Origin of the sequence: Gilliamella sp. App2-1 (genome assembly GCF_001690255.1) — a bacterium.
Lineage (GTDB): Bacteria > Pseudomonadota > Gammaproteobacteria > Enterobacterales > Orbaceae > Gilliamella > Gilliamella apicola_G.
On record NZ_LZGR01000017.1, the window covers coordinates 1 to 57,671 of the forward strand.

General features: G+C 36.6%; 46 protein-coding genes, 2 pseudogenes and 1 riboswitch (1 of these 49 running past the window's edge). Of the genes and pseudogenes, 20 read left to right on the top strand and 28 right to left on the bottom strand.

What is annotated here, in order from left to right; genetic code table 11:
• A partial coding sequence (locus A9G22_RS01955; RefSeq protein ID WP_075508257.1) for a hemagglutinin repeat-containing protein occupies window positions 1-9,222 on the bottom strand: 9,222 nt, incomplete at its 3' end.
• 56 nt (window positions 9,223-9,278) lie between these two features.
• The gene (locus A9G22_RS01960; RefSeq protein ID WP_075508258.1) at window positions 9,279-10,973 is read right to left on the bottom strand and encodes a ShlB/FhaC/HecB family hemolysin secretion/activation protein; all 1,695 of its coding nucleotides are present in this window, start codon (window positions 10,971-10,973) and stop codon (window positions 9,279-9,281) included.
• Window positions 10,974-11,600: 627 nt separating this feature from the next.
• On the opposite strand from A9G22_RS01960, the gene rlmKL reads away from it, so the two are divergent.
• Entirely contained in the window at window positions 11,601-13,721 is a 2,121-nt protein-coding gene (rlmKL, locus tag A9G22_RS01965) for a bifunctional 23S rRNA (guanine(2069)-N(7))-methyltransferase RlmK/23S rRNA (guanine(2445)-N(2))-methyltransferase RlmL (protein ID WP_075508259.1), read from the top strand.
• 395 nt (window positions 13,722-14,116) lie between these two features.
• Here the strand turns inward: rlmKL and A9G22_RS01970 are convergent, their stop codons facing one another.
• Complete coding sequence (locus A9G22_RS01970; RefSeq protein ID WP_065586492.1) at window positions 14,117-14,545, bottom strand: universal stress protein; 429 nt, start codon at window positions 14,543-14,545, stop codon at window positions 14,117-14,119.
• 276 nt (window positions 14,546-14,821) lie between these two features.
• Between A9G22_RS01970 and A9G22_RS11755 the strand changes: the two genes are divergently transcribed.
• Together A9G22_RS11755 and A9G22_RS01975 are read left to right on the top strand one after the other, a co-directional pair.
• Window positions 14,822-15,040, top strand: a complete 219-nt coding sequence (locus A9G22_RS11755) for a GNAT family N-acetyltransferase (protein ID WP_081296951.1) — start codon at window positions 14,822-14,824, stop codon at window positions 15,038-15,040.
• A 20-nt stretch (window positions 15,041-15,060) separates the two neighbouring features.
• Window positions 15,061-15,654, top strand: coding sequence for a Maf family protein (locus A9G22_RS01975; RefSeq protein ID WP_065586491.1), 594 nt, complete (start codon window positions 15,061-15,063; stop codon window positions 15,652-15,654).
• A gap of 30 nt (window positions 15,655-15,684) precedes the next feature.
• On the opposite strand, the gene A9G22_RS11035 is transcribed toward A9G22_RS01975, so the two are convergent.
• Window positions 15,685-16,053 (bottom strand): ATP-binding cassette domain-containing protein, encoded by a 369-nt coding sequence (locus A9G22_RS11035; RefSeq protein WP_082264481.1) that lies wholly within the window; start codon window positions 16,051-16,053, stop codon window positions 15,685-15,687.
• On the bottom strand, window positions 16,007-16,198 hold the full coding sequence (locus A9G22_RS01985) for a hypothetical protein (RefSeq protein ID WP_075508261.1): 192 nt from the start codon (window positions 16,196-16,198) through the stop codon (window positions 16,007-16,009). Before A9G22_RS01985 ends, A9G22_RS11035 begins: the two co-directional genes overlap by 47 nt.
• A gap of 364 nt (window positions 16,199-16,562) precedes the next feature.
• Between A9G22_RS01985 and A9G22_RS01990 the strand changes: the two genes are divergently transcribed.
• From A9G22_RS01990 to thiD, 13 genes are all read left to right on the top strand, one after another.
• Window positions 16,563-18,005, top strand: a complete 1,443-nt coding sequence (locus tag A9G22_RS01990) for an LTA synthase family protein (protein WP_075508262.1) — start codon at window positions 16,563-16,565, stop codon at window positions 18,003-18,005.
• 276 nt (window positions 18,006-18,281) lie between these two features.
• Complete coding sequence (gene gutQ, locus A9G22_RS01995; protein ID WP_065586488.1) at window positions 18,282-19,244, top strand: arabinose-5-phosphate isomerase GutQ; 963 nt, start codon at window positions 18,282-18,284, stop codon at window positions 19,242-19,244.
• Window positions 19,245-19,429: 185 nt separating this feature from the next.
• Window positions 19,430-19,951: a shikimate kinase AroK gene (gene aroK, locus A9G22_RS02000; protein ID WP_065586487.1), complete on the top strand. Its 522-nt coding sequence runs from the start codon at window positions 19,430-19,432 to the stop codon at window positions 19,949-19,951.
• A 68-nt stretch (window positions 19,952-20,019) separates the two neighbouring features.
• A complete protein-coding gene (locus A9G22_RS02005) occupies window positions 20,020-20,805 on the top strand; it encodes an SPOR domain-containing protein (RefSeq protein ID WP_075508263.1) in 786 nt (261 codons plus the stop codon).
• Between the two features lie 48 nt (window positions 20,806-20,853).
• Window positions 20,854-21,675 (top strand): Dam family site-specific DNA-(adenine-N6)-methyltransferase, encoded by an 822-nt coding sequence (locus A9G22_RS02010; protein ID WP_075508264.1) that lies wholly within the window; start codon window positions 20,854-20,856, stop codon window positions 21,673-21,675.
• A gap of 47 nt (window positions 21,676-21,722) precedes the next feature.
• A complete protein-coding gene (gene rpe / locus A9G22_RS02015) occupies window positions 21,723-22,400 on the top strand; it encodes a ribulose-phosphate 3-epimerase (protein ID WP_065586484.1) in 678 nt (225 codons plus the stop codon).
• Window positions 22,393-23,088 (top strand): phosphoglycolate phosphatase, encoded by a 696-nt coding sequence (locus A9G22_RS02020; protein WP_075508265.1) that lies wholly within the window; start codon window positions 22,393-22,395, stop codon window positions 23,086-23,088. Before rpe ends, A9G22_RS02020 begins: the two co-directional genes overlap by 8 nt.
• Window positions 23,089-23,111: 23 nt before the next feature.
• Window positions 23,112-24,107: a tryptophan--tRNA ligase gene (gene trpS / locus A9G22_RS02025; protein WP_065586482.1), complete on the top strand. Its 996-nt coding sequence runs from the start codon at window positions 23,112-23,114 to the stop codon at window positions 24,105-24,107.
• A 109-nt stretch (window positions 24,108-24,216) separates the two neighbouring features.
• The gene (trkA, locus tag A9G22_RS02030; protein WP_065586481.1) at window positions 24,217-25,578 is read left to right on the top strand and encodes a Trk system potassium transporter TrkA; all 1,362 of its coding nucleotides are present in this window, start codon (window positions 24,217-24,219) and stop codon (window positions 25,576-25,578) included.
• A 287-nt stretch (window positions 25,579-25,865) separates the two neighbouring features.
• Entirely contained in the window at window positions 25,866-26,897 is a 1,032-nt protein-coding gene (locus A9G22_RS02035) for an AI-2E family transporter (protein WP_065586480.1), read from the top strand.
• 403 nt (window positions 26,898-27,300) lie between these two features.
• Window positions 27,301-27,402: riboswitch (TPP riboswitch) on the top strand.
• A 54-nt stretch (window positions 27,403-27,456) separates the two neighbouring features.
• Window positions 27,457-28,242, top strand: a complete 786-nt coding sequence (thiM, locus tag A9G22_RS02040; protein WP_065586479.1) for a hydroxyethylthiazole kinase — start codon at window positions 27,457-27,459, stop codon at window positions 28,240-28,242.
• 12 nt (window positions 28,243-28,254) lie between these two features.
• Window positions 28,255-28,896, top strand: a complete 642-nt coding sequence (gene thiE / locus A9G22_RS02045; protein WP_075508266.1) for a thiamine phosphate synthase — start codon at window positions 28,255-28,257, stop codon at window positions 28,894-28,896.
• A gap of 11 nt (window positions 28,897-28,907) precedes the next feature.
• The gene (gene thiD, locus A9G22_RS02050) at window positions 28,908-29,705 is read left to right on the top strand and encodes a bifunctional hydroxymethylpyrimidine kinase/phosphomethylpyrimidine kinase (RefSeq protein ID WP_075508267.1); all 798 of its coding nucleotides are present in this window, start codon (window positions 28,908-28,910) and stop codon (window positions 29,703-29,705) included.
• 215 nt (window positions 29,706-29,920) lie between these two features.
• Here the strand turns inward: thiD and A9G22_RS02055 are convergent, their stop codons facing one another.
• A complete protein-coding gene (locus A9G22_RS02055) occupies window positions 29,921-30,124 on the bottom strand; it encodes a heavy-metal-associated domain-containing protein (RefSeq protein WP_065586476.1) in 204 nt (67 codons plus the stop codon).
• Between the two features lie 243 nt (window positions 30,125-30,367).
• Between A9G22_RS02055 and A9G22_RS02060 the strand changes: the two genes are divergently transcribed.
• Window positions 30,368-31,303: a hypothetical protein gene (locus tag A9G22_RS02060; protein ID WP_141669944.1), complete on the top strand. Its 936-nt coding sequence runs from the start codon at window positions 30,368-30,370 to the stop codon at window positions 31,301-31,303.
• A gap of 510 nt (window positions 31,304-31,813) precedes the next feature.
• Here the strand turns inward: A9G22_RS02060 and A9G22_RS02065 are convergent.
• The 5 genes from A9G22_RS02065 to A9G22_RS02085 form a co-directional block, all read right to left on the bottom strand.
• Window positions 31,814-33,304: a hypothetical protein gene (locus A9G22_RS02065; protein ID WP_075508269.1), complete on the bottom strand. Its 1,491-nt coding sequence runs from the start codon at window positions 33,302-33,304 to the stop codon at window positions 31,814-31,816.
• A 1,097-nt stretch (window positions 33,305-34,401) separates the two neighbouring features.
• The gene (locus A9G22_RS02070) at window positions 34,402-34,782 is read right to left on the bottom strand and encodes a hypothetical protein (protein WP_065586473.1); all 381 of its coding nucleotides are present in this window, start codon (window positions 34,780-34,782) and stop codon (window positions 34,402-34,404) included.
• A gap of 500 nt (window positions 34,783-35,282) precedes the next feature.
• Entirely contained in the window at window positions 35,283-36,644 is a 1,362-nt protein-coding gene (gene mnmE, locus A9G22_RS02075; protein ID WP_065586472.1) for a tRNA uridine-5-carboxymethylaminomethyl(34) synthesis GTPase MnmE, read from the bottom strand.
• Window positions 36,645-36,796: 152 nt separating this feature from the next.
• Window positions 36,797-37,381 carry a YdcF family protein gene (locus A9G22_RS02080; protein ID WP_065586499.1) on the bottom strand — a complete coding sequence of 195 codons (585 nt, stop codon included), beginning with the start codon at window positions 37,379-37,381 and terminating at the stop codon, window positions 36,797-36,799.
• Window positions 37,382-37,385: 4 nt separating this feature from the next.
• Window positions 37,386-37,955: a DNA-3-methyladenine glycosylase I gene (locus A9G22_RS02085; RefSeq protein ID WP_075508270.1), complete on the bottom strand. Its 570-nt coding sequence runs from the start codon at window positions 37,953-37,955 to the stop codon at window positions 37,386-37,388.
• Window positions 37,956-38,198: 243 nt separating this feature from the next.
• Here A9G22_RS02085 and A9G22_RS02090 point away from each other — a divergent pair, with 243 nt between their 5' ends.
• Complete coding sequence (locus A9G22_RS02090; protein WP_075508271.1) at window positions 38,199-39,551, top strand: MFS transporter; 1,353 nt, start codon at window positions 38,199-38,201, stop codon at window positions 39,549-39,551.
• A gap of 81 nt (window positions 39,552-39,632) precedes the next feature.
• Here A9G22_RS02090 and gorA read toward each other — a convergent pair whose 3' ends face one another.
• The 11 genes and pseudogenes from gorA to ribH all read right to left on the bottom strand — a co-directional run bounded on the left by gorA (window position 39,633) and on the right by ribH (window position 49,601).
• Window positions 39,633-40,985: a glutathione-disulfide reductase gene (gene gorA / locus A9G22_RS02095; protein WP_065586469.1), complete on the bottom strand. Its 1,353-nt coding sequence runs from the start codon at window positions 40,983-40,985 to the stop codon at window positions 39,633-39,635.
• Window positions 40,986-41,259: 274 nt separating this feature from the next.
• Complete coding sequence (gene hldE / locus A9G22_RS02100; protein WP_065586468.1) at window positions 41,260-42,684, bottom strand: bifunctional D-glycero-beta-D-manno-heptose-7-phosphate kinase/D-glycero-beta-D-manno-heptose 1-phosphate adenylyltransferase HldE; 1,425 nt, start codon at window positions 42,682-42,684, stop codon at window positions 41,260-41,262.
• Between the two features lie 54 nt (window positions 42,685-42,738).
• Window positions 42,739-43,500 carry a twin-arginine translocase subunit TatC gene (gene tatC, locus A9G22_RS02105; protein ID WP_065586467.1) on the bottom strand — a complete coding sequence of 254 codons (762 nt, stop codon included), beginning with the start codon at window positions 43,498-43,500 and terminating at the stop codon, window positions 42,739-42,741.
• A 44-nt stretch (window positions 43,501-43,544) separates the two neighbouring features.
• Window positions 43,545-43,838 (bottom strand): annotated as a pseudogene (gene tatB, locus A9G22_RS02110) (Sec-independent protein translocase protein TatB); the annotation flags it as partial.
• A 3-nt stretch (window positions 43,839-43,841) separates the two neighbouring features.
• Entirely contained in the window at window positions 43,842-44,066 is a 225-nt protein-coding gene (gene tatA / locus A9G22_RS11760) for a twin-arginine translocase TatA/TatE family subunit (RefSeq protein WP_065586466.1), read from the bottom strand.
• 83 nt (window positions 44,067-44,149) lie between these two features.
• Window positions 44,150-45,694 carry a ubiquinone biosynthesis regulatory protein kinase UbiB gene (ubiB, locus tag A9G22_RS02120; RefSeq protein ID WP_065586465.1) on the bottom strand — a complete coding sequence of 515 codons (1,545 nt, stop codon included), beginning with the start codon at window positions 45,692-45,694 and terminating at the stop codon, window positions 44,150-44,152.
• Window positions 45,695-45,708: 14 nt separating this feature from the next.
• On the bottom strand, window positions 45,709-46,485 hold the full coding sequence (gene ubiE, locus A9G22_RS02125) for a bifunctional demethylmenaquinone methyltransferase/2-methoxy-6-polyprenyl-1,4-benzoquinol methylase UbiE (RefSeq protein WP_065586464.1): 777 nt from the start codon (window positions 46,483-46,485) through the stop codon (window positions 45,709-45,711).
• A gap of 61 nt (window positions 46,486-46,546) precedes the next feature.
• A complete protein-coding gene (gene nadR, locus A9G22_RS02130; RefSeq protein WP_065586463.1) occupies window positions 46,547-47,482 on the bottom strand; it encodes a multifunctional transcriptional regulator/nicotinamide-nucleotide adenylyltransferase/ribosylnicotinamide kinase NadR in 936 nt (311 codons plus the stop codon).
• Between the two features lie 147 nt (window positions 47,483-47,629).
• A complete protein-coding gene (locus tag A9G22_RS02135; protein WP_075508272.1) occupies window positions 47,630-48,685 on the bottom strand; it encodes a TrmH family RNA methyltransferase in 1,056 nt (351 codons plus the stop codon).
• Window positions 48,686-48,706: 21 nt separating this feature from the next.
• Window positions 48,707-49,126: a transcription antitermination factor NusB gene (gene nusB, locus A9G22_RS02140; protein WP_065586461.1), complete on the bottom strand. Its 420-nt coding sequence runs from the start codon at window positions 49,124-49,126 to the stop codon at window positions 48,707-48,709.
• Window positions 49,127-49,130: 4 nt separating this feature from the next.
• On the bottom strand, window positions 49,131-49,601 hold the full coding sequence (gene ribH, locus A9G22_RS02145; RefSeq protein WP_065586460.1) for a 6,7-dimethyl-8-ribityllumazine synthase: 471 nt from the start codon (window positions 49,599-49,601) through the stop codon (window positions 49,131-49,133).
• Window positions 49,602-49,996: 395 nt separating this feature from the next.
• Between ribH and lpcA the strand changes: the two genes are divergently transcribed.
• Together lpcA and A9G22_RS02155 are read left to right on the top strand one after the other, a co-directional pair.
• A complete protein-coding gene (gene lpcA / locus A9G22_RS02150) occupies window positions 49,997-50,575 on the top strand; it encodes a D-sedoheptulose 7-phosphate isomerase (RefSeq protein WP_065586459.1) in 579 nt (192 codons plus the stop codon).
• Between the two features lies 1 nt (window position 50,576).
• Window positions 50,577-51,356, top strand: a complete 780-nt coding sequence (locus A9G22_RS02155; RefSeq protein ID WP_065586458.1) for a class II glutamine amidotransferase — start codon at window positions 50,577-50,579, stop codon at window positions 51,354-51,356.
• Window positions 51,357-51,742: 386 nt separating this feature from the next.
• On the opposite strand, the gene A9G22_RS11220 is transcribed toward A9G22_RS02155, so the two are convergent.
• The 6 genes and pseudogenes from A9G22_RS11220 to pncB all read right to left on the bottom strand — a co-directional run.
• The gene (locus tag A9G22_RS11220; RefSeq protein WP_141669946.1) at window positions 51,743-52,090 is read right to left on the bottom strand and encodes a hypothetical protein; all 348 of its coding nucleotides are present in this window, start codon (window positions 52,088-52,090) and stop codon (window positions 51,743-51,745) included.
• A 132-nt stretch (window positions 52,091-52,222) separates the two neighbouring features.
• Window positions 52,223-52,685, bottom strand: a pseudogene (locus A9G22_RS11765) (methylglyoxal synthase).
• A gap of 113 nt (window positions 52,686-52,798) precedes the next feature.
• Window positions 52,799-53,938, bottom strand: a complete 1,140-nt coding sequence (locus A9G22_RS02165; RefSeq protein WP_065586456.1) for a porin — start codon at window positions 53,936-53,938, stop codon at window positions 52,799-52,801.
• A 304-nt stretch (window positions 53,939-54,242) separates the two neighbouring features.
• Entirely contained in the window at window positions 54,243-55,388 is a 1,146-nt protein-coding gene (locus tag A9G22_RS02170; RefSeq protein ID WP_081296947.1) for a porin, read from the bottom strand.
• A 302-nt stretch (window positions 55,389-55,690) separates the two neighbouring features.
• Window positions 55,691-57,094, bottom strand: coding sequence for an asparagine--tRNA ligase (gene asnS / locus A9G22_RS02175; RefSeq protein ID WP_065586455.1), 1,404 nt, complete (start codon window positions 57,092-57,094; stop codon window positions 55,691-55,693).
• A 173-nt stretch (window positions 57,095-57,267) separates the two neighbouring features.
• Window positions 57,268-57,671, bottom strand: the 3' portion of a protein-coding gene (gene pncB / locus A9G22_RS02180) for a nicotinate phosphoribosyltransferase (protein WP_065586454.1). 787 nt of this gene lie beyond the right edge of the window; 404 of the gene's 1,191 nt are visible here — the last part of the coding sequence; the start codon falls outside the window, past its right edge; the stop codon is at window positions 57,268-57,270.

Sequence of the window (57,671 nt, forward strand, 5' to 3'; positions counted from 1 at the left end):
TTGTTGTCTTTCTTCTTGGCTTAGGTCTTTGATGTCTTTATCGGGGTAAAGGATACCTGCAATAACTTCTGCACTGCGTTCACTTGCGGCAGCGCCTAAGCCACCCACTAGGGCGGAGTTGCCTTGCAGCTGCGCAACCACCCCGCCCAAGATGGCATGGCTGACCGTGTTGGCAATGTGGTCTGTTTCCCATTTGCCGGTTTCAGGGTTGTAATGCTCGGTTTGTTTTTTTATGGCACTGGCAATTTTTGGTGCCAGTGCCCCTGCAACCGCCCCTGTCATGTCGCCGCTGATGATGCCGTTAATCAGGTTGACCGCCATGTCAATGCCTTGACGGGTTTCACTGCCCATCGCCGACATACCTTGATTCATCGCTTCTTTGTAGGCGTCTTCGTAGATTTTTTGTTGCTGTTCGTCAGTTAAGACCGTTTTATTGTTTTTCGCCTTTTCTTGCTCTTTGTTTAAAGCCTCTTTCGCTTTTGAGGTGGCGCTGATTCGGTCAATGTGATTGAGCATGGTTAATGTTTCACCACCAATTTCACTCACGAGCCGTGTTTGGTCGATGATGCTTTGCTCTTTGTCTTTGTTAAAGATATGTTTGAGCGCATGACTCGCATGCTCGGTATCACGACTTAATTCGTTAATCGCTTGTTGTTGCTCGCTTTCATGGCGGACAACCATCGTCCCTGCCGATACCGCTGAGTGCGTGGTCGAGTTTTTGCTTGCTTGTTTGTTAAGACCCGTTGGTATCGATGGCATTCCACTGGTGTTAACGCCTGCACTGCTGCTACTTACCTTGTAGTCCGCTTGGTTTTTTATATCACTAAAGCTGATTGTGCCGGTGTCAAGACGGTTTTTGCTCTTGTCTTTTGCTTCTGAGGCTATCACTGCCCCTTTTAAGTCGGTGTGGTTGCCCACCGTGATGTCAAAGCCCCCTTTGCCGGCAAAAATGCCCGACTGGTCCGTCACACTTTGCCAAGTGCTGTCCATTTTGGTTTGGCTTGCTGCAGCATTTGCGCCATTTGTACTCCCCCATGAAACACTGCCCCCCAAGGATGTTGAGCTGTTTTTGGAATGGTACTCATCGCGGTCTTGTTTCGATTCTATATTGAGGTTATGACCAATATCGGCTTCCACCCTATCCCCTTTGACTTGTCCCGCCACAATGTTGGCGTCATTACCGGTGATAAGAGTAAGCTTATTGCCCGCTTCAACCACGCTTTCACGCCAGTCGGTGCCATTGCCTTTTTCGCGTGATTTGCTTTGGCTGGCATTGGCTGATAGGTTAAGACCATTTTTTTCTCCCCCAACTTGATAACCCACCCCCAACGAGCCACTGCTGCTCTTTTCTTTGCTCTCGGTTTTTATCGTGTTTTTTTGACCGATGATGTTAACATTATGGTTCGCCTTGAGCTTCGCATCATGACCCGCTGACACCTGACTGCCGATGATATTGATATCACCTCGCTCTTTTTGCCCATTGCCTGTCGCAATAATGCTGACGTTATGTCCCGCTGAGACGCCACTACTTACCGCAGTGTGTTGTTCTTGGTTTACCGTGCGTTTGGTCTTTTCACTGCCCAAACTGACATTCAGCCCCACAGAGGCTTGTGGCGTGCCATTTTGTAAATTAGCCCCCGCCTCTAACGCCGCATTGCCCGCTTGTAACCCCGCTTTGATGTTCATCAGCGCTTGGGTTTTGTTATTTTTCTGTTTTTGCGCTTGCTCTCGGGTTTGATTGGCGTTGTAAATAGCACTCGCCGTACCGGTAACCGCCACCGTCACCCCTGATTTTTGATGCTTGTACTCTTCTTGATACGTCGTTTTCGCCTCTAACGCGTCAATATTGACGTTGTCGCCTTGCATGCTTATGTCATGCTTTGCTATCACATCACTGCCTTTGATGTTAAGGTCTTTGCCCGCTTGTATCTTCACATTGCCATCAGTACTGCCAATTACACTCCCCACAAAGGCTTGTTCGGTGTTGGTCTGTTTTAAGGATTCTTTTTCTTTACCCGCCGTAAAGCCTATCCCGCCACTACCCATTAACCCCGATTTTTTGCTGACCGTTTTTTGCATGTGGTAGTAAGACTCTTCCGCTGCATCAATCGTGATATCTTCGCCTGCCCCAATAGTGACATTATGCGTCCCAACCACTTCACTGCCTGTCACCGTGACTTTATTGCCCGCATTGATGTTTACCTTATCACCATAAACCCCACTGCCTTTTTGCGTGATATTGTCAACTTCGATATCTTCGGTTATGGAGCCTTTGTTGAGTAAGCCTTGGGTTTGGGTTTTGTGATGCTCGGTTAACTGTAAGCGTGCTTGTTCACTACCTAGATTTATATCATGTTCGGCTTGCACGTTTAACGTCTTATTGCTCGAGACCGCGGCCGATTTCGCCAAGATGTCATGACCGGCAATTAAGTTGAGGTCACCTTGGGTTAACAGTTCACTGCCCACCACATCTTCAATATCAACTTTGCGTGAGTGATTTTTATTCCATTTCGCATCTTGATAGCTTTCTGTCTTTAAGGTCGATAAATTGATATCGTGCCCCGCTATCACGTTAGTGACCCCATCTTCACCGCCATTTATCACCAAGGCCGCACCCAAATTGATGTCATGACCCGCTTTTAAGTGGATATCGCCATCTTTAACACTAATACTTGAGACCTGGTCAATCACCGTATTTTTGCTTTTGCTCGCGCCGTAATGCGTTTCAGTGGTAGAGGTGGTGCTATTTAAGTTGATATCGTTATTCGCCTGTAAATAAGCCAACCTATCCGCTTTTAATTTGCCACTGCTGTTAATGCTATCTTTCGCTTGAATGATAATTGCACCCGCATCAATCAGACCTTGGTTATTGACGTTATCACCTAATAGCGAAACCTGTTTTTTACCTAATATCGCCCCCGAGGATCCAATATCATGCTCCGCTTGCACCTTGACACTTTTACCCGATAATAATGCCCCCTCCGTCGTCAGTTGCGGGTGGTTAACGAGGTAAACTTGTGGCACCAATACCGATACCGCTTGACCATCAACCATTACCGTCTTGCTTTCTAACCAGACAATATCACTGGTCAATGCCTGCATTTGTTCCGCTGACAGCGAGGCACCTACCGATAATCCATACTGCTTAGCAAACGTGGCCCCCGCATTCATTAAGGCTTTATACTGCTCAAGGTCACTGGTGTAATCACCAATATAACGGTGACCGGTTAAAGTGGCAATTTGCTCTCGGATGAGCTGTTGCTCGTAATAACCATCCCCTAACCGTTTTTGGATGTTATTTGGATCGGTTCGCAATTGATTAAGCATGTAATCCGAACTTAACCATTTTTTTCGATCCGTAAAACGGCTGTCCGTTTCCACTAAATAATTGCCTTGTGGATCTTTGTTAATGATTGATAAGCTATTTTGAGGTAATGTTAGATCGGGCTCAACAAAGATGATTGGATCCGCATGCGACTGACCCGCTTCGCTCGGCACCTCCACTTTTTGATTATCATCAATTATCGGCGTGTTGGGCTTTTCAACTTTCTCGGGTGGCATGATGGGCTGAGTGATCGGTAAATCATGAATTGGCGATTCGGTTGAAATGCTCACCTTCCCCTTTTCTTTACCCTGATTGATGATATCTTCTGATAAATTATTGAGGTGTTTTTCATTTTTGACTTCGGTCACAATCGGTTTAACGATTTCACCCAAGCTAACCGTACCCTCTTGGCGAGTTTGCAAATCAACTTGGGTTTTATCGACATTGGCATGGCCTTCTATTTTGGCATGCGCAAGATCGATAGTCGTGATGGTTTGGTCTTGATAATCGCTCCATTTTGCTCTTTTAGTATATTCTTTTTTCCCGTTTTTATGCCCTTCGTGCCGATAATGATAAATTTGATTACCGGTATCTTTGACCGTTCTCTGACCTTTTAAAGAGTGATTATTTAGCGTACCGGTCATGATATTTAACGCATTACCGGCAACAATTTTACTATTATCATTTTCTAAATGATCGGATTGGATAATCAAATCCTTTCCTGAGATGATTTCTGCCGGTGCGGTACTTTTGATTTTGGTTTCATAAACATGCCTTGTATAGTCATATTTGTAATATTTATAAGTCGAATCAAAAGCGCCATCATTTGAATGTAAAACAGGATATCTATGCCGTTTTTTAGGGCTAGTACGAATACTCACTTCATCCGGTTTAAATCGCCGTGCATCACCATTGGGTGAATATTCAACAATAGATTGACTACTTACTAAAACCTCTTCGGTTTCAATATGGTCATTGATATTGTTAATGTGATTAACGTTTAATGCCATATTGTCTGCTGCTTCAATCCGAGCTGAATGATTATTTAATGTTTGCCCTTGAATATGCAGGTCACCTAAACTGAGCAACAGCGCATGATTAGTATTATTTAGGGTGTTGACATCCAAGAAAAGACCTTCCCTTGCAGCAAGTGTCGGCGCAATGGTGCTAGTTAAAGATGAGGCTCGGTTGTTGACTTCATGGGCTTTAATATAAATCCAATCCCCATATAAACGTGCGCCTTCTAGGTTGTCAACTCGCTGTAAAGCGTTCAAGTTGACCTTGCCACCGTCAATCAGCCCTTTATTTTCCAATATATGCCCATCGGTGTTGATTTCCTCAGATTCTATAATCCCTTTGGCAGTATTTTTAATTTCATCACTCTTGAGGGTGATTGCTTGACCCGATGAGATTTTTCCGTCATTGGTAATTTTGCTTGTGTTGATTAAAATATCATTATTCGCTAGCAAGCTGTTTTTGTTATCAAACGCCTGAGTTAAATTAAGCGCAATATTGTTTTCCGCGAGCAGTTCACCGTCGCCACTCAGTTGATTGGCGTTAATGGTAATATCATTCGCTAATAAACGAGCTTGGTTATTAGCTATTTTATCTGCTTGAATATGGAGTAACGTTTTGGCGGTGATATCTGCTTGTTGGTTTTCAAGCACTTGCGTTTTTAATTCAATTTGCCCTGCATTTAATTTGGCATGCTGATGAGTAATCGCATTTGCAATAATCTTCAATAAGCTTGCGGTTTCAAGTTTTGATTGGCTGTTATTAATCGAATCAGCCTCAACCAAAATGCCCTTATTGGCTGCCATCGTTGAGTGTTGATTATCAATAGCCCCTTGAGAGTGTAATTGAATTTTTTGCATTGCCGTAAGTTTGGCATGATTATTCGTTAAATTATTCTCTGCATGTAACTGAATATTGCCCATGCTCAATAATTTGGCTTGTTGGTTATCAATAGTTTGTCCAGTAAAGGCGATATCACCTTTGGCTTGAATATCTGCGGACTGATTATTGATATGGTTAGCTTGGATCGTTAAATCACCATCTGTTACCAATTGTGCTTGTTGATTATTCACATCATTAGCAGTGATTGCCAATAAACCTTTACTACTTAATTCAGCATCGTCATTATCTAAATCATCAGCATGGATAATCAGGCCGTCTTTTCCCGAAATGAGTATTGCATGTTGATTGGCTAAGCTGGCATTGACATTAATGTGCATACCTTGCTTAGCCTGTAGTGCCGCTTCACGATTGTCAAGGTTATTGGCATGAATCGAAATATGTTTATCAGCTAACCATAAGGCGTTTTGATTATTTATTTCGTCACTGTTTACGGTAATATTTTGTTTTGCTGATAAGGTACCATCTTGGTTATTTGTTTTGTTGGCATCAATATGTATAGAATCGTTAGTAATTAACGTGGCGGATTGATTATCAAACTCCGTACTTTGAATATCGATACCTTTTTCCGCATTGAAATACGCCGATTGGTTAGCTAATTTTTTAGCGGTTAATGATAATTGGCCGCCCGATATTAAGGTCGCCTCGTTATTATTTAAATCATCAGCTTTAACGGTAATGCCCTTACCCGCTTTCCATACCGCCGATTGATTATTGATTTCATCACTCTCAAGGGTGATAGCATTTTGGCTGACCCATTTTACCGATGCACTATTGAGCTTTTTCGCTTTTATGCGAAGATTACCGTCGGCTTTTAAGATGGATGACTGACTATGTAATTCATCGGCATTAAGCGTGACTTCACTACCCGCTGCCAATAAGCTATTTTGATTATGAATGTGTTTGGCCACCATATCGATTTTATTTTGCGTTCGAATATCGGCCTCTTGATTATCTAATTGCTCATCAGCATTAAACTCAATATCGCCTGTCGCAATCATGGTGCTATGTTGATTGTTAAGGGTTCTACCTTGCATAGTCAGGTCATGACCCGATTTGATTTTCGAACGTTGATTATCCATTAACGGTGACTCAAGTGTTAATTTATCACCTGAAATCAGTGTCGCATCAGCATTGTTGAGTTTATCGGTAGCTATTATGGATAGTGACTTACCTGATTGCATGGTCAAATGGCGGTTATCAATGTCTTTGCCTTGTATATTTATCGATTGCTGGCTAATGATTTGTGCATTTTGGTTGTCAATATCGTCAGCCTGAATGTGAATAGCGGCTAATGCATTGATTAGGGTATTTTGATTATTGACAATGTTCGACGCTAAACCAATTTTTCCATAACTGAGCAATTTGCTATTATGATTATTTAAATGTAGGGCTTTAAAGAAAATATTTTTATAACTTGATATTGACGAATTTTGATTATTAATCGTTTGAGCATTAGAACTAATATGACCTTCACTAATCCATTTAGCATTGTTATTGTCTAATTGCGAAGTTGCAGTAACCGTTATATCATCTTTGGCACTTAAGGTTGCATCATTTAATTTAACCACGTTGGCTTCAATGCTTGATTGTTTTTCACTCACCATTAATCCATTAGTGGCATCAATATCATCGGTTGCATTGAGTTTAATATCACCTTTTGCCTTCACTTTTACTTTTTGGGCTTCAATATGCGAACTGGTGATATGAATGTCCTGATTGCTGATAAATATTCCTTCATTAGCCCATAGTTGCTCTGCGGTTATAGCAATGCGATCGCTGGCGCTGAGTTCGGCATTATTATTATTGATATTTTTACCTTGTAGCGTTAAGGTGGAATTGGTTAGTAATAGTGCGGATTGATTATTTAGATCGGTTGAATTAATTGCCAAATAACCATTAGATTTTAATTCTGAAGATTGGTTATTCACCTGCTGCCCATCAATAGCAATATTATGCCCGGCTGTGAGCTTTGCATGTTGATTAAAGAATTGTTTAGCCTTAATATTAATCGTGTTTTCGGAAATGAATGTCGACTCTTCATTCTTAACTAACGCGCTGTGAATATGAATATCACCTTGCGCACTTAACGCCGCTTTTTGGTTGTTAATTTGATTGGCATGAATTGTCAAAGCGCCTTCTGTTAATAATTCAGACTGCTGATTATCAAACTGATGGCTGTCAATGGTTAAGTCTTTTTTTGATTGTAATGTTGATTTTTGGTTTTCTAATGTATTAGCCTTTATTTGCAAATGGTCATGACTGACTAATAGAGATTCATTATTGGTCATCTGTTGGCTTTGTAAATTAATAGCACCTTCCGCTAAAAGCGTCGCCTTGTGATTATCGATGAGCTCCTCAGCATTAAAATTAACGTTACCTCCCGCATTGAATTTGGATTGCGCATTATTGATGTTATTGGCGCTAAAGTCGATATCTTTATTGGCCAGTATCATGGATTGTTGATTATTAATAATGTTGGCATTAGCAAAATAAGATGCATTGGTTTTAGCTTGTAAATCGTGACTATCAATGGCCTTGCTCGCTTGTAAAGTGATATCTTTTTCACTCTTAATTATTGCCGTATTGATATCGATATTTTCAGCAGTTAATGTAACCGATTCCGCTATATTTTGGCTGTTGGCTAGATTAATATTTTTTTGCGCATTAACTTTAATGTGTTGACCGGCCAGATTTTTACCCGTGAGTGAAACATGATTTGCATCTGCTGTAATATTACTTTTTTGCGTTAATTTTCCTTGTTCATCAATACCCGCCGCAAGTGTACTTGTTGAAGCACTATCGATCGTTTTAGCTTTAAGATCGATATTTTTTTGAGCAACAATATTACCTAGATTGTTAATAGTCTCTTTGCTCATTAACTGAATGTTTTGTCGACTATTAATTTGCTTGCTGTTGTTAATGCCTTGTTGGCTACTTAGCTTAATATCACCTTTAGCTTGTAGTGTTCCTTTATTACTGATTTTGCCATCAGCACTAATAACTAGGCTGTCACTGCTGGCACCTAATTCACCCGCATTATGCACACCCACCCCTTTTTCGGTGCCCACAAGGTTAATTTTGCCTGCATACATACCGCCCAGCGCTGAAACATCTATCGATACCTTAGGTTTATCGTTTACATCCTCATCCAATGGCGTGATTTTTTGGGTGTCTTGGCTCACCTTATTCCGACCCGTTACCACATTTAACTCATTCGCCCAAACCGATGAGTTAATCGATACCGTCCGTGCAATTAAATCCGTATAACTTTGCGCTGAACTGTCAAACCCTTTACCTGTTACCTCAATATACCCTTGCTCAACCTGATAACCCATCAAATCACCATTTTCGATCATCGGTTTACCTGTCGTTAGCGTGCCCCGGCTGGCATTAATAAATCCACAACCATTACAGGTGATACCCGATGGATTGGCGATGATAACTTGAGCCTTTTGTCCCGCAACTTCAACCACCCCATTTAATTGACTTGGATTACGTGAGTTGACTTCGTTTAAAATGATTTTAGCACTACCCGAGGCATTTAATAGCTCATTACCTTGAACATATCCTCCAATTTGCGTTTGGCTAATTTTACTGCTGTTATTTAAAATGACACCTTGCTTTGATACATCAAACTGTTGGTATTTATTATGAGAGATCCCTTTACTATTTGGAGCTTGAATATTGACCTGTGTTGTACCATTAGCCGTTGATGTAATAAGTGGTTGCTGATGTTTGTTGGCTTGACTGTCTGGCACAATGTTGCTGCCATAAACCGGTGAGCAAATACTAACAAAACCTAATGAAATAGAAATGAAAAAGTTTAGCGGTCTTAAATTAACAAAAAGTGATTTTAACAGCATTGATTTCGGTGCCGATGGGGTTTGTCCACTACCGATTGGCGTCTTAGCTATTTCCGCCACCACCATCTGCATACGCCGTTTTTTGTTAAAAATAACTCGGTATAAATTCTTGTTCATCATCTATTCCTTTATTTTTATTATTCTGATATTGATTGTGTATTGATTATTTAACATCAATAATTCCAGTTTACGCTAAACCCTAATACTAATGGATTAGTTTTAAAGCCTTTGGGTTTACGAATCGGTGTGCCAGCAAAAAGGTCATAGTAAAAACCATAATTATTGCCTCTAACCCCAATAACGCCTCCAGTTAAGTGCCTACCCAACAAATATTCACTTTTTGCTCCAGATACTTCACCTGTATCGATACCTAAATAAGGCTCGTGATTAAAAGGCCCCTGCCAGGCAAGCTCATTACGTGCATACCAACCTCGGTCAGCTTTCAAGGTTAATTCACCATCAAAACCTCGTATACTCCAGCGCCCACCTATCGAAAACTGGTCTGGCGAGGTTAAACGTTCGCCTCGCGTATATTGACCTTGATAGTCTAAGCGATAACGAAATTGTTGCTGACCCAAGTTAAAAGGTACGTTGGCCGATAAGTTAACTAAAAAGATGTTAGATAACGCACTACCATTATCTTCCGGATTTCGCTCTTCGGGTGCTTTTTGTGCATTAAACCAACGCACACCTTTTTGATAAGTGACCCCTGCATCTAATGTAATATTGTTAATATAGTGTCGATGTTGCAAGCCCAATTGCCAATTTGTCGTCTTTCGTTGCTGGATTTCGATTTCGGTATCATTTATATAGTTATGCGATTGGCGTAGGCTAATACCATAACTTAATGTCGTTTTTTGTGATTCATTGCGGTGAATGACTCGGCTAAGTTGTATGTTGGCGTTACGACTGCGACCACTATATTGATAATCATAATTTTGTCCCGCTACGGTTTGATGATATTTGTTACCTGATAGCGAGGTATTTAATAGCCAATACCCCAATGGCATCGAATACGATAATAAATAGTTCCGTGAACCGTATTTTCCTTTGCCGTTTAAATCATGCCCACCAGAGACATAAAAGGAATCACTTAATGACAATAAGTTATCCAAATAAAGGGTTGCTCCACCTTGGTCTCGCCCCGTTGTTTTGGTGCCAGAATCATCAACTGATAATCCTAATCGCCACATTTTTGTTTGTTTGCGAGTAATAACAATGTCACTTTCACCCGGTTTATCCCCTGGCACTAACTGCATCTGTGCACTCACCGTAGGTAAACGTTGTAAGTTCTCAAGCCCTTGCTCAATATCACGTAAATTGAGTATCTTGTTTTCTCTCGTTGGCATGGCAGTATAAAGCTGGGCATATTTATCACTATCATCACTGTAGTTAATGTGTCTAACTTGACCTTCAACAAGCCGTAATTTTAAAGTTTCATCCGCTAAATCTTGTTCTGGCGCAACAACCCTAGTCGTGATAAAACCATAGCTCACTAAGCGATCTTGTAGTTTACTCATCAGTAAACTTATTCCTTGCCCACCCAAACAATGGTGCTCTGCTTGTTGCGCTAGTTTTTTTAATGGAATAAACCAAGGTAATTTGTCACGGTCAACTAATTCAACCTGATTAATATTGAAACATAACGACTCAACGGGAAGGTCTAACTCTCCTGATGTCGCAGTAGGCGGTAATAAATGGATATCTGGTGCAGCAGGATTCAATGAATCTTGTAGTGCTTTTTCACGCTCTTGCTGGCGGAGCAATTGCTGATCACTAAGTGCTTGTGTTTGTACCGGTTTTTGTTCTGCCAACAAAATAGACGTAGGAAAAACAACTAATGCAAAACTTAATAAATATTTTTTCATCAAAAAAGCTTCTCAGTTTAAAACTAATCCAATTACCACCCAAAATTTAGGCAGCAATGTTAAGCTGAATCAAAAAAAATGTCCACGGTAATAATGACAAATATCAATAAAAAATAATATTATATTATTTTTTAATATGTTAATTTTCAAGCGAGGTTTATGTTATAGATTGGCTTTAATTTGATCACTTTTTACTGTCTCAATGAAAGGCACATTATTGTTATTGGAATATGACCAAAACTACATTATAAAAATAAACGTATTAGATAAATAATAATCTTTCAAGTGCAACTATCCCCTAAGATAATATCGTCAAAAATAGAAAATCCTCTATTATAAAAGCAATAGAGGAGTCGAATATAAAAAATGACGGCACATCAAATTGATGCTATTGGAAATGAAAAGTAAACCGATGTTTCAGTTAAAGAACCATGTCATATAAAGATCTTTGTCATAAAAAAGAATTTTTATCTATCAATACGATATTCACCGTTTATATTTGATTAAACTTCCTTACAAAATTATTATCACTCATTAAACAATATTCTTGTTAAATTCAGCCTTTATTTCCCACTATTGCAATTAGTCGGTATAATGCCTGCAATTTTATTGTAAAGTGGATTATGCATGAAAACGCTATTTGCCAGCACATCTCGCGGGCTTGAAGAGTTATTAAAAAAAGAGTTAGAACAAATTGGTTCAACCAATTGTAAGATTACGCAAGGCGGTGTCTATTTTGATGCTGACGAAACAACTTTATATCAATCACTATTATGGTCACGTTTAGCGTCACGCATTTTATTGCCAATAGCCGAATTTGATATCTATAGTGATTTAGATCTGTATTCTTGCGTGTTCAATATTAAATGGACTGATATTTTTGCTGTCGATAACGCTTTTGTGATCAACTTTGTTGGTGTTAACGAGTTTATTCGTAATAGCCAATATGGTGCACTTAAGATCAAAGATGCCATTGTCGATCATTTTTTACGTCATACCAACCAACGCCCTAATGTGGCAAAGCAAGATCCAGATATTCGGCTTCATGCTTATTTAAATAAAAACCGTGTCACACTGTCTTTAGATTTGAGTGGTAATAGCTTACATGAGCGTGGTTATCGCCAGCAAACAGGGCAAGCACCATTAAAAGAGACTCTTGCTGCTGCCATTATTATGCGTTCAGGTTGGCAAAGTGATGAACCATTACTTGACCCAATGTGTGGTTCGGGCACGCTACTGATTGAAGCCGCGATGATTGCATCAAAAATCCCACCGGGATTACAACGCAAACAATGGGGATTTTTTGCTTGGAAAGGATTTAATCCTACTTTGTGGAATTCGCTGTTATTTTCAGCTAAACAAAATGTTTGCAAACCCAATACCCCTTTTATTGGTTACGATAATAACCCAGCAGTACTTGAACGAGCCAAACAAAATGCCATCCAAGCAGGCGTGGGCGATTTAATTACGTTTTCAGTGCAAGATGTAACGCAATTAAGTCATCCATTACTAACACAAACAACTGGCATGATTATTAGCAATCCACCTTATGGCGAACGCTTAGAAAGTGAGCCAGCACTGATTGCTTTGCATACGGCACTCGGTCAACAAATTAAACAAAATTTTGGTGGGTGGAAATTATCGCTATTTAGCGGCGCACCACAGTTATTAGATTGCTTACAAATGCGAGCAGACAGACAATTCAAAGCCAAAAATGGTCCACTGGACTGTATACAAAAAAATTATGTCATTGCTCAGCGTAATACTGAAAATCCAATCAATAATCCAACGTTGCCAGCTGCCGATTTTGCTAATCGATTACGCAAAAATAAGCAAAAGTTAGAAAAATGGGCTGCTCAAGAACAGCTAGAATGCTATCGACTTTATGATGCGGATTTGCCTGAATATAACGTCGCTATTGATCGTTACAAAGATAAAATAGTCATGCAAGAATACGCCGCACCAAAAAACATCGACCCACAAAAAACGCGCCAGCGACTTTTTGATATTATCAATGCGACCATGTCAGTACTTGAGCTTACCGCCGATCAGCTAGTATTAAAAACGCGTGAAAAGCAAAAAGGCAAACAGCAATATCAAAAATTAGGGCAAAAGCAGGACTATTTTTTAGTACATGAATACCCAATTAATCAGCGCCAAACCGCATTTTGGGTCAATGTGACCGATTATTTAGATACCGGCTTGTTTTTAGATCATCGTTTAGCGCGAAAAATGATTGGTGAAATGAGTGCCGGCAAGGACTTTTTAAATCTATTTGCCTACACAGGTAGCGCAACGGTTTATGCTGGACTTGGCGGAGCAAAATCAACCACTACAGTCGATATGTCTCGCACCTATTTGGAATGGGCTGATCGTAATTTAAAACAAAATGGTTTAACGGGTAAAAAGCATCGATTAATTCAGGCCGATTGTTTGCTCTATTTATCTCAGGCTGATGAGCAATTCGATTTAATTTTTATCGATCCGCCGACATTTTCAAACTCAAAACGCATGAACGATACTTTTGATGTACAGCGTGATCATCTAAAATTGATGACCGATTTAAAACGCTTATTACGTCCTAATGGAACGATTATCTTTTCGAATAATAAGCGTGGTTTTAAAATGGATAGTGTAGGTATGCAAAACCTAGGGTTAACTTATCAAGAAATTACCCATAAAACGTTATCACTTGATTTTAAGCGTAATAAACAAATTCACTGCTGTTTTATTGTAAAACATCAATAGAGAAAGTGGGGAAACAGCTAGGTATATCATTGATTTTATTTTAGTTTTATAACAACTTTCAGATAAAAAATTAAATAAAATCAATACTCTACCTGAACACTTTTATAGAAACACGAAAAGCCAGCAAAACACCCAATCCCAAACCAAATACGGAATCGACCGTCAAAATGTGTCGATAACCAAGAAATGAAAAGAAGTTAGCCTTGCTAACTCCACTTTGTGAATATCTCTCAGAGGGTTTATTAAGGGGAGGAACATGTATCCTCCCTTAATTCGGGCGTTATCATCGTATAAAAATGCTCACCGAATCTTATAACACTTGATACCTGCGACCATCCCCAAAAACAATGCAGATAGAATATTGATTTTAAGTATTTTATTCTTAAAAGACTCTTCTACCTGATCACCAATACCGCCGTTTTAGCACCACGTACTACACCTGACGCATTAGATCCTAAAAGATGCGTTGAGATATTAGGACGGCGTGATCCTAGAATAATTAAATCAGGTTGAATTTCTTCCGCTAAGCGGAGAATTTCATCCCTTGGATGACCAAATGCAATAGAAAACGATAAATTTTCACGTGGTAAATTAATCGAGTCAATCAGTTTGTGCAAGTGCTGTTCTGTCTGCACTGTGGCTTTATCCTTAAATTCGTCAAAACCAAAGGAGTAAGCATTCACAATAGCTGATGCAACGGGTAATGTATGAAAAAAGATAACTTCGGCATTAGACAATTTGGCTAAGTACTCTACATGTGGGATGACTTTTTTAGTTAATTCTTCTTCAAGCACATCGATAGGAACCAAAATTTTTTTGTACATAACTCCCCCCTTGCTTTGTTATAGTTTCGATGTTTCGATTATATATTCAGTGATAGATAAAAGATGTTTGACTTAGTCACTATGATACGCATTTTAAATGTAATCCTTAATTATTTTTTATTCGATTTATGATAAAGATCAGCATGAGTCGCATTATTTATCGTTTTGATGTCAAACCAACACTCGAACAAGCCATCACATTTTTTTGTCACTGCACGTTTTCAAGCTATATTAGATAATACCAATTTTATTATAACTGCTTGACATGATGATAAACTGATTAGTATTGCGCGTTGTTTAACGGATTTTGTTTATATCACTTATTTAGCCGATCTCGCGGTGGTTAAAGATTATCAACGACAAGGCATCGGCAAGCAATTAATAAAAGAAGTGAAAAACAATACTGGTAAAGCATGTCCAATTACCCTACTGGTTGTACCACAGGTAGTTGATTATTATGTTCATATCGGTTTTAATGCACATTATTCAGACTGAATTTTAAGAGAAAACCAAAAATGAGAATCATTTTAGCATCAACATCAGCATCGCGTAAAAAAGTGCTCGAAAAATTAGCCATTCCGTTTGAATGTGTGCCCCCTATATGCGATGAAACACCGCTAGCCGGTGAGTCAGCCCAGCAATTGGTGGTTCGGCTAGCAAAACTAAAAGCCCAATCATTAGCGACGCAATTTGCTGATAGTTTAATTATTGGTTCGGATCAAGTCGGCGTGTTAGACGGTAATATGGTTTGCAAACCGCATACGATTGATAATGCCCGACAACAGCTTCGACAAAGCAGCGGTAAAGCCTTCTATTTTTATACTGGCATGACGGTAATTAATACCAAAACACAACAACAAATCACCATTTGCGAACCGTTTAAGGTGACTTTTCGGCACTTAACTGATCCAGAAATTGATGCCTACATTAGCAAAGAGATGCCTTTGCAATGTGCTGGCAGTTTTAAATGTGATGAACTTGGCATTACCCTGTTTGATAAGCTAGAAGGCGATGATATTCATTCACTCGTTGGATTGCCGTTATTAAAACTCAATAAAATTATGATTGAAATGGGCTGTAATCCGTTATTAATGTCGTCAGTCAGCTAGCCCTCCCCTTTTAATTGCCAATATGATGCATTAGTCAAATAATCGCCCTACTGACATTTTCATGATTTTTCGGCTATAATGGGCAACATTTTTATCATGAATAATCATCAATAAGGCGGTGCCTTGTTGATGAATTTCGGTAAGCAATTGCCTGATTTCAGCTGTACTATTTTCTTCATCAAGATCACTGGTTGGCTCATCGGCAATAATTATTTGAAGTTTACAAATTAGTGCTCGTAAGATCGCAATACGGCGCATTTCACCACCTAACATATTAGCTGGATAGGTATTTTGCAAATAGCTTATTCTGGCTTTTTTAAGCAGACTTTGTGCATAACTTAGACTACGTTGATTAGGTCCTTTGCTTAAATAAAAGGGTGATATCTTTGATTTTATCAATCAAATCGACTTTTACATAAAAGCTACTTGGTTCACCACGCAATAGAACAACTTCCATATTTTTTTCATAGCCATAAGGTACAATAAGACTATCTGCACCCAATCGGTTAGCCATGCCTGAAATACCAAGACTGAGTTTTTTCATCAGCACGCTTTAGTTTGTGGTGTCGGTAATGTAATATCGGCATAACAACAAAAAGATCATGAAAACAAAGATAAAATAAAAATCACTTTCCGCATAACCAAAAACATATAACACATTGAAATTATTGCAGTTAATATGGGTGACATCTTATTGTGAATAATGTCAATTATCAACCTTAAATAATAACAATTATCATTTGATATTAGTTGTAACACTATTTTTCAATTTTTACTTTGTAAACTACATTATAATTATAGAAGATAACGTCATAAATCAAATAACATTAGTTGATATTTTTATTTTTTGTGTATTAAGTATATACTTGTGAAAAATTGATTCTTGAGTAAATTGAGTAACAACTATTATGCCATTATCGACATTAATTATTTTACCACTTTTTATCATCACAATTATTTTTGCCTCACTCTTTAAACAGAAAAAATGGCAACTTCTAAGTATAATTTTACTGACGGTCTTTATCGTAATGGAGCTAACTTCTATCTACTTTAGTGGTGGCTTTATTGATTATCAGTTTTATGTAAATTTAAACATTAATGATATTATAGAAGGGCTATTTATTTTTAAATTGCAAGCAGCCTTGGTTATTGTTGTTTTTTTTGCCCTTATTTTCTTACTATCAAAACTAGCGAATTGGTGCAAACGTAAATGCCATTTAATTGTGCGTTTGTTATTAGCCTTTGCAGCAATCATCTCAATTAGTTATCACAATGGACCATTAAGCCGTTTATACGAAATCTATCAAGTCACTAGCGCCCCTCGTGAGCCGTTTGAGCAAGCATTACAATCGCTCAACATGACTAATTACACCAATAAAAATCAGCTTGTTAGCCATCAGGGTAAAAATATTATTGTGCTATCATTAGAATCGTTTGAACAAGGCTTTTTCGATTTTGAAGATATTACCCCTAATTTACGACAACTTCGCCAGGATTATACCTTTTTTGATAATATGCCAATGAGTTCAGGAAGTACTTGGACTACCGCATCGATGTACACTTATATGACGGGTATGCCTTTTTTAATTGGTGGCTACACCACATCACCATTAATGCGCGCAGACCAAACCCATTTAGTTAGTTTGGGCGATGTACTTAATCAAGCGGGGTATCAAACCCGTTATGTGATGGCTAGCCCAGATTTTGCTGGCATTGGACATACTGCTGAGCTGTTTGGTATGGAAGTTATTTCCGAAAAAAACTATGTTGGACAATATCCACCTGCACCTTTTGGGTTGTATGACAAAGATATTTTTGATATTGCGCAAAAACAAATTACCGAAATGCACCAAGCAAATAAACCCTTTGCTTTGTTTGTTTCAACTGTTTCAACCCATGCTCCAAATGGTTTTGATGATGAAAGGATGAGGTCTGTGATTTCACCAAAAGCTGACAATATGTCGTTTGTTGCAGCTTCATTGGATCATAATTTAGGACATTTCATTCAATATTTAAAAGATGAAGATATATTAAAAGATACCATATTTTATATTTTTCCAGATCATTTAATGATGGGAGCTGGCACACCAACAATCAATCGTCTTTCACAAAAAGAGCGCAAACTTTATTTATTAACAAATGCACGCACACAAGATCTACAAAAAACGCCCGATCAAACTATTTATCAAATAGATTTGCCGCGTTTAATTTTAAACGGTGCACAAGTTGAAAGTAATGCCAAATTTTTGACTGACTATTTAACCAAACCTAATTTTGATAAAAAACAGTTTGTTGAACAAAATAAATCCAATATTGCAACGATCAATAATTCAGCACAAGTGTTCAAATAGGCATTTAAAATGACGTTTGATTGATACATCATTGGCTCTTATTTTAATTATACTGAGGATCAAAGTCGTTTTGAGATTTTAAGTGATTATCAAGTAACAGGTAGATTTTATATTCAAACTCTTATCTACCTGAAACTTTTTCACAAACAGACTTTCTTTTTTGAATATTCAAACGTTAATTGTTAAAATGATAATAATTTAGCTTTTATAATCGTCACCTTTGTTTACCAATTATAAATTCATGATCACTCATTTTTATTCGATAGGCTAATTGAAATGGATAAATTATTACAATATGGTCGAGAGCTTTTAGCATTAGAGTTACACGAAGCGCAAAAATTACCTAATCGACTTGGCAAAGATTTTATTAACGCATGTCAGCTTATTCTAACCACCAAAGGTAAAGTTGTTGTTTCAGGTATTGGAAAGTCTGGACACATAGGTAAAAAAATTGCCGCTTCGTTAGCCAGTACAGGCAGTCCAGCTTTTTTTATGCATCCATCAGAAGCATTGCATGGTGATTTAGGAATGGTAACCCCAAACGACATAGCCGTTTTAATTTCTTATTCAGGCCGAGCCAAGGAGTTTAATTTTATTTTACCTATTCTTGCCGAAATGAATGTACCTGTTATTGCTATTACTGGAGGACTAGATTCGCCACTTGCTAAATCAGCTCAAGCCATTCTTGATATTTCAATTGAAAAAGAAGCTTGTCCAATGGGACTTGCACCAACGTCAAGTTCGACCAACACGTTATTAATGGGTGATGCACTAGCAATTGCTGTCATGCGCGCACGAGGCTTTAAAGAGGACGATTTTGCACGATCCCACCCTGCTGGTAGTTTAGGTGCTAAGCTACTCAACCATGTCAAAGATGTTATGCGAACCGGCGATCGACTTCCTAAAGTTTTACAATCTGCAACCGTATTTGATGCCATGCTAGAATTAAGTCGAACAGGTGTGGGATTAGTTGCAATCTGTCAGGATAATAATAAAATAATTGGGGTATTTACCGATGGCGATTTACGTCGCTTATTATTAAAAAATGGCACATTACAAGATAGTATTATAGACGTTATGACCAGCCCTGGGCATCGTATTCCTGCAAATTGGAAGGCCGTTGAAGCGTTAAAATCATTTAATGATCATAATATTACCGCCGCACCAGTCGTTAACAGTGATGGTAAATTAGTAGGCGCTCTAAACATCCATGATTTGCATCAAGCTGGCATTAGCTAAAACTATTGATAAATACCTATTGCCAAAAGGTACTATCTATTGAGATAATTACCGACCTAAATTTTTGTCGTTAGACGGAGATCCAAGAAAAGTTACACAGTGATAACGCGAATGATTTTATAAATCATAGTAAGTTGATATTGTGTTGTATATTTTAACCAAAATTAATAGATGATGAAACTACAATGGCAGAAAAGCGAAATATCTTTCTAATTGGCCCAATGGGGGCAGGGAAAAGCACTATAGGCCGACAAATTGCACAACAATTAGGCATGGATTTTTTTGACTCAGATCAAGAGATTGAAAAACGTACTGGTGCCGATATTGCATGGATTTTTGATCTAGAAGGGGAAGACGGATTCCGTGCCAGAGAAGAAAAAGTTATTAATGAGTTGACTGAAAAACAAGGCGTAGTTCTTGCAACTGGTGGGGGATCTGTTTTATCTAAAGAGACACGCAATCGATTATCGGCTCGTGGAATTGTTGTCTATCTTGAAACAACTATTGAAAAACAAATGGCAAGAACGCAAAAAGATAAACGTCGCCCATTATTGCAAGGTGGTAACACTCCGCGTGAGCTTTACGAAGAACTTGCCGATAAACGCGAGCCTCTTTACGAAGAAATTGCCGATATTACAATTAAGACCGATGAACAAAGTGCCAAAGGTGTTGCAAGTTATATCATTGATAAAATCGAGCAAATTTAAACCATTTTTTACTTATGTTGGCAAGTTATAGCGAAGCAATAAACCTATTAATAGGTTAAGGAGTAAGAATGCGTGTTGATAGAGAGGATCGTTATTTATCTGAACAACCTAATAAAAGCGCTATACTCTCAAAATTACCAAGTTTGTTGCAAGAATTTTTTAAAAAAAAGTTAGCTATTCTTGGTATGGCAGTTGTCATTATCCTGTTATTGCTTAGCTGGCTTTTGTTTCCTGTTTCAAACAAAAATGAACCAACACTATTAACACCACCAGAGATTAATGGTGTTGCAACTTCGCAAGTGTCGAATGATGCCCTTACACAGGGACAAGCTGCTCTGACAAAAACTAGTTCGGGGGAAAATATAGTTCTAGACGAACAGTTTAGACAACTAGGTAACCAACAAAGACCTGAGGTAAAACATAATCCAGTTACACCATTGAGTCATCCAAATATTAATGGCGCTTCAGGTTTAAATAACGTTAAAACGAATGCGAATTCAACAAAGGCTAGCATAAATAAAGATGCCGTTGATAAAATAAATCATCATAAACCCCATGAAAAATTGGGGTTAGAGAATAATTTAAAGCTAGGGGATAATAGTTATAGCATTCAACTTACTGCGTCTAAATCAGCTGATGGTCTAAAAAAGTTTGTTGAACACCATAAAATAACCAATTATCAAATTTATGAAACTCAACGTAATAATGAAAAATGGTATATTTTAATTAAAGGCAACTACTCATCATCTGAAGAAGCACATAAAGCAATTAAGTCTTTACCAAGTGCACTACAAAAAAATAAGCCATGGGTTAAATCTAGTGCAACGATTAATAAAGAGAAAGCATCAAAATAACAAACGACGTCGTTTATTTATCCGATCAACGACAAATAGGAGTATCCGTTGAAGAAGCAACGAGCCTTTTTAAAATGGGCTGGAGGAAAATATGAGCTCGTGGACACAATTAAACGATATCTACCAGAAGGCGATCAACTGATTGAACCTTTTGTCGGGGCTGGTTCTGTGTTTTTAAACACTAACTATAAAAGTTATATTTTAGCAGATATTAATCAAGACTTAATTTCATTATTTACATTGTTAAAATCAAGTCCCGATCAATTTATCCGTGATCTTAGATTGCTATTTGTTGCTCAAAATAATCAACCTGACGCTTTTTATCAGCTTCGAGATGTATTTAATCGAAATAAAGACCAGTATTTTAGATCCCTGTTATTTGTCTATTTGAATAGACATGGTTATAACGGTTTATGTCGTTATAATAGTAGAGGGCTATTTAACGTACCATTTGGGCGTTATAAGACAATTTATTTTCCTGAAAAAGAACTCTATTTTTTTGCAGAAAAAGCACAAAAAGCACAATTTATTTGCGCGCCTTATCACGAAGTCATGAATAAAGCGAAACAAAACTCGGTGATTTATTGTGATCCGCCCTATATATCTCCGAATGAATCAGCTGGATTTACGGCTTATTATTCAAATATTTTTGGATTTGAAGAGCATAAAAACTTGTCGAAATTGGCTGAAACCATAGCATATAAAAAAGATATACCGGTACTGGTATCTAATCATTATACTGATTACACCATGACCCTTTACAGTAAAGCGAGTCAACTTTATCGAGCAGAAATGCGACGTTCAATTAGCTGTGCTGGCAAAAGCCGAAAAAAAATCGATGAAATTTTAGCTTTATATAAAAAGTCATAAATAGATTTGAATATAAGGTGAGCTATTAGAGGTAGTAGAGGTAGGTTATGAAAGAATACATTATTGCTCCATCAATATTATCAGCTGATTTTGCTCGTCTTGGCGAAGATACCCAAAAAGTTGTCGATGCAGGTGCTGATGTTATTCATTTTGATGTTATGGATAACCATTTTGTACCTAATCTAACCATGGGTGCGATGTTTTGTAAAGCATTACGAGACTATGGCATAAAAGCACCTATTGACGTGCATTTAATGGTATCACCGGTTGAAGAACTCATCACCGCATTTGCCAAAGCAGGCGCAACCAACATATCAATCCACCCAGAAGCGACCGTTCATTTGGATCGGTCATTACAGTTAATTAAAGATCACGGCTGCACTGCAGGTATTGTATTTAATCCTGCAACACCGCTTGATTATTTAGATTATATTATTGACAAAATTGATATTATTTTATTAATGAGTGTTAATCCTGGTTTTGGAGGACAATCTTTTATACCTTCTACAATTAAGAAGTTACAACAAACCAAACAACGTATTATTGCATCTGGACGCGATATTCGTTTAGAAATTGATGGTGGCGTAAAAGTTGAAAATATAGCAGAAATTGCCAAAGCAGGTGCCGATATGTTTGTTGCAGGCTCCGCCATATTTAGCCAGCCTGATTATAAAACCGTCATTGATGCCATGCGTAAAGAGTTAGCAGGAGTGATACATGAATAAACTAGAAGATATTCAAGCAATCGCATTTGATTTAGATGGTACATTGGTTGATAGTGTGCCGGGGCTGGCACTAGCTACACAAAATATGTTGGCAGACTTGAATCTACCGACAATCAGCAATGAACAAGTCAAAAATTTTGTCGGTAATGGTATTGATATCATGCTCGAGCGAGTATTTAAAGCCATTCAAGTTGATCCATCAACTGAGCTACTGGCAAAAGCTAAAAATCTATTTAACCAGCATTATGATAAAGTTATTGATGCAGAAACGAAACTGTTTCCCAATGTTAAAGAAACCCTAAAAGTGCTTCATGATAATCATTATCCGCTGGCATTAGTGACCAATAAACCTGCACAATTTTTACCGGCCTTGCTGACTTCCTTAGGTATAAAAGAGTACTTTTCGTTAGTTCTTGGTGGTGGTGATGTGATTAAATTAAAACCACATCCAGCGCCGTTGTATCAAGTAATGGCTACATTTGGATTGTTTAGTGATCAGTTGCTTTTTGTTGGCGATTCTAAAAATGATATTACTGCCGCCCAAAATGCTAACTGTCCAACCGTTGCATTAAGCTATGGCTATAACTATGGCATCTCGATCGCTACCAGCAACCCTGATTTTTTATTAGATGATTTTAAAGACATATTAACATTATTACCTCAGCCAAAAGCTGATGCAAAAAAATAATTAGCATAAATTAGGAACAAATTATGAGTAAACCGATTGTATTTAGTGGCGCTCAGCCATCAGGAGAACTAACACTTGGCAACTACTTAGGTGCATTAAAAAATTGGGTGGCTCTGCAAGGCGAATATGATTGCGTTTATTGTATTGTCAATCAGCATGCGATTACCGTACGCCAAGATCCCAACAAATTACGTAAAGCTACATTAGATACACTCGCTCTGTATTTAGCTTGTGGCATCGATCCACAAAAAAGCACTATTTTTGTACAATCTCAAGTGCCTGCACATGCACAGCTGGGCTGGGCATTAAATTGTTACACCTATTTTGGTGAACTCAGCCGTATGACTCAATTTAAAGATAAATCATCTCGTCACTCCGAAAATATCAATGCGGGTTTATTTGATTACCCAGTCCTGATGGCTGCCGATATTTTGCTCTATCAAGCAAACTTAGTGCCTGTAGGCGATGATCAAAAACAACATCTTGAATTATCTCGTGATATCGCTATGCGGTTTAATGCGCTTTACGGTGATATATTTACTGTTCCAGAGCCATTTATTTCAAAAGTGGGCGCACGTGTTATGTCATTGCAAGAACCCACAAAGAAAATGTCTAAATCAGACGACAACCGCAATAACGTAATTGGCTTGCTCGAAAATCCTAAAGATATTGAGAAGAAAATCAAACGTGCAATGACCGATTCTGATGAGCCTCCAGTGGTACGTTATGATCTTAAAAATAAAGCAGGCGTTTCAAACCTACTTGATATTTTGACTGGCGTGACAGGTAAACCCATTACTGAGCTTGAAAAAGAGTTTGAAGGCAAAATGTATGGTCATCTCAAAACTGAAGTAGCAGCGCAAGTCATCGATATGCTGACCACTTTGCAAGCCAAGTATCATCAGTACCGAGATGACGAAAGTTATCTATTTGCCATCATGCAAGAAGGCGCAGAAAAAGCGTATTCAAAAGCCGAACCAACTTTGAAAAAAGTCTATGATGCAATCGGTTTTGTATAATTGCCAAATCAATAATTGATTGTGACTCAAAAATAAAACAGTATGCAATGGCTTTAATAGACTAAATAAATTGGCAACGATTAAAGCCATTTAACTATACGGGTTAGTTATGAAGATTATTATTCTTGGTGCAGGGCAAACCGGTAGTGCACTTGCTGAATATCTCGTTACCGAAAAACAAAACGATGTCACCGTAGTTGATGAAAATTATAATAAATTACAATCACTACAAGAACGTTTTGATTTACAGGTGATTTGTGGAAAATCATCCTATCCTCAGGTTTTAGAAAGTGCAGGTGCCGAATCGGCCGATATGCTTGTCGCGGTAACTAACTCTGACGAAGTCAACATGATGGCCTGCCAAATTGGGCATGTCATGTTTAACATTCCACAAAAAGTCGCACGCATTAGAGCTCCTGAATACAATGACGAAAATTATCCCTTTTTTAATAAAGATTGTATTAATATCGATCATATTATTGCCCCAGAAAACCTTATCACTAATCATATTAGTCAATTAGTCCAATATCCTGGTTCGTTACAATTTGCATCTTTTTATGACAATCGCGTCTGTTTGGTTGCTGTGACGGCCTATTACGGCGGTGCTTTAGTTGGGAGTGAACTATCTGGACTTAAAGAACACTTACCTCATGTTGAAGCTCGGGTTGTCGCAATTTATCGTAAAAATCGCTTTATACGTCCGCTAGGGTCAACCCTTATTGAAGCAGGAGATATGGTTTATTTCATTACACCGCCGGTTAATATTAAAGCGGTGACTAGTGAGCTACAACGTTTAGAAAAGCCCTATAAACGAATCATTATTAGCGGCGGTGGTGGTGTAGCTGTCACTTTAGCAAAGCGTTTAGAAAACGATTATCAAGTTAAATTAATCGAACGCAATGCCGAACGTGCCGAATTAATTGCTGAGCAACTTATTAATACAACGGTTCTGCATGGCGAATCATCGGATCAAGAATTACTCTCACAAGAGCAAGTTGAACTTACTGATCTGTTTATTGCTGTCACCAATGATGATGAATCCAATATCATGTCTTCTATGCTTGCAAAAAGGATGGGAGCAAAAAAAGTGATTGTGTTGATTCAACGCCAAGCCTACCTTGAATTGATTAATGACAGTGTGATTGATATTGCAATTTCACCACAACACGCCACAATTTCAGAACTGTTAAGCCATGTAAGGCAAACGGGCGTTGTTAAAGTCGTTTCATTAAGACAAGGTGAATCCGAGATTGTCGAAATTGCTGCCAATGGGAATAATGAAACATCACGACTCGTTGGCAAAAATATTAATGGTTTAAAATTACCTTCAGGCGCAACTATTGGAGCTGTAGTGCGAGGCGAAGATGTGATTATCGTTAATACTGATTTAACAATAGAAGACAATGATCATCTAATCATCTTTTTGCCAGATAGAAAAGCAATTACAGAGATTGAAAGATTATTACAATAGTTTTTTAAAAAATATAATGTAAATAAAAACACGTTCCCACAAATTTAATATAAAAACTGTCAGGAGGATTATTAATTTTTATTGAGACTTTTACGTCTGTTTTCTGGAGTTTGAATTTAAACTTTAGAAAACCTGCAACTACATAAGATTAGTTCGATATACATAATCATTTAAAAAAATTTAGATTTTAAACAAAGTTTGCCTTAAAGTGGGCTTTAAGCACAGAGCTTAAGCTGCAAAATTTTATTTGACTTTAATGGCTTATTTATTGAAAGGAATTAGTTACCATGTTACTCAATAATAATCAAAAATTAGGTCTATTTTGCCTCACGCTATTTTCCGTTTTTTTCATTATTTTAATGCAAGTTCATTTAATGCCAGCAGTAATTGCCGGTTTATTAACCTATACATTAACTCAAAAATTAGATGAGTTTTTATCACGAAAAATGATACGTTTTAGCCATCAATCAAAATTAGTTTCGGTACTAGTACTCACAACACTGATTATGAGTATTTTTATTGGTGGTTTTTGGTATTTATTTGCTTGGTTTGTTGATATGGCCAAGCACCCTACCGAAACATTAACAAATATGAAATTAGTAGTAAACAATGTAGTAAACAGTCTGCCGTCAAGCGTGACCCATTATTTACCTGATGATTTAGACGAAGTGAAATCAACTATAATGATTTACCTTAAAGATCACGTCTTTTATCTACAATCTATCATCAAAAAAGTATTTCATGATTTAGTCATATTAATTGTGGGAATGATTATTGGATTAATCTTAGGCTATAAAGAAAATCAACGTAGTAGCAATAATAATCAAATGACACAAAGAGCATTAACTAAAGCCTTAAAAACCAGTTTAAATCGATTAGTGGTGGTATTCCAATATGTAGCGATGTCCCAAGTTGTGATTGCATTATTTAATACTATCATGACTGCCATTTTGCTATTTATTATTTTGCCTGTATTTGGCATTCATTTACCGTTTAGTAAAAGTTTAGTGTTAGCCACATTTGTTTTTGGTCTTATTCCAATTATTGGAAATTTGATTGTTAATGGATTAATCTTTTTTGTTGCATTTACCGTATCATTTACCGTCGCAATGGTGATTATTGTTTATTTAATCTTAATTCATAAAATGGAATATGTACTTAATGCAAAAATAGTCGGGACAAAAATTCATGCTGGTATCTGTGAATTGTTAATTTCGATGCTATTTTTAGAGACCCTTTTTGGTGTCATTGGTTTAATTTTTGCGCCTATTTTTTATGCATTTATTAAATTATCATTAAAAGAACTACGAATCATTTAAAGTTAATAATAATAAAAATTGGCAAAAATCAATAATGATTTGTTTGAATAAATATTTAAATTGGAAATATTGTTTCTTATGTCACTAAAGCTAAAAATGCCTGTACCAAGTTTATTTTTGCTGGTATCTATAATGAATTCGTTAATTGTTCTTTAAATGGTGTAATGCAGGAAATAATGGTACCTCAATACTCTGTGGAGAAAATATGCATGGCTTAAAACTACCTACAGGCTTTTCAGGTTGTAGCGAATAGCGAAGATACGATTATCGTTAATACTAATTTAACGATAGAAGACCATGATCATCTAATTCTCTTCTTGCCAGATAGAATGGCAATTACGAGTATTGAAAGATTATTACAATAACTTGTTAAAAACCGATAGTCAGTTCATAATAACTACACAATTTTGACTCGGGGTGTTTTTTGTTTAAACAAAAAACTGAGATTTTACCCGTTGAACCTGATCTGGATTATGCCAGCGTAGGGAAGTCTAAGCTATAAAGTCACTAAATTGGCCAATTCTTCCTAACGTATATAAAATATAAGGAGGGAAGAAATATGCCAGCAGTCAAATCATTTCACACCACGCAAGCAATCGCTTTTATCCATCACATTAAACAACAACGCCCACTCGTGCATTGCATAACTAATGATGTAGTCCAAAATTTTACCGCCAATGTACTACTTGCTATTGGTGCATCACCCGCAATGGTGATTGCCGAGCAAGAAGTTGCGGCATTTGTTACCATTGCCGATAGTTTACTGATTAATATTGGCACCATTCACAGCAGCATAGCCTCAAGTATGTTATTAGCAGCAGCTAAAGCTCAGCAAACACAAACCCCATGGGTACTCGATCCTGTCGCTGTAGGACCTGCACTTAATTACCGTACTGAAATTGCATATCAATTATTATCATTAAAACCAACAGTAATTCGTGGTAATGCCTCAGAAATATTAGCGCTAAATGGTCAAAACTCATCGGCAAAAGGACCTGACGGTCAAGACTCAACCCAATCAGCTTTAAACGCCGCCCAAGAGCTTGCGCAAAAATATCAAACAATTGTTGCAATGACAGGTGATATCGACTATATCACTAACGGTAACAATGTATATAGCATAACAGGAGGCGATATTGCTTTAACTAAAGTGACGGGAACGGGATGTTCGTTATCCGCCATGGTAGCAGCCTTTATAGCCAATTCACCTGACCCTTTATTCGCTACTGCCTCAGCATGTTTTATGATGAAAAAGGCCGCTGAACTTGCCAATAAACAGCAAGGATTAGGCACCTTTATGGTATCTCTATTAGATCAACTCTCGCTATTTAACTCCTCGCTTTAATAAGGGTATCAAATGAAAAAACAATTGGATTTAACCCTTTATTTAGTGCTCGAACCACTACTTTGCGGTGGTATTAGTGGTATGGTCAATACAACTAAAATTGCTGTCAAAAATGGCGTAACTGCTATACAGTTAAGATCAGAAAAAGAACTGGCAGGTAAAGATTGGTATCAAGCAGCATTAGCATTGAAAGAAACGCTAAGTGATACACCTGTCCCGCTATTTATAAATGATCACGTGGATATTGCTTTAGCAATTAATGCCGATGGCGTACATATTGGACAAAGTGATTTACCTGCCGATGTCACTCGCCAACTCATTGGCAAAGATAAATGGTTAGGGTTTTCAGTATCCAATCGCCAACAACTTGATACCACGCCTTGGCAGCTGGTTGATTATATTGGTATTGGTCCTATCTTTCCAACCACAACCAAAAAAGATGTAACAGTAGCACTGGGAACCGAACAGTTAACCAAGTTAGTAGAACTAAAGCAGCGCCCTGCTGTTGCCATTGGTGGTATTGATGAAAACAATGTAACTAATATTATCCAAACAGGCATTGACGGTGTTGCAGTGGTTTCGGCTATTTGTGGCAAAAAAGATATTCAACAAGCAACGTTATCGCTTATTAACAAAATCAAGCAAGCTAAATAGGAAATACTATCATGACAACAATTACATTAACCATTGCTGGATCTGATCCTAGCGGTGGAGCAGGTATTCAAGCCGATTTAAAAACCTTTTCTGCACTTGGTGCATATGGTATGTCAGTTATTACCGCCCTAACGGCACAAAGTACACAAGGAGTTGATGCGGTATTAGCGATCCCGCCCGAATTTATTGAAGCCCAATTTAATACGCTTTATCAAGATATTCAAATTGATAGCGTAAAAATAGGAATGCTCATGAATAAAGAGATAGTCACAACCGTCCACCATCTGCTAAAAAGCAACCCAATCCCGATCATCATCTTAGACACCGTCATGGTCGCCAAAGGGGGATATTCGCTCCTAAAACCTGACGCCATCACAGCCATTCGTGAACTTTTACTCCCCCTAGCAACCATCATCACTCCCAATCTACCAGAAGCCGCCGCGCTACTTGATTGTGATGAAGCAAAAACCGAAGATGATATGCAAAAACAAGGGTGTGAATTACTTAAACTAGGTTGCAAAGCGGTCTTAATGAAAGGCGGGCACTTGCTAAGCCATGAAAGTCCAGATTATTTGATAACTCAAGATAGCATCATAAGAATGACCTTTCCGCGAATTCAAACTAAAAATACCCACGGAACGGGCTGCACACTTTCTGCCGCAATTTCAGCATTAGTACCCAAATATAACAACTTAGAAGAGGCCATAAAACAGGCTAAAAACTATTTGCAAGGTGCCATTAGCCATGCCGATGATTTAACTATTGGCAAAGGTGATGGCCCTACACACCATTTTTATCACTGGTGGTAATAAGTCAGCAGTGATCAATGTTTTATCACACAATTTAGCTAAAAAATATCCATAAACAAATTGATTTTATCAAATTTTTAATTAACTCTTATAGAGTTTAAAGTTATTCTTTGGAAAACCGATAACCAAATAAAGTGAAATCGACAAACAGAATGTTTGTCGACACAGTACTTTTCAGAGATAAATGCAAAAAATCTTATCAAAAACCACTTAACTTAATAAGAAACACCAACGAACTGGAAGCCAGCTTCAGCAATCGCCGTAATAACGGCTTCTTGAGAAATAGTGCTATTTTCGATATCAACCTCGTGCTTAGCTATATCAACTGTCACTTTTGCCTTTGGATCAATATCATTGATTGCTTTAGTTATCGTTTTAACACAATGTTGACAACTTATATTATCTACTATTAATTTCATAAAAAACCTCTTTATCATCAATATTAATGTCATCTTTAATAAATCAAAAAATAAAAGGGCTGAGTTATAACCTATTTTATCTAAGTCAAATCATTGTTTAATCACTTATATCATTAAGTTTAACTATTCATTTCAATTTAATAGTCTTAATTAAAATTTACATAAATTATGCATTAATTTTATATATTTTTTTCAAAAAAATGATAATATTTACATCTTTTTTTATACTTATAATAAATTATCATGAACAAGAAAATAAAATATATTGTGTTGCTAACTTGTAGCTTAACCCTTGTTGGCTGTTCGGAGTCTAGTTCTATCGAACGTTGGATTGACAATCCAACAGCTAATGAAATAAAAGTAATCATTGATGGTGATGAGTTAACCATCCCAGCAAAATCAGGCGTTAATTATACGTTTTCATATGGCAAACACACTATGTCGTATAATAATGATTCTCTCAATTTTATTGTAAAGCCTGCTAAATTTAGTGATTCAGGTTTTATTAACCCAACACAAAGCAATTATTTGCTATACACTATTATATATGCAACCTCTAATATGGATGAAAATGAATACAATAAAGTGTTAGAAAAAGAGCTTAATCGTATTCCTGCAATGATTAACGGAGAAGAATCAGAAATAGAGCTCCCTGTAAAAATAGTCAATGATGTATTTATTGAAAGGAGCAATTATCATTGGAGTTACTCTTTTGATCAATCTTTCCCTGAAGAAATAACACAAGATCTAAATTTAAAGAAACATCAATCTTATTACGAACGATTTAAAAAATTATACCGAGAAAGTGATTTTATTGAGCATTTAAAACAAGATGGAGTGCAAGAAGAAATTAGCTTCCCTTATCATCCTAAAAAGTTCATAGATATAGTCCAATATGTTATTCCAAATATTGATGTAGATAACATAAAATGTGAGGAAGGTCGCCAATATATGAAGAACCTTTTAAATGATTGGAATCAGCTTATTACATTAAAAGGAGATGCTTTTGAAAAATCATTTAAGAAGATAGGAACAGATGATGCAATTATCCAAAGTTACGCTTCTGAAAAGAAATGTACTAAAGACAATGACCCAGATCAAAGTTACCATAAAACATTAGGACAATTTCTGGATGCTCTCCGAAATGCTCGCGACGTCAACTTTTATGTGATCAAATAATCTTGCCATAGTCATTTACAAAAGATTAAAAAAGAGTTTGTTAAACTATCTATCTGCAAAGGAATAAAATTATTTAAAATAGTTTTATTCCTTAAATCTAATCTACATCTATAAAGAAGATTTTTATCATAAAACTTAAATCAGTTATTACTAATTTTGAGGTGATTTTATCGTTGCTATAATTATTGGTTAATTTTGAAAATGTTGAGCTTAGTTAAAAATAATAATTGCGATAACGCTCCACACAATAGAAATTGGTGATAATCCTTAAAAAACCTTATTAAAAATTTTCAGGTAGCTATATGCTTGAGTATAAAAATTAAGTTTTTATTACTTATTGATTTTGACATTTTTTTGGGGAAAGTGTTTTTGCTATTTAATAGCAAATTAATAGCAAAGTGATCAGCTCATAGCCCCTCCTTACGCAGGGGCTAATTTCTTTGGTAACTTCTCCTTAATTTGTCATATAATCTCGCCCACACCCCCAAAATTAAGAACTAAAACTAAAAACTAAGGAGTGACGCAAAGCCCTCTAGATGTGTTACCATTATAGCTGTTGCTCACGGAGCCGTCGTTCGAGCGGACAAAGAACTGGTAGCCGACTCCAGCTACATCGCTCGTCCAGTAGTAGCTGTTGGAGAAAAAGTTTGCATCGGAGTAATTACTCAATATGCCCCACTCGGCAAAAAATCCTGCTCCAATATAACGCTGATAATGGTTGCCATTTGATATCGGTGTAGCACCAACGGCTCCTCGACAACGGTCAGTTGCCCCACCACCATTACAATTTGAGTTGGTAATGTCTTTTACTTGTACAAGACGATAACCTAAACTGCGACACCATGCTGCTTGATTAGATAATAAATTTTCATTGTCACCTCGGCCGGCGAACCACTTCTGTAACGTAAATCCATATTTTACTATCACATTACCACTACTATCTCTTCCTACTAACTCGAATGTCTGAGGTAAGATTGGCTTAGTAATTCGATTAGGATTATCATTGTTCCATTGGTCTTTTGCCTCTGGACCAGTCAGGGTGACCCGAACAGTTTTACCCGTTGAATCCGGCGTCATAGATGCAGTTATACCCTCATGGGTAACTGGTGCCCAAGTCAATGCATCTGATCCTACTATGTCTAAATCAAAGTATAAATTATGAGCACCCGTAGTTGGGAAATTGCGATCGTATGATGTCGGTGTAGTAGATTGAGGAATAAAACCCTTGGTTGAGCTCCATATGTTAGTAGGACCGGCGAAGTAGATATTATTACCACTACCACCACCATATTTCAAAGACGGTTTAGCATAGCAAATTACAGGAGATGATTTTGGGGTGATGTAATACGTTTCTCGATCGCTGCTGAAAGAAATACTGTTAGGTAAGCCGTACTGCGTTTTTAAACTGCCTTCTGAACTTATTAACACCATCTTATAAGGGGCATTACATAGAGTTAATTCATCACTACGATTAACGGTTTTGTTGTTTTTATCTGTGATGTAAACATACAAATAACCTTGTGCTTTTACCCCATTTTCCTCTTGTCCATCATCATCATCATCTCCCCAATGGTTATAAGGGTCGCTTACGAGCGAATTTAAGTCGATAAAATTCTTTGATGTAGGTACCAACGTGTCAATATCTGCAAAAGTTTCATCGATTTGTGGTAACTCAATCGGATTTGTCGATGATGAAGTATTGTTTGATGGTGTGATTCTAGTTCCATCCGATAACGTGATACCTAACAAACCTTTCGTTGTGCTAATTTTCGTTCTACCTCCATCAAACGTTAAATACGGCGCAGAGCCTTCAATTTCATTTGTCGTAATGGCAGATAACGCATGTGTATTTAATGAATATAGCAACAGCAACAACAGTGCTAATGATAAAAAGACTTTAGATGATGATAATAAGATTAAGAAAGAAGCTTGTCCAAAGTGACGTTTAGAGATATTTAAGACATAAAACCAACAGTACTTGTATCTATAATAGTATTGCATAACATTCTACCTATTAAGTAATTTTTTGATAACCTTGTGTGCTTTTGCTATTTATCAGCAAAAGCACTTTGCTCGTAAAACAAAAGATTAAGCACTAAAGGCTAAAGATAGGCACACAAACCTAACTTCATTAATTGCCCAGTACTCCTTAAAGGAAAAACCTACTACAAAGAAATTGCTTATTGTGCCCATTCACCAACAGACCACTACCAATTCGAAATTAACTATAGTTACCTGTTGATGTCGGTATAGCACCAGATACTTTACTACCATATTTATGACGGAAATAATTAGCGTAACAAATCGCATTGGTAATATCTTTTAAGATTCCTTGCCGATAACCTAAGTTAGAACACCAATTTACTACGTCATCAAAACACCTTTTTATGGTTCCGCAGTTAACAAACCACTTCTACAATACAAAACCATATTTTAATACCACTCTACTATCTCTACCCAATAACACGAATGTCTGCGGTAAGATTGGTTTGTAAACAGGACTACCTGTTTACTTTTGATCCTCGGTTGCCTTTGGATCTTCTAGTGTGACGCATACACTAATACTAGCCACATTAGTCATATTCGTGGTTATTTCACACTCTGCACAACTGGAGCCAATTCAGTAGACCCACTAACTCTCCCCTATATTCAAATCAAATTATAATCAGTGATCGTCAATAGACGGAAAGTTATCGCCGTAAGATTCGGATGCAGTAGATTGGGAAATATCTTCCCATATTCGTCTCACATATCAGCAAAAACTGAATTAGCTGACAAGGAAAAGCCAATAAGATCATCTAGTTTGTATGACTGATAATCTTGTTGGAGCAATGTAATAATCTACTTTACCGCCATCAAAGATGCCACTGTTAGGTATAACCGTACGGCATACTTGAACTACCTTCTGTGAGGCCTAACACCACCTTATATAGAAGTATAACAGATATTTAATATATCGTTACGTTTAACTATACGCTTATTTTTATCGGTAAACCAAACAGTTAAACGCTCTGTTGCACTTAACCTATTTCCTCATATCCATTATCATCGCCCCTGTAGCTATGTGAACTAATAATTGCATTTAACTCCTATCAAGTTTACTTGTTGGTTACCATCCAGCCAATATCAGCAAAATGCTCCCCCTTTGTATTAGATAACACTATTGGGTGTATAGGCGTTGATTTATTGCTTAATGATGTAATTTTTGTGCCGTTTGATAACCTGATGCCTAAAAAATTTTTCATTGCAGTAGTTTTGTTTCTACATTTATCAAACATTAAATACAGAGGACTGCCTTCAATGGCATTTTTGATAGCCGCTGATAACGCATGCATATTTAATGAATAGGACAACAGCAATAATGGCGCAAATAATAAAGAGACTTTAGATGATAATAACGAAGTTAAGGAATAGACGGTATTAAAAATACTCAAAAAACAAGGTTGCCAAAGCTGGTGATAGGTAATCTTATACGGCATAACATCCAACCTTCCGAGTAATATTTTTATAGTTATTAGCTTATAAGATAAGCTAAATTAATTTTTAATGGTTAATTTAAAAGTATAGCGTTTAAAACGAAATTAACTACCATTTTGATGTAAAATTTTGTAAATACGCCATCATTAGTACAAAAATAATGCAGAAAATTACGCTGTGTGTTTTATATTCAGTTGAGTCATGTTATTTAGCGCTTTATAGTGTCATTTCTACGTTAAATTATTAATCATTCTTCCGTTATCCTCCTGGCTAGCTCTAACTTACCCAAAAGATATAAATCTCATGCTTCTGTTTGATGAGTATTATTAATTCATTCAATATAGCCATTTTGATAAGACTTGCTGTATAACTCCCCATTTTTCAATTACCTTAAAATGTTTGATTAAGGTATATTTGTTCTCGATAATTAGCAAAAAGATATATCTGAGATTTAATTTGGCTTTGTTAAACAAAGCCTCAAAAATAGTAAATTTAGATTTACTTATTTACCAATACAAAATGAACTAAATATACGGCCTAATAAATCATCAGAGGTAAATTCTCCCGTAATTTCGCTCAGGGCTTCTTGTGCTAGTCTTAGCTCTTCAGCTAGCAGTTCGCCAGCATGGAAAGTAATGAGTTGGTACTTACCATTATTTAAGTGTTCTGCTGCTTTTTCTAGTGCTTGCAGATGACGGCGACGTGCTAAAAATCCACCTTCAGTGCTACTGGTAAAGCCCATGACTTGTTTAAGATGATCACGTAATAAAGCAATTCCCTCTCCTGTTCGTGCTGAAAGCTGAATCAGTGAGTAGCCGTTTACTTCACTGTATCCTAGTGCTTCGCCAGTTAAATCGGCTTTGTTGCGGATGACGGTGACGGGCATATTTTTAGGCAAGCGTTCAATAAATTCTGGCCATAGTTTTTCTGGATTGGTTTCTGTTGTCGTTGTGCTGTCGACCATAAATAATACACGATCAGCTTGCTCTATTTCTTGCCAAGCGCGTTCAATGCCAATGCGTTCCACTTCGTCACTGGCTTCACGTAAACCTGCGGTATCAATAATATGCAGCGGCATACCATCAATGTGAATATGTTCGCGTAGCACGTCTCGAGTTGTGCCGGCGATATCGGTCACAATGGCGGCATCACGCCCTGCCAGTGCATTAAGTAGGCTTGATTTACCGGCATTAGGCCGTCCTGCTATAACGACTTTCATGCCTTCTCGTAATAGCGTTCCTTGTTTCGCTTCTTGCCGTACTTCGCTTAAGCGAGTAATGACTTCGTTTAGTTGTGCTTCAATTTTACCGTCTGATAGAAAGTCAATCTCTTCTTCGGGGAAATCAATTGCTGCTTCGGTAAAAATGCGTAAATGGATTAATGACTCAACCAGTGCATTTACTTTTTTAGAAAATACACCTTGTAAGGATGATATTGCTGATTTTGCTGCCTGTTCTGAACTAGCATCAATTAAATCAGCAATCGCTTCGGCTTGAGCAAGATCTAGTTTATCATTTAAAAATGCCCGTTCTGAAAATTCACCTGGGCGAGCAATACGGACATGCGGCACTTCAAGAACACGTTTTAAGAGTAAATCTAAAATAATCGGTCCACCATGTCCTTGTAGTTCAAGCACATCTTCGCCAGTAAATGAATGAGGATTTGGGAAGAATAAAGCAATGCCCTCATCTAAGGTTGAACCATCTGAGGCTAAAAAAGGCAAATAATCAGCATGACGAGGCTTAGGCAATTTGCCTAATACAGCTTGAGCAACAGCCTGAACCTTTGGCCCTGAAATACGTAAAATACCGACCCCACCACGACCAGGTGGGGTTGCTTGCGCGACAATAGTATCTGAATTCATATGTATCAATTTCTAAATTAAACAGCAATACATCATAATACCATGGACAAGACGCAAAAACAGCTGTTGCTTATTTAGCTAATCATACAAAGATATGTCATTTTAAAAATCAAGCGGTTTAAATGAATAGTCAAAAAAGGTTCTGTCTAAATCTAATTTTTAGGATGATCAAATAACCACGAATTAGCTAATGCTAAAGGCTCTCTTATCATTGCGATATATTTATCAAAATTAGAAAAACGCAATGGCGCCGATAATCCCGATACATCCGTCACCCCTGAACGTTGAGCTAGCATTACCGAGCGTAATAAATGAAAATCATTAGTAACAACAACCGTTTTCCCTAAAGGCAATACCACATTGGCATATATAAATTGTTGGGCTGTTCGGGTTGATTTGTCTTCAATATAGATTCGCGAAGCGTCTATTCCTTGGTTTACCAAGTAATTAAACATCACGCTAGCTTCAGTGGCTGATTCGTCTTTGCCTTGTCCACCACAAACAACAGCTTTCGTATTGGGATTATTTTGCAAATAAGTGGCAGCTACATCTAAGCGAATTTGTAAGGTTAAAGGCGCCATTGCTGGCGTGCCAACAACTTGTGAACCCAACACAACTAGTGTATCAGCGTTATTAATGGGCTTTTGTTGAGCATAGATAAAAATAATAATATTACAAACAATAAAATAACCTAAAATGGCGATAACAGCATAATTGAATAATTTTAAAATTATCATTAAATCAATATCCTTTTTTAAAGCAATCGTCAAAATGGTCATTGATTAGTCCCATTGATTGCATAAATGCATAACAAATCGTTGAGCCAACAAAACTAAAGCCCCTCTTTTTTAATGCCTTTGACATCTGGTCAGATAGTTCGGTGCTCACGGGGACTTCACTCTTGTCTTTATAGTGGTTAATCATCGGCTTACCCCCAACAAAAGACCAAATAAATTGTGAAAAATCTTCGTTATTTTTTTGCATTAATAAATACGCTTGAGCATTTTTGATTATACTATTGAGCTTGAGACGGTTACGGATTAATCCTTTGTTTTCCATAAATAATTCAATGTCTTCTTCGGTCAATTGAACAATTTTTTCAGGATTAAAATCAAAAAAACAACGGCGATATTCTTGCCGTTTTTTTAGTACAGTGATCCACGATAAACCGGCTTGTTGTCCTTCTAAACAAATTTTTTCAAATAGTTTAAGGCTATCATATTGGGCTATGCCCCATTCGTTGTCATGATAATCGATATACAGCGGATCATTTGTTACCCAACCGCAACGCTTTACTTTTTGGTCTATCATTAAATCATCCTTATTGTATTAACCACCATGATATGGTAAATGGTGATATTTTTATCCAATAAAATATAAATATATTAAGATTATAATTCAAATAGACAGTTTAATGTCATTCATTAAATTTTTTTATGATGGAAAAAAAGGCATCTTTTTGTGGCAGAATGAGGATTCTTTATAAGATTTGGTCAAAAAAATAAATTTTCTTGATTTGCTATATCAATTTAACAATGAAAATAAGGTTAGTTCATGAATCAGTCTGAAATCAATGCTCAGTGGCAACCCACTGCACGACCATTAAATAGTAAAGATTTAAAAACGTTAGTGTTGTCTTCTTTAGGCGGTACATTAGAGTTCTATGATTTTGTTATCTATGCACTTTACATTGATACCATCGTCAAACCACTCTTTTTACCCCATTCGTTATCGCCTTTGACATTAGATCTGTTTGCTTGGGGGATTTTCGCTGCTGGTTATTTGGTGCGCCCTATTGGTGGCATTATTATGGCTCACTTTGGCGATAAAGTTGGCCGTAAAAAGATGTTTACTTTAAGTGTTGCCTTGATGGCACTACCAACCTTTATCATTGGTATTTTGCCTACTTACGAAATGATTGGTATTTTTGCGCCATTGTTACTTTTGGTCATGCGTATGTTGCAAGGAGCCGCTATTGGCGGTGAAATGCCTGGCGCTTGGGTATTTATTGCTGAACATGTACCAAAGCAGCGTTATGGACTCGGCGTTGGCACATTAACTTCGGGTATTACTGGTGGGATTTTGCTTGGTTTTATTGTCACGATTATTATCGATCTTTGTTTTACGACACAAAATATTTTAGATTACGCTTGGCGTATTCCCTTCATTATTGGGGGAATTTTTGGGATTATTTCAGTTTATTTACGCCGTTTTCTTTCTGAAACACCTATTTTTAAAGAATTAGCTGCTCGTAAAGCAATTGAGAAAAATATCCCAGTTGTTACTGTACTTCAAAAACACAAAACAGCCTGTTTGATTGTTGCATTATTAACTTGGTCATTATCCACAGCAATTATGGTGGGAATTTTAATTACGCCTGGCCGTATTGTGGGCGGAATGTATCATTTTGCTAACCTTGATTGGCGGAGCGGTGGTTGTATTGCGGCTTTAACCTTAACATTAGGTTGTGTTATTTTTGGATGGTTGGATGATAAACTTGGCTCAACAAAAACCGTAATGATTTGCTGGGGAGGTCTTACTGTTTCTAGTCTCTATTTTTATAGTTCTTTATCACCTGATATGTCAATCACCAAGCTTTATTTGATTTGGGCTGTGTTTGGGCTTTTTATCGGCTCTGTCGTCATGACACCAATTATTGGAACAAGGACATTTCCACCAGCAATTCGCTATTCAGGTTTGTCTTTTTCTTATAATTTAGCTTATGCGTTATTTAGTGCTATTACGCCAACGTTAACGATTTATCTATTAAGTCCTGAACATTTATTAGGGAAATATAGTTATCTGGGTGCGGGTATCTATATCTCTTTTGTGGCACTAATTGCAATTGGAGTGGGTTTCTATCCTTTAGCAAAAAAGGGCTGGAGCAGTAATTCAACTAATCATTAACAGTAAGATTTCTTTTGCAATAAAAAGCAGAGAACTCCTCTGCTTTTTTATTTAACTTAGTGCTATACAGTAGCTGCCATATTAACGCATAGTAACAAACTCTTCAGCAGCAGTTGGGTGAATTGCAACGGTGTTATCAAAATCCTTTTTCGTTGCACCCATTTTTAGTGCTACGGCAAAGCCTTGTAACATTTCGTCCATCCCATATCCAATACCATGAATACCAACAATTTTTTCATCTTTACCGGCGCACACTAGCTTCATACGACATGGTTGACGATGTTGTGTAACTGCGGTATACATGGCCGTAAAAGTGGATTTATAGACTTTGACGTTTTCTTGACCATATTGCTGTATCGCTTCTGGCTCCGTCAACCCTACTGTTCCAATTGCTGGATGGGTGAAGACAACGGTTGGAATATTACTATAATCTAAATGTTCATCAGGCTTATTGTTAAAAAGCCTTTCTGATAAGCGACGACCAGCAGCAACCGCAACCGGCGTTAATGCCATGGCACCTGTATCATCACCGACAGAATAAATACCCCGTACATTGGTATTTTGATATTTATCCACTATCACAAAGCCTTTATTATCAATTTCAATTCCTGCTGCCTGTAAATTCATGTCATTTGTAGCTGGTTCACGACCTATTGCCCAAATTAAACAATCGACTGTATAACTTTCACCATTTTCAAGGATTAATGTTAAAGAATTGTCACTATTTTTTGTAACAGATTGCGGAATCGCAAAGGTATGTAATTGTTGCCCTTCAGTAGTAATAACCTCCATCAAGGTTTCAACAATAAGTGGATCAAAAGATCGTAGTGGTGTAGCATTGCGAACAAATTGATGAGTTTGCGCGCCAAGTGCATGTAATACACTTGCGATTTCGCAAGCAATATAACCAGCGCCAACAACCGCCACACGCTTAGGTAAGGCTTTTAGTGCAAAGAAACCATCAGATGTAATACCATATTGCGCACCAGGGATATTCGGAATCGTTGGTTTACCCCCGACAGCTATCAGAATATGATCGGCACTATAATGTTCGCCATTTACCTCAACGGTATGAGAGTCAACAAACTTAGCATATCCATGAATCACATCAACTTTATTATTATTGAGAATTCGATCATACGATTGATGGATTCGATCAATATAAGCAGTTCGGCTAGCAATTAATTTATCCCAATTGAATTGATTCATGGTGGTATCAAAACCGTAATCGGGGCCATAGTGATTAATCGCTTCAGCAATTTGTGCACCATACCACATGACTTTTTTAGGCACACACCCAACATTTACACAGGTTCCGCCTAATAATTTTGCCTCAATAATAGCACATTTTTTTCCATAGGATGCAGCTCGGTTAACTGATGCTATCCCACCACTACCGCCACCAATAGCAATATAATCATAATGTTTGGTCATAAAATATCCTTAATACTCATTTTCATAATTTGGTTATTAGCTTTGCATAAAGCGCATAATAAAAAAAGTATTAATTTTGAAATTTAATAATAGTTATTAACGATTGATCATACTAATCATTATTAACGTTCTATATTATTAAGAGACTTGATGAAAATGGTGACCAATTTTTATATTAAGTTATGTTTAAAACAAGATAATAGCTAATTGAAGTTATAGAAGCTTGAGAAACAATCGGTTACTTACCGAAGTAGCCGATTTTATCTACTACAATTTAGCGATTTTTTATTGCATTAATAATGTTAGTCGTGGAACAGCCATCTTCAAAGTTAAGCACTTTAACACTACCGCCAGCAGCGATAACTTCTTTTCCCCCAGCAATATCTTCGGGTTTATAATCGCCACCTTTGACTAAGACATCGGGCAAGACGCTAGCAATTAATCGTTGAGGGGTTTCTTCTTCAAATGGAACAACCCAGTCAACTGAATCAAGCGCTCCCAGTACAATCATTCGTTGCATTAACGGGTTAATCGGTCGGGATTCGCCCTTTAACTGTTTAACCGAGGTATCACTGTTCACAGCAACAATTAAACGATCCCCTAGTTTACGCGCATTAGCAAGGTAAGAAACATGACCCGCATGTAAGATATCAAAGCAACCATTGGTCATAACAATTTTTTCACCACGCATGCGCGCCTTTTGTACTTCTTCTTTGAGTTCCTCTTCTGTCATTACCCCAAAACCGTCATCGGCACGGGCTCGAATAGCATTACTTAGCTCGACTTGCGAAACCGTTGATGTACCCAGTTTACCAACAACAACACCGGCTGCGGCATTGGCTAAAAAACAGCTCTCTTCTAAAGATTGCCCCGCTGCTAACGCCGCTGCTAAGGTGGCAATTACAGTATCGCCAGCACCAGTCACATCAAACACTTCTTTGGCTTGAGTCGGTAGATGATAGATCGGTTTATCTAATTGGAGTAACGTCATGCCTTTTTCACTTCGTGTTACTAAAAGTGCTTTTAGATCGTACTGTTTAATCAGCTGGTAACCTTTCTCTACGATATCTTCTTCGCTTTGACAATGGCCGACTACGGCTTCAAACTCTGACATATTAGGTGTTAGGATTGTTGCTCCACGATAACGTTCAAAATCCGTACCTTTGGGATCAACTAAAATCGGTACATTGGCTTGATTGGCAAGCTTAATCATTGCTTGAACTGCTGATAATGCCCCCTTAGCATAATCTGACAGAACTAACACTTTATGGGTTGTTAATGCAGTTTGAATGCGCTCAAGAATAGGCGTTGCATCAATATTACCAAATCCTTCTTCAAAATCGATACGAATCAATTGTTGATTGCGTGATAGAACTCGTAATTTGGTGATGGTTGGGTGCGTTGAAACGGATACAAAATCACAGTGAACTTTATGTTTACTGAGTTGTTCATCAAGAATTTTTGCAGGTTCATCAATGCCTGTTAAGCCAATAAGTCGTGCATTACCACAAAGTGAAGTAATATTCATGGCAACATTGGCAGCGCCGCCTGGGCGTTCTTCTAAAGAGTCGATTTTAACAACTGGCACTGGTGCTTCAGGCGATATTCGATTAGTTCCCCCATACCAATAGCGATCTAACATAATATCGCCCACAACTAATACATTGGCACAATTAAAATCAGGTAATGATGTATTCATTATGACTCTTTATCCTTACTTGTTCTGTTTAATTCATTGGTTATCTGTTTATGTCTATTGTTCAGATTCTTGGCTATCGTCTTCTATATTGTCATTATTACGTGGTTGATAAAAACGGGCAAAGAAAGTCCCTATTTCAAATAATAAACAGATAGGTACAGCCAATAATATTTGCGAAAATACATCTGGAGGTGTTACAAACATCGCGACAGCAAATACCCCAACAATAATATATGGGCGTTTTTTTCGTAGACTTTTAGGCGTCGTTATTCCTGTCCAACAAAGCAAAATAATAGCGACTGGAACTTCAAAAGCAAAACCAAATACCACAAAAAGTGTCATAACAAAATCAAGATACTTTGTGATGTCAGTATTAATAGCCACATCAACCGGCGCTGTATGAATAAAAAAGTAAAACGCGAGTGGAAACACCACAAAATAAGCAAAGGCGATACCAAGATAAAAAAGAATCGTGCTTGATATAATTAGTGGCATCACCAAACGTCTTTCATGTTGGTACAATGCTGGTGCGATAAATCCCCAAATTTGGTACAGTACATACGGAATTGAAATAAATATCGCCACCACGGTTGTTAGCTTAATTGGCGTAAAAAATGGGGCTGCAATATCGGTTGCTATCATGCTACTACCTTGAGGTAATTGGCTGATAAGTGGATTTGCTACAATGTAATAAATATCATTGGAAAAATAGAGTAAACAAGCTAATACCAACAAGATGCAGATAATGCAACGTAGTAATCGTGTTCTGAGTTCAACAAGATGACCAATTAATGGTTGAGTAGCGTCGTCTGTCATGGTTTATTTTTATCTGTGTCAATTTGGGGATTGATTTGCGTTGTAGAGTCGATTTCATTTTTTAAGGATTCTGTTACGCGCTTTAAATCATCGATAGATTCTTGAATTTCTGGCGTAAGTGTTGTTAAACCACTTTGTTCAGCCTTTTTTAAACTATCTTGTAATTCTTGTAGTTTAAGTTCTTTATTTAACTCTAACTGTACAGTGGCTGACATGCGACGTAACACCTTTATCCATCCTGCAACTGCTTTTATCGCAACAGGTAATCGTTCTGGCCCTAACACCACCAGACCAATAATTAATACTAATAGTAATTGCCCAAAGCTGATATCGAACACAGTTTACTCTTTTTTGTTGTGATTATTAGAATCAGATGAGTCGATATTCTCGACTTTTTGTGAATTATCAAACTCTTTTTTACCGTCATTGTCATCATCACTCATGGCTTTTTTAAAGCCTTTAATTGATGCGCCAAGATCAGAGCCCAATGAACGTAATTTTTTCGTTCCAAATAACAATACAACAACAGCAATTAATATGAGGAGTTGAGGCAAGCTTGGCATCATGATAATTATCTCCTATGGGGTTAATAGCTAAATTATACACGCAAATTATAATATTCCAAAATAACTAGCTTAGAGCGATATCTTTAATGAACAAACAGTATTATAATACATAAAGTACAAAACAACCCAAGCATCCCGTATAGATTTCGTTCACGCCTTTTACTACGTTGTAATTCTTGATTGATTTGTTTTAATTGAACATTCATCTGTTTGGTTATTCGCTCATAGTTATTTAATTTTTCTGGTAACTGTGGCAACATGGTTCGCCACTCTGGTAACGATTCCCAAGCTTGTTGCAGAATTTTTTTAGCACTATATTTATCTTTATACCACTTTTCTAAAAACGGCTTTGCTGTTTGCCATAAATCAAGTTCGGGGTAAAGCTGGCGTCCAAGCCCTTCAATATAAAATAACGTTTTTTCAAGAAGAGTTAATTGGGGTTGAATATCCATTTCAAATTGACGCGCCACTTGAAATAATTGCAGTAAAATCTGTGAAAATGAGATCTCAGCAAGAGGTTTTGCAAATGCTAGTTCACAAACATTGCGCATCGCCATTTCAAGCGCTATAACATCAGTCGTTGCTGGTACCCAGCCTGAAGCGATATAGGTTTCGGCTATTTTTCGATAATCTCGATTAAAAAAGGCCAAGAAATTTTCAGCAAGGTAGCGTTGATCATCATCACTCAATATGCCAACAATGGCACAATCAATTCCAATATAACGTGGATTTTGTGGATCGGTAATATCGACAAAAATATTACCCGGATGCATATCAGCATGAAAAAAGTTATCACGAAATACCTGAGTAAAAAAGGCTTGTACACCTCGTTCTGCAAGTAATTTCATATTGACATTATTCTGCTTGAGCTGGTCGATATTTGCAATAGAAACTCCTTTAATACGCTCTTCAACCATCACGTTTTTTCGGCACAGTTCTTGATAAACATAAGGGATATATAACGTATCGCTATTGATAAAATTATCACGCAATCTAATGGTATTGTAAGCCTCTTTTTGTAAATCTAATTCTTTTAATAGTGTCATTTCATAATCATACACTATTTCAACAGCTCGCAATTTTTCGCCTGATTTGATACGTTTAGTAAATTGTTTAGCTACCCAATACATCACCGCGATATCAGCTTGAATAACCGGTAAAATATTAGGGCGTAAAACTTTGATAACAACCTCGGCTTGGCTACGTTTTAATACTGCGGTATGAACCTGTGCAATTGATGCTGATGCTAGTGGTGTTTCGTCAAAATCAGCAAAATAATAATCAATAGGTTGCCCTAAAGCTGTTTCAATCAATTGTTTAGCAATGTTACCGTCAAAAGGAATAACTTGGTCTTGTAATTTAGCTAAAGCATCAGCTATGTGTTTTGGCAAAACATCACGCCGAGTTGAAATCATTTGTCCAAGCTTTATCCAAACCGGACCTAATTCTTGTAGTGCTTGTTGTAAGCGCTCACCAACTTCTTGCTGTTTCGCTTTAGGTCTAACCCAAAACAAGCAAAACAATAAAGTACGCAGCCATTTTGACAAACGATATTTTGTCGGCAATAGTTCATTTAATTGATAGGCTCGAAATACGGTTAATATTTTATACAGTCTAAAAAATGTCATTATTATTTATCACATCAAAATTTAAAGCCAGTATGTAATGCAACAATGCCACCAGTCATATTGTGATATTTCACATCAACAAAACCAGCATCTTCCATCATTTTTTTCAATGTATTTTGATCGGGATGCATGCGAATTGATTCGGCTAAATAACGATAACTTTCAGAATCATTTGCCACAATTTTGCCCATTAATGGTAGCATGGTAAATGAATACAGATCATACGCTTTATTTAGAATTTGATATTGAGGTTTAGAAAACTCAAGAATCAATAAACGTCCACCAGGTTTCAATACCCGCCACATAGAACGTAAGGCCTTTTCTTTATCAGTGACATTGCGTAAACCAAATGAAATTGTTATACAATCAAAATAGTTGTCAGCAAAAGGTAATTCTTCAGCATTGGCTTGTACATATTCGATATTTTTAAATAATCCTTTGTCACGCAGTTTATCCCGCCCAACTTTTAACATCGATTCGTTAATATCAGCTAAAACAACTAATCCATTATCACCAACAAGTTGCGAAAATTTTGCCGTTAAGTCACCAGTGCCCCCAGCCAGATCTAAAACTTTTTGTCCTGTACGCACACTGCTATATTCAATGGCAATTCTTTTCCAAATTCGATGGATACCAAATGACATGAGATCATTCATGACATCATATTTATCAGCAACCGAGTTAAATACTTCAGCGACACGTTTTACTTTTTCTTGTTTTGGAACTTGCATGTAACCAAAATCAATTTTTTCTTGATTTGTATTGTCTTGTTTATCAGAAGATTGAGACATAAAATTTACCTATCACAAAGATTTACCTTATTTTAGCATAAGCCACAATAAATGTGATGAACTAAATCAATAATGCTTCAACCTTCTTGGAGACTGTTTCAAAATAGTCCAGTTGTGAAAATTGTGAGTTTAAATCTTTTTCGTGAATAACTAAATCAAAATGGTAACTGTCTTTAAAGGCTTTTAAAACATCATTATCTTTTTGGAAGATTTGATTGTAATAGTGCGCTAGTGTTTCAAAATCAATTGAGGTAAAAACAAGCTTATTAGCGGTTTCAACGGCCTTTGAAACTCGTTCAACATGTAACATCGCAATTTTAATGTAATCAGTTTCACTCAAATAGCGTTTATTATGATGAGTTGATATTTCGCGCTCAATATAATTAATATAACCATTAGACACGTATTGAGTATTATAAATATTAGCCAGCTGAATAGGTAAGTCACAAAATCTCCCTTGACCAATAATAGCTACTTTTTTAACAAAAAAAGGTTTTGCTGCTTGTGCAATAAAAGACCAGTTTTTATAAGGATTTTCACGAATTTGTGTCGCGCTAATATTCATAAAATCTCGATTAGCATCGACAATGACTACTGGACAGCCAAAATAGAATTCATGGTTTTTGACATCTTGCGGCTCACTAGTAAATACTACATTGGGTTTAATTTTATGTGAAGAAAGAATCTGTTTAACACGATAGCTCCAATCTTGCCAACCATTCGGATAAAATTCAATACCCGCTTCATCAAGTACATGGATATGAATATTGTGGCGATCTTTAAACGTCTCTTTTAACCACGAAAAACGGTCGCTGACTTGAGGTTGTTTTGGTAAATGGCTTTTATTAAAAAGTTGCTTATCGCGTGTTGCTTCACAACCAAGAAGAATATGTAATTCATCAACTTGGCTCATGGCTTTTTCAATCAAATAAATATGACCACAATGTAAAGGATAAAACTTCCCGAAAATTAAACCAACTTTATGCTTAAAAGCCATGACCATTACCAAAACACAAGAAATTAATAATAATTTACAGAAAAAAAAAGCAATTTCTAATCAAATTATGCTATTTGATATATTTTATCAACTGGTAAAATAACTATTATTATATAATCAACTGATATTAAATAAAAAAATATGCCTTTATTTTTGTAAGTTAGACAATAAAATCCCCGTTGCGACCGAAATATTTAAAGCGGGCATGTTATCATTGCCTTTTAAATGCACAACAACGCTAGCAGAATTGATGAGTTTCATATTAATTTGTTGAAATATGACTAACGCAACTTTTTTATTAAAACGAATTTTATGTAGTTCACTTGATGCAATAGACTTTGCCTGACAAGGTAATAGTGCAACAACTTGGTAACCACGTTGTTTAAGCATATCGAGTGAAGCAACAAAATCATCACTTTTAATTGATTCAATAGCCTCAATACCACCTTCTGCTACGCGCATAGCGGCACCACTATCGAGTAAATTTGTTTGACGTAACATCACACCATTTATCCCATAAAAAGCGGCACTACGAATTAATCCCCCTAGATTATGTGGATTATTGACATCGTCAATTACTAAAACACGATCATGCTCTTTATCACTATTGTCATCTAAATAATCTAATAATGTGAGTGGAACACGCTTTTTAACAATTAAACAGACGCCACCATGGTGTTGAGTTTGGGTTATTTTACTAATTTGTTCACTAGAGACAACATTATAACCTAACCGTTGTTTAACTAACCAGTCAATTAAATCTTTAAAAAGATAAGCCATCTCTTGAGTAATAAATAATTTGACAATCGCTGCACGCCGATGTTTGAAAACAGCCCTACAACTATTTTCACTATAAACTAAAGTTTCTTCTTTCCGTTGACGATATCCGTCATAACCAAATGTAGGTGTTTGTTCATTAGTGCGAACTTTTTTTTTCCATGGTGAATCGTTATCGATGAAAGATTGAGATTGATTAAATTCAACACTAAACTTATTTTTTATAAAATTAGATTTATCATTTCGAGGTTTGAAAGTTTCAATACGATCTTGACGATCGCGTTTGGGTTTCGACTGAAATGAATCATCTTTACGCTTACCCTTCCATCCGGTAGATTTTTCTGTAGCTGAGCGAGAATGTTTCTTAGGTTCACTATTTTTGGCATAAAAAATAGTGGGTTTGCTTTTTTCGTTATTGTCGTTCATATCAATCTCATAATTAATCGGTTATCGCGTACGAATGGTTGGGGCTATTTTATCTAATACACCATTAACAAATTTATGGCTGTCAGCGGCACCAAATGTTTTAGTTAACTCAATAGCTTCATTAATGACTACTTTATAAGGTACATCTTGACGTTTCATTAATTCATATAATGCGATTCTTAGTACCGCTAATTCAATTTGTCCTAATTCATCAACAGAGCGTTCAGTGAGATAAGGCGCCATTTTATCATCTAAATCGGCGGTATTTTTTGCTACCCCATTTAATAATTCACGAAAATACTTAGTATCAACGCCTTTCATATCTTCTTCTGCAATAAAACTTGTCTCAACATCAGCAAGATCGTTTCTGGAAACTTGCCACGAGTAAATGGCTTGTACCGCACATTCTCTTGCTCGACGACGAGGATTAACTAATGCCACTAAATTACTCCTTAATTGCTTTAATAATATTTAGCATTTCCAGCGCAGTTAATGCGGCTTCAGCACCTTTATTGCCGGCCTTAGTACCTGCACGTTCAATAGCTTGTTCTATACTTTCGGTGGTTAAAATACCAAATCCAACTGGAATGGTGTTATCTAGGCTTGCACTTAATAAGCCAGAACTTGATTCACCTGCTACAAAATCAAAATGCGCCGTACTTCCCCGAATGACGGTACCTAACGCCACAATTGCATCATATTTTTTCGACTGTGCTGCAACTTTTGCGGCAAGTGGAATTTCATAAGCACCAGGAACCCAGATAACCGTGATATTTTTATCGTCAACTTGTCCAATACGTGTTAATGCATCAATTGCACCATTTACTAGACTATCATTAATAAAATGATTAAAACGTGCCACCACAATTGCAACTTTCGCCTTTGGCGCAGCCACTTTACCTTCAATTGTTTGCATATTAATTCCTTATCAATTCTATTATGAATGTCATTTCACTCTTTTTTAAGTGAAAAAATACTTAATAAATTGTATCACGAAAGAAAAACTTATCCTATTGGCAAATAACGTTACGGCCAAGTTCTATTCAAGATATTGTTTAAAATAAATGCAAAGAATTTTACTATTGCAAATGTATTATTTGTTAATTTTAAAATTAATTTAAATTTTATCGTTATTTCAACCATTATTATTAGAAGTAATCTTAATTTATTTTTAATTCAATGCTTATTTTTATACTTAATGGCATATTTTCCTGAAAATTTTTATTAAGATAGGGAATTTTATTTTTATCACTTGCAAGCTATTTTGAACAAATTACAATAGTAGATAAATTTATTGATGGAGAAATATCCGTGTACATTGACAATATTCGTAATGAATTAAACCAAGCTATCGACGTATTAACTAATTTTGTTTCAGATGATAAAAACCTGCAACAAATTCAACAAGCCGCAATCTTAATTGCTAATTCGTTTAAACAAGGTGGCAAAGTGTTATCATGCGGTAATGGTGGATCTCATTGCGATGCTATGCATTTTGCTGAGGAGCTAACCGGCCGCTTTCGTGATAATCGCCCTGCTTACCCAGCTATTGCCATATCAGATGTCAGTCATATTTCATGTGTTGGTAATGATTTTGGATTTGATTCCATTTTTTCACGTTATGTAGAAGGTGTCGGGCAAAAAGGTGATGTGCTTTTAGGAATTTCAACTTCAGGAAATTCAACCAACGTATTTAAAGCAATTGAAGTAGCAAAGCAAAAAGGCATGAAAATCATTACATTAACTGGTAAAGATGGCGGTAAAATGAATGGACTTGCCGATGTTGATATCCGTGTTCCACATTTTGGCTATGCCGATCGCGTACAAGAAATCCATATCAAAGTGATCCATATACTTATTTTGCTAATTGAAAAAGAAATGGCCAAATAATATGTGTGAATTATTGGGTATGAGTGCTAATGTGCCAACCGATATTTGCTTTAGTTTTACTAGTTTAATTAAACGGGGTGGGGACAAAGGTCCTCACAAAGATGGTTGGGGAATTACTTTTTATGAAGGAAAAGGCTGCCGGACATTTAAAGATCCCGAACCTTGCAGCTATTCACCTATTGCTACAATGGTGAAAGAATATCCCATCAAATCTAAAGCCGTAATTGCCCATATTCGCCAAGCTAATCGAGGCGGGGTCGCCTTAGAAAATACCCATCCATTTACCCGAGAACTATGGGGAAAGAACTGGACTTTTGCTCATAATGGGCAATTAACTGATTACCAACATTTAGATACAGGGCTATTTCAACCTATTGGTGAAACTGATAGCGAATATGCTTTCTGTTACTTAATAAATCAACTACATCAAAAGTATTCGCAAAAACCGACCAATGATCTTGAGCTGTTTAATTTTATTCAACAATGTGCCAATCAGTTAAGCCAACTTGGTATATTTAATATGCTTCTGTCTGATGGGCAATATGTGTTTGCCTACTGCTCAACCAATTTACATTGGATAACCCGTAAAGCGCCATTTGGCAAAGCAAAATTGCTGGATGAAGATATCGAAATTGATTTTCAACAACATACAACACCAAATGATGTTGTTACCATTATTTCTACATTACCATTAACCTCGAATGAAACATGGCATAAACTTAATACTAACGAGGCTATTTTATTTAAAGGTGGTGAAATTAGCCAATCTTCCTCATTTTAATGTGTGGCATTGGTGGCTCATTTTTAAATTGATATTGTAGATAACTTAAAGTTAATATTCCAATTCTGGTCAGCACTATCTATGGCAGGCGTGGAAAATTAATTTGCATGGCAATTCATAATAGCCAGCACCGGTATAACTAATAAATTCTCACTAGCGCAAGCCCTAAACGACTAAATCCCATATGACTCCCCTCCCTTTACCTTGAGATTACTCAGTACTGTCAATAAAGTTTCACGACCGGGTTCAGAATAATTGCCTCTAAATAAAATAGCTCAATCAGTGATAATAGTACTATGAGTTTTGATATAAAAACCATGATAATAAAAGCGCATGACATTAAAAATAGACCAAATTTAAGGCGTTGATCTAAACTAAAATATTTCTTAATCCAACGAGCGAGTGGGCAAAGCAGTATAAGTTAAAATACCGGCTTGAATAGCATAATGCATCCATTTTACATAACTTGGACTACCTATTACGCTTGTGATTGTTAATGGTAATATCAACTTAAATTGCGCCCATAGTACATAATAACTGGTTAACGTAAGCACATAGCATGTAATTTTTTTGTCTTTTACAACCATTTTCACGCCATTAATAATAGAAGCTTTGGCAATGGTAATACAGGAAGCCGAGAGAAAGAAAATATTAACAATCCCACATAAGAAAAAAGTACAAGCGAAACACCAACACACTAAAGGGAAGTCATAATCAATTAAAATTCCCCCCAATAATAGCGCTAATCACAGCTACTGCATTATCTTATATCACTAGTAGTGATATAAACATGACTAACAAAGTGAGGGTAAAACAAACGGAAATATTTGCCGACCTACTTTACGAATTTGGAATGGTATTGATATTTATTTAACTCTTTGCGCTAAATAACTTTGATAATTAGGTATTTCGTATTAATCTCTTGCGTAAAAATAGAAGAGTGTATCAATGATGGGCTGTTGCTTGATGAGTGGCAACAAGGATATTCCAAACCATCGATAGTCGTAACAGTGCTTTAACTTCATAGAATGAGGTACTGCATTAAGATAACCCCACAAAAAGATTAAGATATCAATTTTACCTTCTGCAATTAATGCACTAATTTGTTAAGCACCCCTCATAGGATCACTTAACATTGGAGTGATAATTTGTCGAATCTCTTTTTTTATTTATTTCATTGCGCTACATAAATTATGACAAGAAATCGCTTCACGATTTTTTATACCAATTGAATAAAAATTCTTTCAAGTGATCGTTAACATCTAAGGCAATATTTTTTAGCCAATAATTTACTGCGTTGTATAAAGCTTCATTGTTATCATAATTTATTATTTATATATTTTTTTAACAGAGTATTAATTAAAGTACAAAGAATATTTAATCGATAGCTGATAATAAAAAAGGCACCGAAGTGCCTTTTAAAATTACCAAGATAAAACCTATTAGAATTGGTAAATTAAACCAAGTGCCACTGTGTCTTTTGTTGTGCCCTTGATTTGTGATTTAGTAAATGAACTATCTTCATATAAAGCACGACGTGCACCGATGTCATCTTTATCTAACAAGTTGATTTTATAATCGATAATAGCTTGTAGATTTTTATTAAAATCATAAGTTAAACCAACATCAACATATTTAGCTAAATCATTACCCTTAAGCCCTGCATCACTTGAATAATTAGATGCATCTTTAACTTTATGTTGGATATAAGCAACAGAAGGAGTTAAACGACCCACTTCGAAGTCAATGCCATATTGAGCAACAAATTCATAACCTTTTGTTTTTAAATCGTCAGCACTACGAGTTGTTGATGCATTGCCCCAGCCGTATTTTTGTTTACCTTGAATATATAACGCTGCTAAATAAAGGTTGTCGTTATCATATTTGATACCAGCTGACCATGCTTTAGCATCTTTATGACCACCCGTTTGTGCATAACCAGCACCAACAGATAAACCAGTATCAAGCACATCCCAGTCAACAACAGAACCCCATGCTTCAGCACTATTACGTTTATCATTACGAGCTTTTTTAAAATGGCTGGTTGAGCTGTTATCACCGTTATCTGCATATTGAACAGCAAAACGTAAACCATTTACCAAGCCAAAGAGATCTGAGTTACGGTAAGTAGCAACGGCTTTAGTACGATCTGTTAATGCATAAAGATCATTATTTGAAGCATCACCACCAAATTCTGGCAAAACGTCAGTATAAGACGTTAATGTTTTTAACACGCCATCATTACGCCCATAATCAAATGAACCAAAATCACCAAAGTTTAAACCAGCAAAAGCATAACGCGTTTCGTTATCAGCATTTTTACCTGTATTTGCTTCGTACTCCCAACGTCCATATCCAGTTACACTGTCTGTCACTTGTGTTTGACCCGACATACCTAAACGTGCAGTGGTTTTGTCACCTTCACCTGTTTGATTATCGCGATCAGTAATATAGTTTAATGCATAAACTCGACCATAAAAGTCCACTTTATTACCATCTTTATTCCACACTTCAATAGAAGCGTTTGCTGTACCTGCAATTAAAAGCGCAGGAATAGCGATTGCTAATAGATTACGTTTCATTTTGTTACCCTCGTAGGTATATTTTTATTAAAAATGCAAATTATTTTGCTCTTAGTTTAATAAATAACTGCCAATAAATAGCAATTACATTATTACTGTGATAACTATTTTTACTAGATAATAAATAGATTTTATTGCATATCTTGCCTATTTAACAAAATAGGTTAAATTATTTCTGCGAAATTACGAGAATTTTAATACTTAATGTAAATTTTTTTTAAACATAAAATGTGTTTTAGATAGAAAAAAATCTAAGAAATGAAAAAAGGCACCTAAGTGCCTTTCTATAACATATTAAAAATAATTAGAATTGGTAAATTAAACCAACACCTAACACATCTTTAGTACCTGGTTTAGCTGGATGATTACTATTATCACTAGTTTCGGTATTGTTTCCAGCACCAACATCATCCTTTTTAAGAAGGTTGAATTTATATTCTACGATAGCACTAAAATTTTTGTTTAAATCGTAAGTTGCACCTACAGATACATATTTAGCTAAAGGTGAATTAACTGAGCTGAATAGTTTTTCATCGTTATAATGAACCGAACCATGTTTCCCTTTATGTTCAACATAAGCGACAGATGGAGTTAAACGCCCCACTTCTAAATCGATACCATATTGAGCAACTAATTCAATACCTCTGATTTTAGCATCAGAATGAGCAACGGTTTTTCCACCACTTGCACTTGTTACGGCTACATAACGTTTTAACTTACTTTGGAAGTAACTAGCTGCTAAATATAAATTGTAATTATCATATTTTAAACCTGTAGTCCAAGTACTATGACGATCATTACTAACAGCTGATTGAGCATAACCACCACCCAATGTTAGACCTGTATCAAAGATACGCCATTGTGCATTAGCACCATAAGCTTCTCTTGACTCATCTTTAACAGAGTCTTCAGTATATGCTGAATTATCACCATTATCAGCATATTGCAATGCAAAACTTAAATCATCAGTTAAACCAAAAAAGTTGTTATTACGATAAGTTGCAACTGCTTTAGTACGAGATGAAAGTACATTCCAAGCATTGTTTGCAGCGTCACCGCCAAATTGAGGTAACACATCGGTATAAGCTGTAATTGCTTTTAACACACCATCGTTACGACCATAGTCGAACGAGCCTACATCACCAAAGTTCAAACCAGCAAATGCATAACGTATTTCGCTAGCAGATTTTTTACCTGCTTTAGCTTCGTATTCCCAACGGCCATAGCCAGTTACACTATCTGTGATTTGGGTTTGACCAGACATACCTAAACGAGCTGAAGTATCATCACCTTCACCCTTTTGGGCGCGATCTGTGATGTTGTTAGCTGCTTTTACTCGACCGTAAAAGTCAACTTTATTACCATCTTTGTTCCAGACTTCGATAGATGCATTTGCTCCAGCTGCTACTAAAAGAGCAGGGATTGCGATTGCTAAAAGATTACGTTTCATTATTTTTACCCTCATGGTTATTTTAAAATGACACCTTCCATAAGTTTTAGCGCCATTTTTGTACAATAATTATTCATCCAAAAAATAATATTTTATCTATTACTTTCTTATCTACTTTTTACAGTATGTTAAATTATGTATAATTTTTTTTTAAAATCAAGCGAACTTTTCATTAAATAGGATGCCTAAGGCTAAATCTAAACCTATTTGTTCGTTTTTTAATCTATATTGTTTTAAAATTAGCGCATCTTATTACTCCAAATTACCCCCGGACAAAAATAATGTATACTATTTAAGCTTTTTTAAAAGTTCGCGTTACGTGGCGTTCTTGGGAATGGAATCACATCACGTACATTTTGAACACCTGTTACATACACAATTAAGCGTTCAAAACCAAGTCCAAAGCCTGAATGTGGCACTGTACCATATCGACGTAAATCACGATACCACCAATAATCTTCCTTATTAAGTCCCATTTCATCCATACGCTTATCTAACATTTCTAAACGCTCTTCACGCTGTGAACCACCAATGATTTCACCAATTCCTGGCGCTAAAACATCCATTGCGGCAACAGTCTTACCGTCATCATTCATACGCATATAAAACGCTTTAATATCTTTAGGATAGTTCTTAACAACTACTGGCGCTTTAAAATGTTGTTCGGCTAAATAACGTTCATGTTCAGAGGCTAAATCGATTCCCCAACTAACAGGGTTTTCAAACTTAGCATCACAATTTTGTAAAATAGTAATAGCATCGGTATAATCTACTTGAGCAAAATCAGCATTAATAAAGTTCTCAAGGCGATTAATTGCTTCTTTATCGACATGCTGCGCAAAAAATTGCATATCGTCAGCACGTTTTTCTAACACTGCTTTAAACACAAATTTCAACATATCCTCGGCAAGCTTAGCATTATCGTTTAGATCGGCAAATGCCACTTCAGGCTCCATCATCCAAAACTCAGCTAAATGGCGAGTAGTGTTTGAATTCTCTGCCCTAAATGTTGGACCAAAAGTATAAACTTTAGAAAGTGCACAAGCATAAGTTTCAGCGTTTAATTGTCCAGAAACTGTTAAGAAAGCTTCTTTACCAAAGAAATCTTTATCAAAATCAACTTTGCCATTATCCGATTTAGGCAGATTTAGCATGTCAAGTGTTGAAACGCGGAACATTTCGCCCGCCCCTTCAGTATCTGATGCGGTAATAATTGGGGTTGATAGCCAATAAAAGCCACGCTCATCAAAAAATTGATGTATAGCTTGCGCAAGCGTATGGCGTACACGCGTTATCGCACCAACAATATTGGTTCTTGCACGCAAGTGTGCTACTTCACGCAGATATTCAATTGAATGGCGCTTAGCTGCCATAGGATAAGTTTCCGGATCGTCAACAAAGCCATATACTTCAACTTGTGTTGCTTGCAATTCATATTTTTGACCTTGACCTGGCGACTCCACCACTTTACCGGTGACTTTAACCGAACAACCAGCCGTTAAACGTAAGATCTCTTGTTCATAATTAGGTAAATTATTTTCAATAACTGCTTGAATAGGATCAAAGCAAGAGCCATCATAAACGGCTAAAAATGAGATGCCTGCTTTAGAATCACGTCGAGTTCTTACCCAACCTTGAACCGAAATAGTGCTACCAACAGCAATTTTGCCTTGTAACACATCAACAATAGATGCAACTGAAGTCATTTTAATTATCCATCTCTACATTAATTTGTTTAAGTAATATTTACAGTAATAAAGTAATACAGATATATTCTAACGACTATTCCATAACAAAAATGGAATCCATGAATAATAAAACCTTTATTACTGATATTATTTTTTAATATTAATAATGGGTTAAATATAAATTATTATCATTATTTAACACTAAAAGTTCGTTTTAATTCATCAATAAAATCTAAATCCTGAGATATCGTTTTACCTGGGCTATCTGATAGTTTAGCGACAGCTTGGTTATTGCATTCCGTTAATTTAAGCACTATATTCAATGCCTTAGTATTAGCATCTTTAGATGGAATATCACAAGCTAAAAATCCACCAATACCAAATGACAATTTTACACGCTGATTGAAATGCTGATAGATGTTAATCGCTTTATCAAAATTTAAGCTATCAGAAAAAACTAACAGTTTGGTTTGCGGATCTATGCCCAATTGCTGATAATGCGCAATCGCTTTTTCGCCCCATTCAATTGCATCACCCGAATCATGGCGAAGCCCTTGGTAGTTAGAAGCAAAGTGCAAATCAAAATCACGTAAAA

What these genes read in the sequence shown, in the direction of transcription:
- A9G22_RS02035 (WP_065586480.1), top strand. Translation starts at nt 25,866, where the DNA reads ATGTTACTCAATAATAATCAAAAATTAGGTCTATTTTGCCTCACGCTA.
- thiD (WP_075508267.1), top strand. Translation starts at nt 28,908, where the DNA reads ATGACAACAATTACATTAACCATTGCTGGATCTGATCCTAGCGGTGGA.
- A9G22_RS02170 (WP_081296947.1), bottom strand. Translation starts at nt 55,388, where the DNA reads ATGAAACGTAATCTTTTAGCAATCGCAATCCCTGCTCTTTTAGTAGCA.
- A9G22_RS01975 (WP_065586491.1), top strand. Translation starts at nt 15,061, where the DNA reads ATGAGAATCATTTTAGCATCAACATCAGCATCGCGTAAAAAAGTGCTC.
- A9G22_RS02005 (WP_075508263.1), top strand. Translation starts at nt 20,020, where the DNA reads ATGCGTGTTGATAGAGAGGATCGTTATTTATCTGAACAACCTAATAAA.
- A9G22_RS02080 (WP_065586499.1), bottom strand. Translation starts at nt 37,381, where the DNA reads ATGATAATTTTAAAATTATTCAATTATGCTGTTATCGCCATTTTAGGT.
- A9G22_RS02060 (WP_141669944.1), top strand. Translation starts at nt 30,368, where the DNA reads ATGAACAAGAAAATAAAATATATTGTGTTGCTAACTTGTAGCTTAACC.
- trkA (WP_065586481.1), top strand. Translation starts at nt 24,217, where the DNA reads ATGAAGATTATTATTCTTGGTGCAGGGCAAACCGGTAGTGCACTTGCT.
- A9G22_RS02165 (WP_065586456.1), bottom strand. Translation starts at nt 53,938, where the DNA reads ATGAAACGTAATCTATTAGCAATCGCTATTCCTGCGCTTTTAATTGCA.
- mnmE (WP_065586472.1), bottom strand. Translation starts at nt 36,644, where the DNA reads ATGAATTCAGATACTATTGTCGCGCAAGCAACCCCACCTGGTCGTGGT.
- A9G22_RS02055 (WP_065586476.1), bottom strand. Translation starts at nt 30,124, where the DNA reads ATGAAATTAATAGTAGATAATATAAGTTGTCAACATTGTGTTAAAACG.
- thiE (WP_075508266.1), top strand. Translation starts at nt 28,255, where the DNA reads ATGAAAAAACAATTGGATTTAACCCTTTATTTAGTGCTCGAACCACTA.
- hldE (WP_065586468.1), bottom strand. Translation starts at nt 42,684, where the DNA reads ATGAATACATCATTACCTGATTTTAATTGTGCCAATGTATTAGTTGTG.
- A9G22_RS01970 (WP_065586492.1), bottom strand. Translation starts at nt 14,545, where the DNA reads ATGTACAAAAAAATTTTGGTTCCTATCGATGTGCTTGAAGAAGAATTA.
- nadR (WP_065586463.1), bottom strand. Translation starts at nt 47,482, where the DNA reads ATGGCTTTTAAGCATAAAGTTGGTTTAATTTTCGGGAAGTTTTATCCT.
- ubiB (WP_065586465.1), bottom strand. Translation starts at nt 45,694, where the DNA reads ATGACATTTTTTAGACTGTATAAAATATTAACCGTATTTCGAGCCTAT.
- A9G22_RS02085 (WP_075508270.1), bottom strand. Translation starts at nt 37,955, where the DNA reads ATGATAGACCAAAAAGTAAAGCGTTGCGGTTGGGTAACAAATGATCCG.
- ubiE (WP_065586464.1), bottom strand. Translation starts at nt 46,485, where the DNA reads ATGTCTCAATCTTCTGATAAACAAGACAATACAAATCAAGAAAAAATT.
- trpS (WP_065586482.1), top strand. Translation starts at nt 23,112, where the DNA reads ATGAGTAAACCGATTGTATTTAGTGGCGCTCAGCCATCAGGAGAACTA.
- A9G22_RS01960 (WP_075508258.1), bottom strand. Translation starts at nt 10,973, where the DNA reads ATGAAAAAATATTTATTAAGTTTTGCATTAGTTGTTTTTCCTACGTCT.
- rlmKL (WP_075508259.1), top strand. Translation starts at nt 11,601, where the DNA reads ATGAAAACGCTATTTGCCAGCACATCTCGCGGGCTTGAAGAGTTATTA.
- gutQ (WP_065586488.1), top strand. Translation starts at nt 18,282, where the DNA reads ATGGATAAATTATTACAATATGGTCGAGAGCTTTTAGCATTAGAGTTA.
- A9G22_RS02135 (WP_075508272.1), bottom strand. Translation starts at nt 48,685, where the DNA reads ATGAACGACAATAACGAAAAAAGCAAACCCACTATTTTTTATGCCAAA.
- ribH (WP_065586460.1), bottom strand. Translation starts at nt 49,601, where the DNA reads ATGCAAACAATTGAAGGTAAAGTGGCTGCGCCAAAGGCGAAAGTTGCA.
- thiM (WP_065586479.1), top strand. Translation starts at nt 27,457, where the DNA reads ATGCCAGCAGTCAAATCATTTCACACCACGCAAGCAATCGCTTTTATC.
- A9G22_RS02065 (WP_075508269.1), bottom strand. Translation starts at nt 33,304, where the DNA reads ATGCAATACTATTATAGATACAAGTACTGTTGGTTTTATGTCTTAAAT.
- tatA (WP_065586466.1), bottom strand. Translation starts at nt 44,066, where the DNA reads ATGATGCCAAGCTTGCCTCAACTCCTCATATTAATTGCTGTTGTTGTA.
- tatC (WP_065586467.1), bottom strand. Translation starts at nt 43,500, where the DNA reads ATGACAGACGACGCTACTCAACCATTAATTGGTCATCTTGTTGAACTC.
- aroK (WP_065586487.1), top strand. Translation starts at nt 19,430, where the DNA reads ATGGCAGAAAAGCGAAATATCTTTCTAATTGGCCCAATGGGGGCAGGG.
- A9G22_RS01990 (WP_075508262.1), top strand. Translation starts at nt 16,563, where the DNA reads ATGCCATTATCGACATTAATTATTTTACCACTTTTTATCATCACAATT.
- A9G22_RS02020 (WP_075508265.1), top strand. Translation starts at nt 22,393, where the DNA reads ATGAATAAACTAGAAGATATTCAAGCAATCGCATTTGATTTAGATGGT.
- A9G22_RS02090 (WP_075508271.1), top strand. Translation starts at nt 38,199, where the DNA reads ATGAATCAGTCTGAAATCAATGCTCAGTGGCAACCCACTGCACGACCA.
- gorA (WP_065586469.1), bottom strand. Translation starts at nt 40,985, where the DNA reads ATGACCAAACATTATGATTATATTGCTATTGGTGGCGGTAGTGGTGGG.
- A9G22_RS02155 (WP_065586458.1), top strand. Translation starts at nt 50,577, where the DNA reads ATGTGTGAATTATTGGGTATGAGTGCTAATGTGCCAACCGATATTTGC.
- rpe (WP_065586484.1), top strand. Translation starts at nt 21,723, where the DNA reads ATGAAAGAATACATTATTGCTCCATCAATATTATCAGCTGATTTTGCT.
- A9G22_RS01985 (WP_075508261.1), bottom strand. Translation starts at nt 16,198, where the DNA reads ATGAAAAAACTCAGTCTTGGTATTTCAGGCATGGCTAACCGATTGGGT.
- asnS (WP_065586455.1), bottom strand. Translation starts at nt 57,094, where the DNA reads ATGACTTCAGTTGCATCTATTGTTGATGTGTTACAAGGCAAAATTGCT.
- A9G22_RS02070 (WP_065586473.1), bottom strand. Translation starts at nt 34,782, where the DNA reads ATGCCGTATAAGATTACCTATCACCAGCTTTGGCAACCTTGTTTTTTG.